Source organism: Streptomyces sp. NBC_00490 (assembly GCF_036013645.1).
GTDB classification, from domain to species: domain Bacteria; phylum Actinomycetota; class Actinomycetes; order Streptomycetales; family Streptomycetaceae; genus Streptomyces; species Streptomyces canus_F.
Window position 1 is genome coordinate 916,449 of record NZ_CP107869.1, and the last position, 54,668, is coordinate 971,116.

The window sequence follows — 54,668 nt, forward strand, 5'->3', positions numbered from 1 at the left end:
CCGCCCGATGTCCGCGATCGGCGGCTAGGGAACCTGCCCCCGCTGCACGTCGCCACATTCCTTGAATGCCGACAGGTCGCGGCAACAACGGCAACGGCAACGGCAACGGCAACGGCAACGGCAAGTTCGTAGTGGCCTTCCTCGCGCAACCGCTCAGATCGGTCAACGGCGCACGCGATAGCTGTGCCAGATGAGTGCTGCTGACACCGGCCGCCACTCTCAGGTCGCCGATCGTCACACAGCTCGGCCGCGGGCATCGTCCAATGCGCGGGTGGGCGTGGTGACCACGCAGCCGTCGGCGTACTCGGCGGTCTCGATGTCGGTGGCGGCGCGGATACGGAACGGCGCCCCGAGGTTGACGATGAGCAGGGCCGCCGGCATCGGCGGCAGCGTCAGCCGGGCGCACGGCGGTGCACCCTCCAGGTAGTACAGGTCGTCGATCAGCCCGTCCAGCGGCGGTCGCGGCACTCTGGACACGTACTCCACGCGCACAGTATCCCCGGCATCGAAGCCGGGATGGGTGAAGACCCGGAAACGGGAATCGCTTCCGGAGCGAGATCACTTGCCGCTCCGCCGCGAAGCAGGGAGAAATTCCTCCCCCTTACAGAATGCCCGTGCGGTGCGATTCTCTACTGCGTCCGCACTTCGCAGCGGTCGCACGTCGCCCTGAAAGAGAATGCCATCGAATGTCATCCACGACCGGCAACCGACCCCGCAAACTGCCCTTCGTCGTCTTGGTGCTGTCTGCCGGAACATTTCTCATGGGCACCACCGAATTCGTCATCGCGGGCTTGCTGCCCGAGATCGCCGACGATCTGAATGTCTCCCTTCCCCAGGCGGGTCTGCTGATTACGGCGTTCGCGGTGGGCATGATCGTCGGCGCACCGGTGATGGCTGTCGCGACGCTGCGCCTGCCCCGGCGCTCCACTCTGATCCTCGCGCTCGTGGTCTTCGCCCTCGGCCACCTGGTCGCCGCGCTCAGCTCGTCCTTCGCTCTTGTGCTGGCGGCCCGCGTGGTGACCGCGTTGGCCACAGGGACGTTCTGGTGCGTCGGTGCGGTCGTGGCCACGAACGCGGCGGGGCCGACGGCGACGTCACGGGCCCTGGGCATGCTGCTGGGAGGCCTGACGGTGGCCACCGTGGCCGGCGTACCGCTGGGCGCGTGGCTGGGGCAACTGTCGGGCTGGCGCGGGCCGTTCTGGGTGCTGGCCGCGCTGTCGGCCGGCGCGGCGGCGGTCATCGGCCGGTACATCCCTGCCGACGAGCGACGTGAAGCGCCGTCCGTGCGGGCCGAGTTCGCCGCGTTGCGGGATGTCCGGGTCTGGCTGACGCTGAGCTCCATGACGCTGCTGATGGGCGGTGTCCTGGCGACGTACACCTACATCTCGCCCCTGCTCACCGAGCGGGCCGGTATCCCCGCCGGAGCCGTGCCCATGGTCCTGACCGGCTACGGCCTGGGCGCCCTGCTGGGCACCACGGTCGGCGGGCGCCTGGGCGACCGTCGCCCACTTGCCACGCTCATCGTCTCCGCCGCCCTGACGACGTTGGTGCTGTTGCTGTTGACCCTGCTCTCCCCCAACCCCGTGGCGGCCGTCGTCCTGGTCATCCTCCTGGGGATGACCGGCTTCGCTCCCACCCCGGTGCTCGGCGCGCTGGCCCTGCGCTTCTCCGGGTCCGCCCCCAATCTCGTCTCCGGGCTCAGCGGCTCGGCACCCAACGTGGGCATCGCCATCGGCTCCTGGACGGCCGGCATCGCCCTGACCTCACCGCTGCGGCAGGCCGGGCCTCCGCTGGTCGGCACAGTGGCCGCCGTCCTCACCCTCGTACCGCTGACCGCCCTCGCGCTGATGCGCGCCACCCGGTCCGAGACGCCCCCGCCGCGAGCGGCCGCGGACCAGTCGGTCGGGGACGGGCTTCAGGACGACGCGCGTCCTCGCCCTGCTCGCGCCGCATCCGCCGCACGCAGCGCCGGAGGTTCCGACGGTGGGTGCCGATCCGGTCGAGAGTCCGGGCCCTGCAGGGACAGCGGCAGCTGACGCGCCTCTGCAAGGCGCCAACTGCCGTCCCGGGCCACCGGTCAGCGGAGGGGTGAGGAGGGCTCCATGTTCTGGTCGGCGGCCCAGGAGGCGAGGATGCCCAGCCGCTCGTGGGTGGCAGAACCCGGGGCGGCGGTCCAGACGGTCAGGTGCTGGTCGGGGTCGGTGTTGGCGGTGAGGGTGTCCCAGTCCAGGACGAGTTCGCCGACCACCGGGTGGTTGAGGGTCTTGGTGCCCACGGTGCGGGACGCGACCCGGTGGTCACCCCACCACCTGGCGAACTGCTGGTCGCGGGTGGACAGTTCACCGACCAGCTCGATGAGGCGGGGGTCCTCGGGATACTGCGCGGCTTCCATCCGCAGCTGTGCCACGGCGATCCGCGCCGAGCTCTCCCAGTCGGCGTACAGGCCGCGCAGCGCCGGATCGGTGAAGATGAGCCGCGGGTAGTTGCGGTGCTTCTCGGGGATACGGGAGAAGTCGGTGACCAGGGCTGCCGCCAGCGCGTTCCACGCCAGAATGTCGCCGCGCCGGCCCTGCACGATGGCGGGGGTGGCGGTGAGGTCGTCGAGTACCCGTTGCAGCTGCGGCTGGACCTTCTGTCTGCCGTGGCGGCGGGTGCGGGTGGTGGTCTTGCCCGCGAGCTGGAAGAGGTAGCCGCGCTCGTCGTCGTCCAGGTGGAGGACGCGGGCGATGGTGTCCAGCACAGGGGCCGACGCCTGCATACGGCCCTGCTCGAGCCGCGTGTAGTAGTCCGTGCTGATGGAGGCGAGCTGAGCGACCTCCTCACGGCGCAGTCCGGCCACCCGGCGGGGCCCGCCCGTCTCCGGCAGCCCGACCGTGCGCGGGCTCAGTTCGGAGCGGCGCTTCTTGAGGAATTCGCCGAGCTCATTGAGCGGAACGTTGCTGGTCATGCTTTCCATCCTGATGAGGCCGGCAGGTGGTGGTCGGCGGCCCAGGAGGCGAGGATGCGCAGACTGTCGTGCGCGGAGGTTCCCGGGGCGGCGGTCCAGACCGTCATGTACTGGTCGGGGTCGGTGGTGGTGAGGGTGTCGCAGTCGAGGGTGACCTCTCCGACGACCGGATGGATCAGGGTCTTGGTGCCCTCGGTGCGGGCCGCGATCCGGTGGTCGCCCCACCACTGGGCGAACTGCCGGTCATACATGGACAGTTCACCGACCAGCGCGATCATGCGGGGATCCTCGGGATACCGCGCCGCTTCCCTCCGCAGCTGCGCCACCGTCACCTGCGCAGCGGTCTCCCAGCGGGCGTACAGGCCGCGCATCAACGGTTCGGTGAAGAGGAGTCGCGGGTAGTTGCGGTGCTTCTCGGGGATACGGGAGAAGTCGGTGACCAGGGCTGCCGCCAGGGTGTTCCACGCCAGGATGTCGCCGCGGCGCCCCAGGACCATGGCCGGAACGGACGTGAGGTCCTCCAGCACCCGCTGCAGTTGCGGCGGGACCTTCTGCACGCCGCGGCGCCGGATACGGGCTGTGGTTCGGCCCGCGAGCTGGAAGAGATGGCCGCGCTCGTCGTCGTCCAGGTGGAGGACGCGGGCGATGGTGTCCAGCACAGGAGCCGACGCCTGCATACGGCCCTGCTCGAGCCGCGTGTAGTAGTCCGTGCTGATGGAGGCGAGCTGAGCAACCTCCTCACGGCGCAGTCCCTCGACGCGGCGCGGCCGGGTGGTCGACGGCAGTCCGACCGTGCGCGGGCTCAGCTTCGAACGGCGCTGTTTGAGGAACTCTCCCAGTTCGTTCAGGGCGGCATTGCTGGTCATGCTTCCCAGCATTACATCGATCGCACCCGGGGAAGGGGGGAGAATTTCCTCCCTGGATGTTTCTCTCCCCCGATAGATTCCTCCGCTTTTCCCGCCCGCCCCCGCGTGTGAGGCTCGATTCCGAGCAGTCATTCCTGCCTTTGGCTGCGGCTCACCACCCTCGTACAGAAGGAAGCCCCCATCATGCGCGGAGCAGTCATTCACGCCCCCGGCGACGTGCGCTTCGAGACCCTGGACGACCCGCGGATCAGCCGGCCGACCGACGCCGTGATCCGCACGGTCGCCACCTGCGTGTGCGGCTCGGACCTGTGGCCCTACCGCGGCGCTGAACCGGTGGACGAGCCCCATCCGATGGGGCACGAGTACGTCGGCATCGTCGAGGAGGTCGGCAGCGAGGTCACCCACGTCAAGCCGGGCCAGTTCGTGGTCGGGTCGTTCGCCACCTCGGACAACACCTGCGCCAACTGCCGTAACGGCTGGCAGTCCAACTGTCTGCACCGCGAGTTCATGAGCACCTGCCAGGCCGACTACATCCGCATCCCCAACGCCCACGGCACTCTGGTCGCCACCGACGAGCACCCCTCCGCCGAGCTGGTGCCCAGCCTGCTGGCCGTCTCCGACGTGATGGGCACCGGCTGGTACGCCGCCCTCGCCGCCGAGGTCAGGCCCGGCTCCACCGCCGTGGTCGTCGGCGACGGCGCGGTCGGCCTGTGCGGCGTCATCGCCGCCAAGGAGCTCGGCGCGGAACGGATCATCGCGATGAGCCGCCATACGTCCCGCCAGCGGCTCGCCCTCGAGTTCGGCGCCACCGACATCGTCACCGAACGCGGCGACGAAGGCATCGCCCGCGTCAAGGACCTCACCGGCGGCATCGGCGCCGACAGCGTCCTGGAATGCGTCGGCACCCCCGAGTCCATGCGCCAGGCCCTGCACACCGCCCGACCCGGCGGCAACGTCGGCTTCGTCGGCGTCCCGCACGACGTGCAGGTCGACGGCCAGGAGCTGTTCTTCTCCCAGGTCGGCCTGCGCGGGGGCCCCGCCCCGGTGCGCCGCTACCTGCCCGACCTGATCGAGCGGGTCCTGTCCGGCCGTATCAACCCCGGCAAGGTCTTCGACCTCACCCTGCCCCTGGACCAGGTCGCCGAAGGCTACAAGGCCATGGACGAACGCCGCGCCATCAAGGCGCTGCTGAAGCCCTGACCCGTAAACCGTCCCGCTCTCGGGGGCAGGCTCCCCAAGCCCGGCCCCTCCCCCACCAAGGACACACCGTGACCACCTTCGCCCTCATCGGTGCCGGGCCCGGCCTCGGGCTCGCCACCGCCCGCCGCTTCGGAGCCGCCGGCCACTCCGTCGCTCTCCTCGCCCGCGACACCCAGCGCCTGGACAGCCTGACGGCCGAACTGGCCGACGACGGTATCGAGGCCCGCGGTTTCGCCGCCGACGTCCTCGACCTCGAGTCCCTGACCGCGGCCCTGTACGCGGCCGCGACAGCCCTGGGGTCCATCGAGATCCTCCAGTACAGCCCCGTCCCGCGCGCCGACTTCATGAAGCCGGTCCTCGACACGAGCGCCGACGACCTCGACGCGCCCCTGGCCTTCTCCGTCAAGGGCGCCGTCACCGCGGTGAACGCCGTCCTGCCCGGCATGCGCGAACTCGGGCGCGGCACCCTGCTGTTCGTCAACGGCTCCAGCGCCGTACGCCCCAACCCGAACGTCGCCGGCACCTCGGTCGCCTTCGCCGCCGAGAGCGCCTACGCCCGCATGCTCCACGACACGCTCGCCCCGCAGAACATCCACGCCGCCCAGCTGATCATCCCCGGCGCCATCCGGCCCGACGCCGAACACAGCAGCCCCGACGCCCTGGCCCAGCGCCTCTACGACATGCACCGCGAGCGTGATGCCTTCCGCCACTACGCCGAGCCCCTGCCCGACTGAGTCCCCGGAGCACCCCCATGAACCGCGCCGCCCGCCGCGCCCTGGTCCGCGCCGCTCCGGCAGCCGCACTCCTGCTGGTCGTGACCGCCTGTACCAGCGACTCATCAGCAGGCGGGCCGGTCTCCGCGTCCGCCTCCCCGGCATCGTCGGAGCGGCCGGAGACATCGACATCCGTCGCACCCAGTGCCTCAGCCGACAGGAACACCGCCATGGCCATCCGCGTCACCATCGACGGCCGGCCCGTCGACGCCACCCTGAACGACAGCCCTGCCGCGCACGACTTCGCCGACCTGCTCCCGCTCACCCTCGATCTGGAGGACTTCCACCAGACGGAGCGGATCGCGTACCTGCCGCGCAGGCTGACCACCTCCGGCGCCCCGGACCCAGCCGTGCCCCGGGCCGGTGACCTGGCCTACTACGCCCCTTGGGGCAACCTGGCGCTCTTCTACCGCGACGGCGACTCGGCCTCCGCCGACCTGCTCGTCCTCGGCCACGTCGACGTCGACGCCGACCGGCTGGGCACGGCGGACCGCATCACCATCGAAGCCGCGTCCTGACCGCGTTCCGACTCCGCCATCCCGTCATTCCGCTCAAGGAGAGACCTTTCGTATGCCTTCCACATCCGGAATCACCCCCGGCAAGCTCCCCTTCGTCGTCTGGGTGCTGGCCGCAGGTACGTTCCTGATGGGCACCACCGAGTTCGTCATCGCCGGACTGCTGCCCGAACTGTCCACCGGCCTCGGTGTCAGCACCTCCCAGGCCGGGCTGCTGATCACCGCCTTCGCCATCGGCATGATCATCGGTGCGCCGACCATGGCCCTGGCCACCCTGCGCCTGCCCCAGCGCCGGACGCTGATCCTGGCCCTGGCCGTCTTCAGCCTCGGTCACGTGGTGGCGGCGCTCAGCACCTCCTTCACCGTCGTCCTCGCCGCCCGCGTCGTCACCGCGCTGGCCACCGGAGCGTTCTGGTCCGTCGGTTTCGTCGTCGCCACCGCCGCCGCGGGCCCTGAGAGGGCCACCCGCGCCACCGGCGTCATGATCGGTGGGCTGACCCTGGCCAACGTCGTCGGCGTTCCCATCGGCTCCTTCGCCGGACAGTTCGCCGGCTGGCGCGGCCCCTTCTGGGCCCTGGCCGCCCTGTCCGCGCTCGCGGCCGTCTTCATCGGGCGTTTCATCCCCGCCCAGGAGCAGCGCGCGACCGTCTCCCTGCGCGCCGAGTTCAGTGCCCTGCGCCAGGGCCGGCTCTGGCTGGCGCTGACCGCCGCCATGCTGATCATGGGCGGTGTCCTGGCGACCTACAGCTATGTCACCCCGCTGCTGACCGACCGCGCCGGGATCCCGGCGGGCGCCGTCCCGTTCGTCCTCATCGCCTTCGGCCTCGGCGCCCTGGGCGGCACCACCACCGGCGGCCGTCTCGGTGAGCGCCGTCCGATGGCGACCACCATCACCGCCGCCGCGGCCACCGCCCTGGTCCTGTTCCTGATGATTCCCCTGTCCACCAACGCGGTCACGGCCACCGTCCTCGTCTTCCTGATGGGCCTGACCGGCTTCACGGTGAACCCCGTGGTCACCTCACTCGCCATGCGCTTCGCCGGCGACGCCCCCACCCTCACCTCCGCACTGACCACCTCCGCCTTCAACGTCGGCGTGGCCGGCGGTTCCTTCGTCGCGGGTGCGGCCCTGGACTCCTCCCTCGGACTGACCGGCCCGCCCCTGGTCGGCACGGTCGTCGCCGCCCTCACCCTGCTCCCGCTCATCGCCCTCGCCGTCCACGGCACTTCCGGCAGCAGCCGCATCGTGGCTCAGCGCACTGCCCCGGCCCACGCGCTGACGGACGTACCCGAGCGGACACGGTCGCGTCGCTGAGTCCGGTCGTGAGAGCGGAGCAACCGACGAGCAGCACAGGGGGCCCGCGAACTGCCGCAGCCCCCTCCCGATCTCGCCCCTGACACGCTGAGGACGACCCATACGATGCCGAACCCCACCGATGCCGCGGCCGAAGAGTTCATCCATCTCCGGGCAGCGGGCGTGAGCCTTGTGCTCGACCTGCGGGGCGACGGCCTGCCCACCGTGCTCCACTGGGGTGCCGATCTCGGCGACCTCTCGCGTCAGGAGCTGGCACAGCTGGCCGACGCCGTCACCATGCCGAACATGCCGGGATTCGACGACGCCGTGCCGAGGGTCTCGTTGCTGCCCGAGCACGGCACGGGCTGGCCAGGACAGCCGGGATTGTCCGGGCACCGCCAAGGCGCCGACTGGTCACCCCTGTTCACCCTCGACTCGGTGGAAACCGACAACCTCTCGGTCCTGATCCGGGCCAGCGACACCACCGCCCGCCTCGGTCTCGTCCTGGAAGCCGCGCTCACCCCCTCCGGGCTTGTGCGCATGCGGGCCGCCGTACGCAACAACGACTCGCTACGGCCGTACACGCTCGACGGATTGATGCTCGCGCTGCCGGTACCCGACGCCGCTACCGAACTGCTCGACCTCACCGGCCGCTGGTGCCGTGAACGCGCCCCGCAACGCCATCCGTTCAACGCCGGCACCTGGCTGCGCGAGACCCGCAGCGGGCGTACCGGACCCGACGCCGCACTGGTCCTCACCGCCGGCACACCGGGCTTCGGCTTCGGCCACGGCGAGGTGTGGGGCCTGCACATCGCCTGGAGCGGCAACCACCGCATCCTGGCCGAGCGGCTGCCCACCGGCCGCCCGGTCGTCGCCGCGGGTGAACTGCTGCTTCCGGGCGAGAAGGTCCTCGGCCCCGGCGAGCAGTACACCGGCCCGTGGCTCTACGGCTCCCACAGCGACCAGGGCCTGGACGGACTGTCCGCCCGCTTCCACCACCACCTGCGCGCGCGTCCCGGTCACCCGCACCGCCCCCGCCCGGTGGTGCTCAACACCTGGGAAGCCGTCTACTTCGACCACGACCTCGACAAGCTCACCCACCTCGCCGACCTCGGCGCGGAGGCCGGCGTGGAACGTTTCGTCCTGGACGACGGCTGGTTCCGCCACCGCCGCGACGACCGGGCGGGACTCGGCGACTGGTACGTCGACGAAACCGTCTGGCCCCACGGCCTGCGCCCGCTGATCGACCATGTCCGCGCGCTCGGCATGGAGTTCGGCCTGTGGGTCGAACCGGAAATGGTCAACCCCGACTCCGACCTGGCCCGCGCCCACCCCGCATGGATCCTGGCCACCGGTGGCCGCACCCCCGCCGACCGCCGCTCCCAGCAGGTCCTGGACCTCACCCACCCCGAGGCCTACGCGTACATCCTGGAGCGGCTCGACGACCTGCTCACCGAGTACGACATCGCCTACCTCAAGTGGGACCACAACCGCGAACTGGTCGACGCCGGCCACTCACCGGGCGGCGAACCCGCAGTCCACGCCCAGACCCTCGCCGTCTACGCCCTGCTCGACGAACTGCGCGCACGCCACCCGGGCCTGGAGATCGAATCCTGTTCCAGCGGCGGCGGACGGGTCGACCTCGCCATCCTCGAACGCGCCGACCGCGTCTGGGCCAGCGACTGCAACGACGCCCTGGAACGCCAGTCCATCAACCGCTGGACCGGTCTGCTCCTGCCACCCGAACTCGTCGGCTCCCACATCGGCGCCGCCCGCTCCCACACCACCGGCCGCACCCACGACCTCGCCTTCCGGGCCGGCACCGCGCTCTTCGGACACCTCGGCATCGAATGGGACCTGACCCGCGCGAGCGAGAGTGAACGCACCGAACTCGCCCGCTGGATCACCCTCTACAAGCAGCTCCGCGGCCTGCTGCACACCGGGCGTGCGGTCCGCGTCGACCATCCCGATCCGGCCCTGTGGGCCCACGGCGTCGTCTCCCACGACCGTACCGAAGCCGTCTTCGCCCTCACCGCCATGGCCACCCCGGTCACCGCCCACCCCGGAACGCTACGACTGCCCGGCCTCGACCCCGACACCACCTACCGGCTGCGCCCGCTGCCCCCGGCCGATCAAGCCCCCGGCATGGAACGCGGAACCCCCGCCTGGTGCACCAAGGACGGCATCACCCTGCCCGGCAGGCTCCTGGAACGGGTCGGCGTCCAGATCCCCACCCTCCACCCCGAACAGCTCATCCTGCTTCACCTCACGAGCAGCTGAGCCACCGCCACCGGCCCCCGGGCGACCGTCAACCTCCTTCAGGCGCGGGCCAGTTCCGCCGCGCCGAAGGAGACGTCGAAGCGGTCGCACCAGATGCTGACGCTGCTGTAGCGGGACAGGTCCACGTCCTCGGGAACGGTGTAGTTCTGACTGCCCTTGTTCCCCTTGAGCTTGCCGAGACTGACGTACTCCCCGTCGTCGAACACCCGCCAGCCGTCCGGCCCCTCCTTCACCGGCGCATCGGTCAACCACACCCGCAGGTCCGGGCCGTTGCTCGTGTCGAGCTGCTCCAGCCGGACGACGTGGGTGCCGTCGGCGAGCCGTACCAGCTTCACCGTGCCCGAGGTGGAGTGCTCATGGCTGAGCAGTTCGCCACTCGCCAGTGTCCGCGGCCCCGCAGCCGCGGAGGCGCCGGCGGAGGGCGCGACCGCGGGAGGCGCGGAGCCGGCCACGGCACCGGGCAGCGCCTCGTCCACCGTCTCGTCCTGCCACAGCTTCCAGGGCTGGAACCAGTACAGCCCGAACCCCACCGCGGCGACGGCCACCACCAGGCCGCTGATGAACAGCCGCCCCCGCAGCGCCTTTTGCGTCCGCCCCATTACCGCCTCGCCTCCCGCAAGCTTTTGTCACCGCCCATTCAACGCAACGGACGACCCTCTTACGGTCCGCGAAAGGTGACGGAAGTCTTACGCCGGGGATTCCGCGGACCGGCCGCGTACGAAGATGAGCGCCACCAGTGCCAGACCGACGATCCCGCCCACGAGTTGGGCGCCGATGAAGCCCAGCAGCGAGCCCGGCGCGATGCCCGCGAAGGTGTCGCTGAAGGTCCGGCCGATTGTCACCGCCGGGTTGGCGAAGGACGTGGAGGACGTGAACCAGTAGGCGGCACCGATGTACGAGGCCACGGCCACGGGTGCGAACCGGAGCTGGTTCGTGCGGGCGAGGCCGAAGATCAGCAGGATGAGCCCGGCGGTGGCCACCACCTCGCCCAGCAGCAGATGACCGGCTGAGCGGTCGTGCGTGGACCACTCCACCAAGGGCTTGCCGAACATCGCGTCCGCCAGGACGGCGCCCGCGATCGCGCCGACGATCTGCGCGGGGACGTACACGGCGACCTCGCGGGCCGTGACACCGTCGCCGCCGCGTCGTGCGGTCCACCACTCGGCCAGCGTGACGACGGGGTTGAAGTGCGCACCCGACACCGGGCCGAGCAGCAGGATCAGAATGCCGAGGCCGAAGACGGTGGCGATCGAGTTCGCCAGCAACTGGATGCCGACGTCTTGCGTGAGTTCGGTCGCCTGGATACCGGAGCCGATCACGATGGCGACGAGGAGTGCGGTACCGAGCAGTTCGGCCGCGGCTCGGGAGGCCAGCGGGGTACGGGGTGGCGTGGCGCCCGGCGCGGGCTGCGGCTCCCCGGTTCTGTCGTGCTCGACGGCCTCGGTGGCGGTCAACAGGACTCCTTCATTGCAGTCGCCGTAGCGACGGTGATCAGGGGCAGGACCGCTTGACGTTGTTCTCGGCGGTGGCGCGCGCGGTCTCCGCCAGGTCGGCGAACTGCCCCGCGAGGGTGGCGATGACGTCGGACTTGAGCCGGTAGTAGGTGAACCGGCCGCAGGGCTCGGTCTCCACGACCCCGGCCTCGCGCAGCACCTTCAGATGATTGGAGAGGTTGGTCTGCTTGGCCCCCGTCTCCTCGATCAGGTGCGTGCTGCAGAGCGTCTCCCTCGCGAGCAGGGTGATGATCTGGAGGCGGAGCGGGTCCGCGAGAACCCGCATCAGATCAGTGTCGACCGACGTCATCATGGGCTGATATTTTCACATCAGTCCGAGCTGATACCAGCCCGGGCTGAACCCTGGGATCCGCATCCCCACATCCGGGGAGTCCAACCTGGACTGACCGGTCACCGACCCCGAGGGCGCCCCGATCGCCGACGTGCGCCGCATCCGCGACGAGATCCACCCCGCATCACCGAACTGCTCGACTCGCCGCTGAGCGCCTGGACCCCGTACACCTCGCACTCCTCGCCCTAAGGAAGCACCCATGTCCTCCAGCCCGCTCGCCTCCGTGCTCTTCGTCTGCGTCCACAACGCCGGGCGCTCCCAGATGGCCGCCGGTTTCCTGACCCACCTCGCGGGCGACCGGATCGAGGTCCGCTCCGCCGGCTCCGTCCCCGGCGAACAGGTCAACCCGTCCGCGGTCGAGGCCATGAAGGAGGTCGGCGTCGACATCTCCGCGGCCGAGCCGAAGATCCTGACCACGGAGGCCGTCCAGGCGTCCGACTACGTCATCACCATGGGCTGCGGCGACGCCTGCCCGGTCTTCCCCGGCAAGACGTACCTCGACTGGGCCCTGGAGGACCCGGCGGGCAAGGGCGTCGAGGCTGTCCGCCCGATCCGGGACGAGATCAAGACGCGCATCGAGGCTTTGATCGCCGAGATCGACGCGAAGCGGGAGGCGTGACCCCGGCGACCGACGGAACCGGGGAAAAGCCATGACGACGCTGCGCAGCGCAGTCAAAGCAATACCGGAACCCTTCTCCTTGGCGCCGCGTCACAAGGTCATGAAGCGGACCTTGCTCCTCGCCTCCACAGCCCTTGCGACCACAAACGCACCCTCACCGGCCACGACGGATGCAACAGCCTCAAGGGCGAGGCAGTCGTGCATGCCGACCGGTCCGCGGTCACCTTCGACAGCGAGTACGCGACGACGGCAATCGACTGCTACCCGCCCGACCACGTCGACGTCGTACCCCCCGCAGGGACCTACGAGGCCCGCGTAACCGCCCGCACGCTCACCCTCACGGGCCCGGACGGCCACGTCATCATCCTGAGGCGATGAGACAGCGCCCTTGTGCTGCCCCGCGAGGGTTCGGCCGATGAGTTTTCGGCGGCTGTGCGGTCTACCTGTCGACGAAGGGAGCGCACCATGCGCGAGATCATTGTTTGCACGTTCCTGACCCTGGACGGCGTCATGCAGGCGCCGGGCGGTCCGGACGAGGACGCTGAGAGCGGCTTCGAGCACGGCGGCTGGCAGAAGCCGGTGGACGACGAGGAGGTCGGCGCGGCCATCGCCGGTTGGTACGAGCCCGCCGACGCGATGCTGCTCGGCCGCAAGACGTACGAGATCTTCGCGTCGTACTGGCCGACCGCCGACCCCGCCAACCCGTTCACCGAGCGGATGAACAGCATGCACAAGTACGTGGCCTCCCGGACCCTGACGTCCCTCGAGTGGCAGAACTCCACGCTGCTGGAGGGCGACATCGCCGACGCCGTACGCGATCTCAAGGCGTCCGACGGCGGCGACATCAACGTCGTCGGCAGCGGCGACCTCGCCCAGACCCTCATGCGGCACGGCCTGGTCGACGAGTTCCGGCTGACCATCCATCCGGTGATCATCGGCACCGGCAAGCGGCTGTTCGCCGACGGAGCGATCCCCACGGCGCTGGAGCCGGTCAGCGTCTCGACGACGAAGGGCGGCACCGTCGTCGGCGTCTACCGGCCGAACGGCAAGCCCAGTTACGACAGTTACTAGTCAGGCACCCCATGGGGTCGCCCTCTTGTGGAGTCATGACCGGGCCGGGTTCGTGAGGCGCGGGTCCAGGCCGTACTGGTCGTGGGCGCCGAGGTTCTCGCGCAGGGTGGTGCCTTCGTAGTCGTCGTGGAACAGGCCGCGTTCCTGAAGGATGGGGACGACCTGGTCGACGAAGGTGTCGAAGCCGTCGTGGTAGCTGTCGATGGCGATCGAGAAGCCGTCGCAGGCCCCTGCCTCGAACCACTGCTGCATGTGATCGGCCGTGTCGGCGGCGGTACCGGCGACCACCGGGTGGTAATCGATGACTCCGTGGGCGAGCACGTCACGCAGCTTCCAGCCTTGCCGGACCACTTCGAGGGCACGGGCGGAGCGTGGGTCCTGCGGGCTGGGTACGGCGTCGGCGAGTTGGTCGGCGGTCAGGGGCTCGTCGAGCTGGGCGGGGCCGAGCGGGAGGCCGATCATGGCGCCGAGGTAGGCGACGCGTTGGTTCAGGTCGACGACCTCGTCCAGGAAGCGGCGCCGTTGAAGGGCGGCCTGGCGGGAGGGGGCGATGGTCGGCATGAACCCGGCGAGCATCTTCACCTCGTCCGGGTCGCGTCCGGCGCGCTCGGCCGCGTCCCGCAGGGCCTGGCGCTGGGCCCGGGCGTCCTCGACGGTGTACGGGTTGGCGTAGACGCCGCTGGCGTAACGGCCCGCGAGTTCCAGGCCGTAACTGCCGCCGCCTGCCTGGAAGATGACCGGCTGGCCCTGCTCGGACGGGGGAATGGGCAGTGGGCCGCGGGAGGCGACGTGCTTGCCCTGCAAGTTGACCGGCCGGAACTTGTCCATGTCGGCGAAGCGCTTGCCGTCGACGTCGAGCAGCCAGGCGTCCTGATCCCAGCTGCCCCACAGCCCCTGCACGATCTGGATGACCTCGTGGGCACGCTCGTACTTCTCCGCGCGCGGCGGGATCGTCGCGCCGAAGTTCGCCGCGGCGGCCGGGGCGGAGGTGGTCACGGCGTTCCAGCCGGCCCGGCCGTGGCTGATCACGTCCAGGGCCTTGAACTGGCGGGCGAGATTGTAGGGCTCGGTGAACGTGGTGGAGGCGGTGGTGACCAGGCCGATCCGCTCGGTCTCGCGTGCGAGGACGGTCAGGATCAGCAGCGGGTCGATCATGTGGTGCGGGGCATGGTGGTCGAGGTCGACGTCCAGGACCGGGGTGTCGGCGATGAACAGCAGCTGGATCTTGCCGCGCTCGGCGGCCTGCCCGTAACGCACGAACTGGTCCATGTCCGTATAGCTGTTCAGGTTCGCACCCGGTAGCCGCCAGGCCCCGGGTGCGGCGCCGTATCCGCCGCTGAACTGCATGCCCAGGACCATCTGTCGGCTCGTCACGGTTACTTCTCCTCCGAATTACCAAATACGGTGCGGGCGCAGGACCTACGGCCTGTCGAGGACTCCCGGGGTGTCATGCAGGACCACGCTCCGCTGCAGTGGAACCCGCTCTGTGCGAAGGGTGTTCACCGGCGCCGCCGGGTCAGCCATGCCGAAGGAGATGCCGAACAGCAGCTTGAGCTCCGCGGGGACATCCAGGAACTCGCGGACGGTGTCGGCGTAGACGCCGAGGATGGTCTGCGGGATGCCGGCCAGCCCCCGGGCCGCCAGCGAGAGCAGGAAGTTCTGCGCGTACATCCCGATGTCGCCGGCCGTCCGTACCCCGTCGCCCAGGGCCGGCATGAACAGGAAGGCGGCATGGGGAGCACCGTAGAACTCCAGGTTCTCGCGGACCGCCGCCCTCCTGCCGCCCTGGTCCGAGCGCTCGACGCCCCTGGCCCGGTAGACACTCGCGCCCAGGGCCCGCGACCGCTCGACGTAGACACCCTCCTCGCCGTAGCCGTCGGTGAAATCCGACGAGGTCCGTCCCTCCTCCTCGGCCCGGAGCAGGTCCTTGGCCAGGGCGTCGCGCGCCGCACCCGAGACAACGTGCACCGTCCATGGCTGGGTGTTGCTGTTCGAGGGCGCGGTCTGTGCGTCTTCCAGCACGCCGCGGATGTCCGAAGAGGACAGGGCGGTGGGCAGGAACCTTCGGGGGGAGCGTCGGGAGCGCGCGATGTCGGTGAAGGGTGATGTGGTGCCGGGCACGGCGGTTCCTCTCCATGGGCGCGCAGTCACCGCCACGGCGGCCACGGCGGGGTGCCGTACGGCGGGCCATGCGAGGGGCAGGCCGTGCGGGGCCGGCTGCGGCGCGTTCTGGGGGCGCCGGCGGGCATGCGGGTGCTCGCGGGCAGCGGCGTGCCGAGACTGCGGTCTGCGGGCTGCAGCGCGGGGACTGTGCGCTCTTGGTGTTCGCTTTGTGAGGCCGCTCTCGTTCGTTGCGTGCGCGAGGGCGGCGCTGGGGTTGGTTCAGCGGTGGGCGGCTCGGTTCATCTCGACGACGTCGTCGACGGTGGGGTTGGCGCCGAGGGCGGCGATGCGTTCGGGGAGGCTGTCGCGGATGGCCGCGTCTTTGGCGCGGTCGGCCGCGGCCAGGGCTGCCGGGAGTTCGTCGACGGTCAACTCGGTGCAGTAGGCGGGGCTGTTGGGCTGCTGGCGCCAGGAGTCGGCCAGGGGGCCGGCGTCGTAGGGGTCGAAGCCGGTGTCGTCCACCAGACTCATGGCCACCTTCCGCGCCTGCTCGCTGTCGCCGGAGACGGGGATGGCGAGGCGTCCGGGTGTTCCGGCCGGGACGCCCTTGGTCCGCTGGGTCTCGGCCAGCGCGGCGTTCCACGCCTTGGTGACGGGGCGGCCGAGCAGCTCGGCGGTGTACAGGCTCTCCACCTGGCCGTTGTCCACCACCTCGATCGGTTCGCTGAGCATGCCGGGGTAGTAGTTCGCGGTGTCGATGACCACCGTCTCGTCGGGCACCGACGCGAACACGTCTGCCAACTGGCCCGCCACCCCGAACGGGATCGACAGGATGATGACGTCCCGGCCCTGAACGGCCTCGGCAAGGTCCACGGCACGGGCCCCGGACTCCAGCACCTCCGCCCTGACGACCGCGGGGCCGCGGGCGTCGGCCACCTGCACGTCGTGACCGGCCGTGCTGAGCTTGGCGGCGAGGTTCCCGCCGATGGCACCGGCGCCTATAACAGTGATTTTCATGATTTGTCCTTGAGAGGTTATGCCGCCCCGAGGGCAGCGCGAGGTGATGGCCGTGTGGTGATGCCGCCTGGCGCGGCAGGGGTCAGGGCGGCGGAGTGCCCGGCGCTTTACGCCTGTGCGCCTTGCTCGCGGTAGCCGCTCGCAATGAGGGTGCGGAGCCGGTCGAGTGACTCCTCCTCGGTGCCGGTGCCCTTGATCCAGGCGACGGAACAGGCGGCGAGGAACAGGTCCTCTCCGCGCACCGACGCGCGCACGCGCCCCGCGAGCTGCGCGGTCCGCACGTACTGGTCGGTGGCGGAGATGAGGATGTGGCAGGGAATCGTGAGCGGGTTGTCCGGCTCCTGCGCCCGGGCCGCTGCCATGAGCGGGTCCGGCAGCCCGCTGAAGGCGCTGAAGTACTCCTCCATCGCCCGCAGCCACTGCTCCAGCGCCTCGGCCGGGTCGCCGAGCTGGTCGATGTCGGCCTGGCGGGCGACCAGTTCCTCGGAGCGCGTCTGCAGTACGGCCGCCAGCAGCGCTTCCCGGGTGGGGAAGTGCCGGTACAGGGTGCCGGGCCCGACGCCCGCCTCCTTGGCCACCGCTTCGAGGGAGGTGCCGACCCCGTGCTGGAGGAAGTGGCGCTGCGCGGTCTCCAGGAGGGCCGCACGGTTGCGCTGGACGTCCGCGCGGGGCTTGCGTCCTCGCTGTTCGTCGGCGCTCATACGCCCTCCTGCGTCTCGTGATCTGATGGCGACAGCAAAGCGGATGCTGCCTCCGTATGGACTCAAGAGTAAAACGGAGGCGGCATCCGGTCAAACCGGCGGCTGATCACTTGGACGAGGCGGCTGGGCCGCGTACGCGCGAACCCGTCCCCCGGCCCGGGACGTCAGGGGGTGAGCTGCTGGTGTCCGATGACGGAGAGCAGCTCGAGTTTGCTGTGGCTCTCCGTGCCGGGGCGAGTGGTCAGCACCACCAGGGCCTGAGCGCGGTTCTCGGTGAACAGGAGCTGGGCATCGACATCAATACGGCCGAGTTCCGGATGGAGGACGGTCTTGCAGTCGTCGTAGCGTTGCGCGACCTCTTGAAGTTCCCACATGCGGACGAACTCGGGGCTGTGTTCCTGGAGTTCGGCGAGGATCCGGGCGGCCCGGGGAGTGTCGCTGCCGGATGTCAGCGCGGCCCTCAGGCGGGCCGCCTGGGCGCGGCCGTGGCGTTCGCGGTTCTCCTCGGGAACCATCAGACGGTCGGCCGGGTCCATGAACCAGCGGTAGTAGGCGCTGCTGGCCAGACCGGTGTGGCGGGTCTGGTCGCCGAGCAGCGCGACGGCCAAGGGGTTCATCGCGAGGGTGTCGAGCAGGTCGGTCTGCACCATGGCCGGGGAGTCGTCCAGGCGGTCCAGGACCCGCAGCAGCGTCGGGCTGACGTGGTCGGAGCGGTGGAAGCGGGCCGGGGCGTTGTGGCCGATGAGGACGAAGAGATGGTCGCGCTCGTCCAGGGACAGCCGCAGTGCCCGGGCGAGGGCCGCGGTGATCTGGACGGAGGGCTGCGGAGCACGCTGCTGTTCCAGCCGGGCGTAGTAGTCGGTGGACATACCGGCGAGCTGCGCGACCTCCTCGCGCCGCAGCCCCTGCGTACGCCTGCGCGGCCCCTCGACCAGCCCGACATCGCGGGGCCGCAGCGTCTCACGCCGGTGACGCAGGAACGCCGCCAGTTCCTTCTTGTCCATGCCGCCATCCTCGCCTCATCCGTCCCGGCTATCCAGAGACCGCCGATCCATGGATGAGCACTCATCTCCCGCCCACGTGCAGCTGCTCACGGAGGGCGGGAGGCGCTCGCAGCCAGCCGACCCGAGGGTCACCGGCCTCTGGGAGAGGGCATGCGGCGGGAGGCCCGTCGAGGACGTCAAACGGGCCTCGTCGCCTGAACCGGCCCGCACGACGGTGTTCGCCGTGTCGGCCGGGCACTCGCGCCTCTCGCCACCCGGGACGGAGTCGGCCGCTACCTGTGCGACGACCGAGGCGCAGCCGATGACGCTTCCCTTCGGTGAGGATCACGCCGAGGCGGGGTCACCACAGGTCGGTCAGCTGCCGCTGATCATGGCGAGGACGTCGTCGTAGGAGCCGTTGGCCACCGCGTCGCGGATGAACCCGGCGCGCTCGACGACCAGCTCCTTCGCGTCGGGCTTCTCGCGCAGCAGGTCGAGGGTCTCGGTGAGGAAGTCGTCCAACGGCATGGACTGGTCGCTGTCCTGCTGTCCCAGCAGGGTTGTGCGCACGCCCGGCGGGACCACTTCGATCACCTGGACGCCGGCGTCGGCACCGGCGAGCTGGATGCGCAGGCTCTCGGAGAGGGAGTGCAGCGCGGCCTTGGTCGCGCTGTAGGTCGGGGTGCTCTGGTACGGGACGAACGCCAGCGCGGAGGTGACGTTCATGAGGACCGCGTCGTCCTTGCCCACCAGCAGCGGCAGGAAGGCGTACGTCATCCGGATCGTGCCGAGCAGGTTGACGGTCACGTGGTCCTCGGCGACCGTGAGCCCGACCGGGTCGAGGAGGTCCTCCCGCAGCATGATGCCGGCGTTGTTCACCAGGACGTTCAGCCCCGGGTGGCTGGCCGCCACGGTCTCACGGGCGCGGGCGATCGAGTCGGGGTCGGCGACATCGAGGACGAGGGCGTCGATGCCCGGGTGCTCGGCCGTGATCTCGTCGAGGAGTTCCTTGCGCCGGCCGGCGACGATCACCTTGTTGCCGGCCTCGTGCAGATGCAGGGCCAGCCCGAGGCCGATGCCCGAGGTTCCGCCAGTGATCAGGATCGTGTTGCCGGTCATCTTCATGGGGTCTTGCTCCTTCGGTACGGCGGGCCGTTGAGCGTCCGCGGCCTCGACCGTAGAAGCGTCCGTGCAGGGGCGGGAGAGGAAGGTTTATCCATGGATCGGCGGTCTCTGGCTGAGTCGACAGAGGCCATAGCCGCCGGCCCATCCTCGTGACGGCGCCCTGAGCACGCGGCGGACAGGCAGCGGTGGCACATACGTAACGGATTACGTACTCCTACCGATGTGTCCCTGACATCTGTGCCGTTTCCTTGCGTTTATGACGACACCGAGCGTGAAGGCGCCGATGCCGAGGATCGAGCGGAAAGCCTCCGTGGTGCCCGTCGTCGCGGGCCTCGCCGTGGCCGTCCTGTTCACCGGGGGTTGTTCCGGCAGCCAGGGCACTTCTCTTTCCGGGGACCCGTCCGAGAGCGCGACGGTGGTGTCGGAGTCGCCGAGCCCTTCGCCGACCCCGTCCCTCACTCCCCCGTATCCGACCGGGGCGTCCGGCTGCCACGACAACAAGGGGTGGACGGCCGAGGAATCCAGCGACTGGGTTGGGCTCGTCGTCAACACTCCCAAGGAGAACTACGACGACGACAACACGGTGCAGGTAGTCAGCCAGCCGGGATACAACGGCCCGCTCTGCCGTGAGATCACCGTGCAGGTCGAGTTCTGGAAGCTGGTGTACGGCGTCGCGGACGGCGACCGCGGCGAACGTCTCTCGGACGGGACGCGACCCGTCTACTACTTCGACATCCGCCGGGTGAAGCGCGTCGAACTCCGAACGGACGCGAGCAGCGAGCGGAAGATCGCCCTGCCCAAGTCCCTCTACGCGAGTGACCGCAGCCCCTGCGAAGGCGCCCTCCTCTCGATCACCGTGGGCAAGCCGCTGACGAGCAAGGAACTTCCGGAGGAGATCGAGGTCGGCGGCGACGAGAGCCGCTGGGACAGCGCCCCGGTGGACTTCCGGTCGAAGCGGGTCGCCGACTACGAGCTGTCCCAGCCCTCGGCACCGCGGGTGTGCAGCCCGGACGGCAAGCCCACCGCCGACCCGGCCGATGTACCCACACCGGGCTCCCAACCGACAGACCTCTACCCGACGGAGCTCTACCCGACGGATCTCTACCCCACGCCCGAGACCAGCTTCGACATCGACGACGTCCTGCGCTCTCCCAGGCCCTGAGTCTCCCGGGCGGGATCCGAGCGTGCACCGACCTCTTCACCACCACATCAACAGGACCACCACATCAACAGGCCTTGCCACAAAGACAGTTCGACAGGGCCATCCGACATCACCTTGGGGAATCACATGCGCATACGCGCTGCTGCCACCGTCCTTTCCGGCGCCGTCGTACTTTCGGCGCTCGTTCTTCCGAGTGCCGCCCAGGCAGCGGAGCATCCCGGTGCGGCGACGGACCTCCTCGCGTTCGCCTCGCCGAGCGTCGAGCCGCAGGACGCGCTGGGCGGCACCACCTTCTCGGACGGGGTCGTCAACGCGGGCAAGGACATCGTTCTCGGCGTCAGCGGCAAGAAGGCCGTTCCCGTCACGTTCACCGCCTTCGACGTGGAAGGTGTGGCCATCACCCAGGCGTTCCTGTGGCAGGGCACCGACAGTTCGAGCACGGACACCATCACCGGCGCCCTGGAGTCGGACGACTACCCCACCTGCACGGAGACACCGGTCGACGGCGGATACAGCTACAGCTGCAAGACGGTCTTCACCATCGACCCCGCGGTCGCCTTCAAGGACGGCAACGGCACCGCGGGAACCTGGAAGGTCTTCCTGGGCGCCTACGACCTCTACGCGAACGCCAGTTACGACGACGACGTCACCAGAACCAAGATCAAGCGCGCGGCCAAGCTGACCGCCAACGCCTCCCCGGAGCCGGTGAAGAAGGGCAAGACCATCACGGTCACCGGCAAGCTGAGCCGCGCGAACTGGACCACGGGCAAGTACGCGGGATACGCGGCCCAGCCGGTGCAGTTGCAGTTCCGCAAGAAGGGCAGCAGCACCTACACCACCCTCAAGACGGTCAAGACCAGCAGCACCGGCACCCTCAGCACCACGACCAAGGCGGGCACCGACGGCTACTACCGCTTCGCCTTCGCCGGCACCACAACGACCGGCACCGCGAAGGCGACCGGCGACTTCGTCGACGTCAAGTAGGCCGCGTCCCGGCCAAGACCACGGTGACCGGCCCGGACAGCCTCACGGATCACCGCCGAGGGGGCACCCGGGCCGGGCTCACTCCCCCTCCGCGCGGGCGTCCCCGAAACGGCTTCCCGTGCGGCGGCGGGCCATCAGCGTGGCCAGGGCGGTACGCGAGGAGACCCCGGTCTTGCGGAAGGCTCGGGAGACATGGGTCTCGACGGTGCGCCGGCTGACGTAGAGACGGTCCGCGATGGCCTGGCTGGTGAGCCCCTGCGCGACCAGTTCGGCTATCTCCAGCTCCCGGACGGTCAGGGTGGCCAGCCGTTCGGTGAGTTGGGCGCGACCCGATGAGCCGTACACAGTCTCGGAGCCGCCGCCAGGGGGACGGGTGACGTCGGCGAGGCCGAGCAGCATTCCGCTGCCGCCCGACTCGGCGAGCCGGCGCCCCCTGCGCCAGGCGTGCGTGCCGTCCCGGCCGCGGCCCGCAGCCGCTTCCAGCGGGGCGCCGAGCAGCAGGGAGTGGGCCTCCCAGAAGAGCGCGCCACAGCGGGCGCTTTCCGCCGCGGCCTCAGCGAACAGGTCCGCCGCCGCTGCCGTGTCCGCCTGCGCGAGCGGCAGATGAGCGGCGCTGCGCAGCGCGGAGGCCCGCTGCATCGGCAGCCCCAGTTGTTCCGCCTCCTTGCGGGCTCGCTCGGCCCAGCCACGGGCCTCCTCGAACTTCCCCGTCACCAGTGCGGACGTGACCAGGATCTCCAGGTAGAGCGGTCGCATCGAGGGCTGGATCCGTTGCAGTTCGGGGCCGCCCGCCCGGAATATCGCTTCCCGGGCGCGGATCGGATCGCCGGCCATCAGCGCGGCCCACCCGAAGATGCACCAGGCCGTGGAAGCCCACCAGTTGACCCCGGTACCGGCCGCGGCCACAGCCTCGTCGGCGACGGCGAGGGGGCGCGGATCCCCCGGCGGGCAGCCGGCGACGAGCGCCGCGGCCCTGCTCGCCAGAACGAAGGCGAGCAACTGGTCGCTGCCGATCCCCCGGGCGATGTCCTCGGCCTGGTCGGCGAGTTCCAGAGCCGAGGAGATCCGGCAGGTCTGCAGGCGGACATGCGACAGGCACAGCAGCAGATGGGGCACGACGTAGAGCTGTCCGCTGCGGCGGGCGATGTCGAGGCCGCGCTCGGCATGCCGCTCCGCGTCGGGGTAGTGCTCCAGGAAGGCCTCCGCCCAGCCGAGTCGGGCCAGGGGTTCGCACAGCGCCGTGAGGTCGTTGTCGGGCAGGGAGTCGACCAGGGCGGCGGCCTGCCGGGCGAACCGGTGTGCCGCGGCCATGTTGCCCTCGTACGCCTCTCCCAGAGCGGCGACGGCGAGGACACCCGCCTCCCCGACCTCGTCCCCCGTGGACCGGGCCGCCGTGAGGGCCGCCTCGACCTCGGTGCGCACCTCGGCGTACGAGGTATCGCTGTCCTGGGGCGCGGCCGAGCCGAGCTCCAGGCCGAGCCGGACGACGTGAGCCGGCGCGGGACCGCGGGCCAGCTCGCGGCGTAACAACGCGACGGCCTCGGTGGAGCGCCCCAGATGACGCTCCACCAGCGCGCACAGTACGACCGCGCGCACTCTTAGGTCCTGGTCCTGGTCCTGGTCCTGGTTCTTGTCCTGGTCCTGGTTCTTGTCCTGGTCGCGGCCGGCGGTCGGGCCGACGGGTGACCGGTGCGGGGTGACGATCAGCTCTTGGAGCAGGTCGCGGCTCTCGCGCAGGCCACCGCACGCGGCCAGTGCGCGGGCCCGTCGCAGGGCCAACTCGCCTCGGCGGGCCGCGTGTTCGGGAGTGTCCGGAAGGTGGCGCAACGCCACTTCGAGCCAGTGGGCGCAGCTCCTCGGGGCCGTCCGGGCGGTTCGTGCGGCGGCCTCGTCGAGCACGGCCACCGCCGCCGGGTCCCAGGAGGTCAGCGACCGTTCCACATGGTGGGCTCGCTCGGCCGCCGAGGCACCGACGCGGGCCAGCTCCTGTGCGGCGAGCCGGTGAATCTCGACGCGTCTCAAAAAGGGCGTGCCTTCGTGGACAAGGGTTCGCACGACCGGATGCCGCAGGGTCAGCAGGCCTTGCGGGGTGGCGCGCAGCAGGTCGCGGCGGGTGAGAGCGTGGACGTCGTCGGTGAACGCGGGGCCGGAGCGGCCGGTCACCCGGCTCACCATCGCTGGGGTGGCGTGCTCACCCAGTACGGCCACGGCCTCGACCATGCCGCGCCGGGAGGGGGCGAGCACGCCGAGTTCGTCCAGCAGCAGGGCGCCGAGCCCCGGCGGCGCCGAGGACTCTGTCGTCGCACCCCCACGGTGGGCCTGAAGGAGGGTCAGGAAGTAGAACGGGTTGCCCTCGCTCGCGGCGTGCAGCGCGGCGGTCTCGGTCAACGGCAGGCCGGGGCCCGCCAGTTCGGCGCAGTCGCGAACGCTCAGCGGTCTCAGCCCGAGTCTGACGACGGAGCCGGTGTCGACTCCTCGGGTGAGCTGGGCGGCGAGGGACTCGGGACTCTGACGGTCACGGCGTGTCACCGCCAGGACGACGGGGGCGTGCACGGGATGGCGTACGAGGTGGTCCAGCAGCTCCAGCGACGCGGAATCCGCCCAGTGCAGGTCGTCGAGGGCCAGCAACAGGCCGGAGGGGGCGGCGAGCCGGGCGAGCAGGACGGCCGTGGACCGGTGCAGTCCGAAACGGTCGAGTGCGCCGCCCCGCTGAAGGAGGGTCGCCACCGCATCGGCCTCCGGGAAGCCGTCCAGGACGTGCGGGTCGAGGTGGGCGAGCGCGTCGGTGAACACCTGGAACGGCACCTGACGCTCGTACTCCGTGGCTCTGCCGCGCAGCACCAGCATTCCGCGTCGACGCGCCCCCGCGCACACCTCGCCCAGCAGCCGGCTCTTGCCGATGCCGGCCTCACCGGTGATGTCGACGAGCTGGGAACGGCCACCGTCACGGAACTCCGCACCCCGCACCGCGCTCCTCGCCGTACCGCGCGCGTCGCCTGCCGCACGGTCCAACAGTGCGTCGCACAGGGCCAGTTCGACGGACCTGCCCAGCAACGGAGCCCTGTATCCGCTGCCCCCGACCACCCCGTCCGCCCCCACCCGTACCCCCTTGCCTTCACATTCCCCTCACACATCATTCTCTCCCGGTGATCGCCGTAACCGCGGCGCCGACGAACCGGAACGGACGGCCGTCGCCTGATGCACCAGTTCGTCTCGCGCGGAGCCCGAAGGTCCCATAAGGTCGCGGTGCCTCCGTCGGTACGAAGGCAGCGCGGTCCTCACGGCTCGACCGGTCAGGAGTGCCCCATGTCAGGACAGTTCCAAGCGGTGGTTGAGGTCGACCGGCCCGTCGAGGATGTGTTCGCCTATCTCGCCGACGGACGCAACGACCCCCAGTTCAGCCCCCGGGTACTCAAGATCGAACGGATCCCCGAAACCCCCACCACCGTAGGAACGGTCTTCAAGAGCACGGTCAAGGACGCCGGCATGAAGAGCGCCAGGGAGTTCCGCATCACCGAACTCGAAGTCCCGGTACGGATCCGCTGGAGCGAGGTGTCCAAGAACAGCGTGACGGTCCGCGAAGGCGGCTACGACCTGGAGGGCTTGCCGGACGACAGGACCCGGGTACGCATCTTCAACGTCCTGGACGGCCACGGGCTCGGCAAACTCCTCGTCGGCGTGGCCCTCATCGCCGCCAGGAAGGACGCGGACGCGTTCGGCACCCGGATCAAGTCGGCGGCGGAGGCGGCAATCGCGCCACGCTGACGCCGGGAGGACGAGTACACAGTCCTCGCAAGACGACCCCTCCCACGATTCCATGTCCAACCCCACTGTCCGCAGAGTGACGCACGTCACGCTCGACATGAGAAATAAATGGATCGAGGTTCCCACTTATTCGATCAATGAGCAGCAACACCCGGCGCGCCCCCGGATGACGCGCCCCTGACTGATTCAGGAGGCTGCCGTGGCTCAGGTAGCGCTTCGGGACGGCATATCCCCGCAGTCGAGTGCGCCGGGGAAGAAAACCGAACGCGTGGTGCCGCTGTGGGAGGCGGCCAGGACGCGGCGCCTGCGGAGCATCGCGCACGATGCCGGGGCCACCCGGTGAGTTGTGCCGCCGCCTGCGGTCTTCGCAGCCGCGGCTCCCGGCACGCTCCTGATAGCAGCCAGACCCCGTCGAAGCAGGCGCACGTACGGCGGAGCCTGCGACGCGCGATGGCGGGTTTGGCGGGGACGGTCCTCGTCTATTCCGGCCTCCTCGCTGTGTCCGTCCGCGAGGGGGAACCCTTCGTCAGGGCCGACTGGACGTCATCCGCCGCCGAGGGGCTACGCCCCTACGGGACCGCCGCGGTTGATGGAGGAGCGGAGTTCCTCGGCGATGTGACACACACGCTGACCTGGGCCCTCGCCTTCGCCCCACTGCCCTTGGCGGTGCTGAGTCTGCTCTGGCTGGCCCAGCGCAATCAGCAGGCCTATCTGCGCCTGGCCATCGCGTTGATGTTGTCCGGCACGGCCGGGCTCGGCGCACTCGCCGTGGGGCGGGGATGGCCGGTGCGCGAGTCGTCCCTGTTCGGTGACTACCTGGCGCTGCCCGGCGCGACCGCGGGCTGGTACGTGCTGATGGCGCTCGCGGTGGTCACCACCACCACGAAGACCTGGCCGCGGGTGACCGTACTCCTGACCGCGCTGACCGCGGCCGCGGCGGGAGCGTCGACCGGGGGCAGCCTCTGGCTCGCAGCGCTGCCGCCCGTGGTCGTACCCGTTCTGGCGTGGTTCGCCGCAGGGCACCTCCTCCACGAGAAGCAGCAGCAAGCACGCGGGCGCGACAACGCCTTGTCCGCCGGGGATGTGCCGGGACGGGTCCTGTCGTTCCGGGCCCGTACCCGGGCGCCGCAGCGGGCGGACACCCCGGAAGCCGGCCGGCTGCGGCAGGCGGGCTGAGTGGCATGGACGTCAGCGCTCTGATCGAGGCGGCCGGGTGGTGGTCGTACGCACCCTCACGGCGAACGCCGTACTGCCACCCGACCCGACCCGACCGGACGGTTCCTGCCACCCGAGGGGCCGGGATCCGCGACTCAGCGCCCCGGATGGACGCGGACTGGTAGGGACGCCCAGGAGCGCAGGGTGTTGTTGAGGTGTCGGCGCGGGTTCGCGGTGAGTTCGATGTGCTCGACTCGACGTGCGAGGGCGGTCAGCAGGGCCTCGGCCTCCAGACGGGCGACGTGCTGGCCGACGCACTGGTGGATGCCCATGCCGAAGCCGACATGCCCGGAGGGGTCGCGCGTGAGGTCGAAGCGGTCGGGATCGTCCCAGCGCTCGGGGTCGCGGTTGGCCGCGCCGAGGAACATCAAGATCTTCGTGCCCTGCAAGACGACGGTGCCTGCGATGGTGACGTCGGTGGTGGCGGTACGGAAGAACGTCTGCACCGGCGACTGCCAGCGCACCGCCTCGTCGAAGGCGACCCGTGCCAACTCCGGCCGCTCGCGCAGTCGTTGCCACTGTTCGGGGTGGGTGGCGAAGGCGTACAGGCAGGCCGCCAGCCCGTGCACCGTGGTGTCGACACCGGCGGTGAGCAGGGAGCGCACCACCAGGGGCGCCTGCGCGGGAGTCAGGTCCCCGCGATCGGCGGCGGCCCAGACCCTTGCCCCGAACCCGCCCTCGGCCAGGGCCTCGCGGGCGCACTGGGCCCTCACCCATGCCGACAGCTCGGCCACTCGGTGGGCGTCGGCCTTCACCAAATCGTTGACGGGCCCGAAGGAGTTGAAGGCCATGTTGCCGTACGGCAGGAGGTTCTCCCGGCCGTCCGGGCCAAGGCCCACGGCGTCGGGGAACACCGTGAGCGGGAACGCGCGCGCCAGTTCGGTGAACGCGTCGAACTCCGTCGCGTCGGCAAGAACGTGCTCGACCAGTTCCTCGGCCGCCTGCTGCCAGGCCTCGCGCAGCTGACGCAGCGCGGGTGGCGCCAGGATCTCCCGCAGCACGCGTCGAGGTGCGTCGTGCCGAGGCGGGTCGGACTCCAGCAGCAGGCTCGGCGGCCGCCATGGTTTCTCGTGCCGAAAGTTGGCCAGGCCGACCCCCGCTCCCGACTCGAAGTGCTGCCAGTCCACCAGGGCGGCATGCACTTCCTGATAGCGCGCCAGGGCGTGCACGTCGTAGCGGGAGAGGTAGACGACGGGTCCGGCGGACCGCAGGACGTGATGGAGCTCTTCGGGCGCCCGGAGGACGTCGGGTGAGAAGACGTCGGCGTCACAGACGGGCAGCACGGCGGTTTCGGGCATGGCGGGTCCTTGCTTCGAGGCTACGGGGAGCAGGTCACAGATCGAGGACCAGGCGGTCGTCGCAGGAACGGGACACACACGGGAACATGCAGGTGTTGGCCGCCCGTTCGTACTCGGCGAGGATCGAGTCACGGTGGTCGGGCCTGCCGTCCAGGACGGGCGTGAGACAGGTGCCGCAGGTGCCCTGTTCGCAAGAGGACAGCACGTTCGCTCCCGCCCCGCGCACCGCGTCCAGCACCGAGACGTCCGGAGTGACGGTGACAGTGCGCCCCGTTCGCCGCAGCTCCACGTCGAAGGGCAGATCCCGCACCGGCGCGCGCTGTTCGGCGGCGGTGAAGCGCTCGGTGCGCAGGGTGTACGGCGGCCAGTGGGCGCAGGCGGCCTCCACCGCGGCGAGCAGCGGAGCGGGACCGCAGCAGTAGACCTTGGTGTCCGGAGGCGGGGTGCCGAGCCAGGACGCGAGGTCGAGCAGTCCCACCTCGTCCTGAGGGGCGATGTGCACCCGCTCGCCGTGGGCGGCCGTCAGCTCTTCGTGGAAGGCCATGGAGGCCCGGGTTCGTCCGCCGTAGAGCAACTGCCATTCCGCGCCCAGCAGTTCGGCCTGCTGGACCATCGACAGCAGCGGAGTGATGCCGACGCCGCCCGCGATGAACAGGTACCTCTCCGAGGGTGCCAGCGGGAAGTGGTTGCGCGGTCCGCCGACACCGATCCGGTCGCCCGGGCGCAGGGTGTCGTGGACGAACGCCGATCCGCCGCGTCCTTTCGGCTCGCGCAGGACGGCGATCCGATAGGTGTAGGCGTCCCACCGGTTCCCGCACAGCGAGTAGTGCCGCATCGTCCCGCCGGGCAGCACGACTTCGATGTGGGAGCCGGGAGTCCAGTCCGGCAGCCGCGCGCCCGCCGGATGGGCAAGGGTCAGCGCGACCACACCTTCGGCCACGGTCTCCTTGGCGGAGATCTCCAGAGTCACGACCACGTTGTCGCCTCCCGTCATCGGATTGCCGGAAGCATGCGCGGGGGCGAGCGGGAGGCGCGACGGGACTCTCATTCAATGAGAGAGGAAGCTGCGGGATTCCTCAGCCGGGCAGGCCGCGAGCCGTCAGGGCCCGGGAGACGCCGCGCGCCGCGGTCCGCACCACGGGTACGACGGAGGCCGCCCCGGCCTCGTTGGGGACGATCACCGACAACGCGGCCACCACCTCCCCCTGCCGTCCACGGACCGGGGCGGCGACGCCGAGGGCGTCCTCGTGCACGTATCCCGGGCAGTACGCGTAACCCTGGCGCCGGACCTCCGCCAGGGTGGAGCGCAGCGCGGTGGGGGTGGTGATGGTGTGCGGCGTGTACGCCTGCAGGGTTCCGGTGAGGATGCGTTCCTGGAGTGCGACGGGACCGTGCGCCAGCAGTACCAGGCCGCTGGACGACACATGCAGCGGCAGCCTGCCCGCGATCCGGGTGTAGTTAATGACTGCTCCCGGTGCCGAGAGCCGTTCGAGGAACAGCACCTCCTCGCCCTCCAGCACGGCGAGTTGGACGTGGTGGCCCACCACGTCGTGCACGCCCTCCAGGAACGGCATAGCCGTGTCCCGCAACGACAGGGTGGGCGACGCCCGCGTCCCCAGCTCCCACAACCGCATGCCGGCCCGCACCCGGCGGTCGGCGTCCCGTGCCAGGAAGCCGTGCGTGACCAGTTCGGCCACCAACCGCGACGCGGTCGCCAGGTGCAGTCCCGTGCGACGGGAGATCTCGGAGACGGTGAGAGCCGGCTCCTCGGGTGTGAACACCTCAAGGATCCGCACCGCCCGAGACAGAACCGAATCACCCATCTGTGGTGTCCTCCCACAGCCATGATCGGCTCAGGGACCGCGCAGGTCCATGCCCGCAGGCACATGGACGGCGACGATCCCGCACCTCACGGCTCCAGCCCCCCAGGTCAGTCCTTGCCCGAGCTCGACTCCGGTGCCGCATCGCCCGCCGAACCGGCGCGGAGCATGGCCTTGTAGAGGGCGTCATGCTCGGGCGAGGCTGGCAGAGGGCCGCGGGCCGGAGCCTCGAATGACTGGACGAAGAGCGCGACGACGCGGCGCCATGCGTCGGGGGCGGCGCCGCTGGTGGCGTTGACCACGCCGGCGTTCGCCATGTGCAGCAGCACCAGGTCCGAGGAGTCGAAGTCCTCGCGCAGCCGGCCCGTCGCCTTGGCCCGGCTGATGAGCTCCACCATGCCCTGGTAGGCCTCGTCGCGGCGCCTTTCCAGGCCCTTGGCGGTGGGGAAGGTCGTGGTCAGCACGTCGGCGAAGCCGGAGTCGGCGGCCTGCATCGCGCAGGCGGTCTCGATGTAGCCGACGAAGCCGTGCCAGGGGTCGGGGTCGTCCAGGCCGGCGGCGACCGCGTCGGCGTAGGCGTCCATGCGGTCGCAGAAGACGGCGTCGACCAGGTCCGCCTTCGTGGGGAAGCGGCGGAACATCGTGGCGATCCCCACGCCCGCCTCACGGGCCACCGAGGCCATTGAGGCGCCCAGACCGTCTCGCGCGAACACCACACGCGCCGCGGCGATGATCCGCTCCCGGTTGCGCTCGGCATCGCTGCGCAGCGGCTGAGCAGCGGGGACGTCGGAGTGCTGGGCGCCTGGGTTCATACCGGTCATCGTAGCAACCGGATTGCCCTATCCATTTCTGGTGGTACGGTGGCAACACAGAACCGGAATGACCTATCCGGATCTCGATACGGATAGGTCTATCCAAATATCTGCTGGCTTCGACCAGCCTTACGAAAGGATCACCGTGACCAGCATCGCCATCATTGGAGCAGGCCCTCAGATGGGCATGGCCATCGCCCGCACCTTCGGCTCCCAGGGCTTCGACGTCGCCCTCATCTCCCGCAACCGCACCAAGCTCGACGGCCTCGTCGCCACCCTCGCCGCCGAGGGCATCACGGCCGCCGCGTTCCCCGCGGACGTCCTCGACCATGACGCACTCAGCCAGGCGCTCAAGGACGCCGCCGCCAGGTTCGGCGGCATCGACGTCCTCGAGTACTCCCCGCTCGCCATCGAATCCACCGTGCTGGCCACTCCGGCCGAGAGCGACCCCTCCCACATCCAGCACGAGATCGAGGTCCAGCTGTACGGGGCCATGGCCGCGACCAAGGCGGTCCTGCCCGCGATGCGCGAGGCCGGCGCGGGCACCCTGCTCTACACCACCGGCGCCGGCTCCCTCGACCCGCTGCCGATGGTCGGCAACGTCAACGCCGCCGCGGCGGCGCTGCGCAACTGGGTGGTCAACCTGCACAAGGAACTGGACGGCACCGGCATCCAGGCCGCGCACATCGCCATCGACGTGGCGCTCGACGGCGGCTCGATCGACCCCACGCTCAAGGCGGCCACGCCCGAGGAGGTTTCCTCCGTCTACTGGGAGCTGCACACCACCAAGCGCGACCAGGGCGAGATCGTCTACAGGGGCTGAACTTCAGCCCCTGGCACCGCAGCCCCTCCCCCCTTTTGTCGGAGCCGAATCTGTCGGTGCCGGATCGCGCCACCGCTTCCCGCCGCCCTGCCGCGGCGGCGCGATCCACGGCCCTCAGGGCTCCAGAAGAAAAGAAGGCTCGACACCCATCGAGGCAACGCCCGCTCGCACGGATCGGTCGAACTGTCCGATCGCCTCCGCCAAGGCATCCCAAGTGACGGGAGACGTCCAGAAGTCCGGCGTGAAAATAGAGCCGACCCGCCAGCCTTCACCGGTGTTCACGATGCGGATGACCCCCTCCTCGGCCTGCATCGACTCGAACGCGAAGTCCTCACGGCCGGCTGCGGGGCCCTGCAGCCAGAGCGCCAGCCGATATGCCAACTCAGCCACAGGAAACGTCCCCTCGGACCACACCACCCGCCCTTGCTCCCAGATGGAGAGCTCTGCCTCAATGTCCAGGAGAAGCACCTCCAAGGGAGCCTCCTGCGGGGTGAGCCCACGCCTCCGCAGATCCGACAGTCCAAAGTTCCGGCACACGAACCGCATCGCCCGGCCTCCATGAGATCTGAGGCCCCACACACCCCAGGCCACCCAAATGCGGCGGACTCTACCAAGTCACGTGGCTACTCCGGTTTGCGGACCATGAAGCTGGCGATCGGTCCCTTCACCCCTTCGTCGAGCGCTTGCACCAGTCGCGCGGTGACAACGAGCCCAGCCTGTTCCAGCAGTTCGGAGATGCGATCCGCCGGCAGCCGGTAGGACTCGAAGGGCGCCGCCCGGTCGCCGTAGGCAAGGGTCCGACGCAGGTGCTCGCCCTCCCCCACCCGGCACACGAGCATCAGATGGCCGCCCGGCGCCAGGGTGCGGTGGAACTCGGCGAACACGACCGGCAACAACTCCGGCGGCGTGTGGTGAGTGGAGTAGTAGGCCAGAATGCCGCCGAGTTCGTGGTCGCCGATCTCCAACGCGGTCATGGATCCCACGGCGAACCGCAGGTCCGGGTAGGCCTCCCGGGCCAGTTCGATCATCTTCGGGGACACATCGATACCGAATACCGACAGCCCCAGTTCCGTCAGGTGCGCTGTCACCTTGCCGGGACCGCACCCCACGTCCGCGACCGCCCCGCCCCCCGTTGCCTGTACGAGTTCGGCGAACGCGGCCAGCATCGCGCGCGACAGCGGATCCAGCTCGGCGGGTGCCTTGACGCTTGTTGCGTAGTCGGCGGCCACGGTGTCGTACGACTCCCGGACCGCGGCGAGGTAGACGGTGTCAGTCACCCCGCAAACCTAGTGGCAGGTCCACCGAGGCACACGGGAATCTGCCACCCCTTGACTGCGAGGCTTCGGGAAGAATCTCAGTTGATCCGCACCCTGGCGTATGAATACTGGCTGTTGTCCCAGTAGTTGTGGTCTGCTTCCGGCGTTTCGCGTTGGACCAGAGGAAAGGCCTGCGCGCATCACCATGCACGATGACCAAGTGGACGTGAACGCCGACATTGTTGCGACCCTGATCCATGAGCAGTTCCCTCAGTGGAGCGGCAAGGCCATCCGACACCTGCCGTCGACCGGGACGGTCAACGCCATCTTCCGCATCGGGAACGACCTCTCTGCGCGCTTCCCGCTGCGTCTGACCGATGCCGCCGAAGCACTGGCGGTTCTGGAACAGGAAGCCCAGGCGAGCGCGGAGTTGGCACAGGTGTCTCGGTTCCCCGTCCCGGAACCCGTCGCCCTGGGAAAGCCCGGCGCGGGTTACCCCATGCCGTGGTCGGTCCAGACATGGCTGCCGGGAACGGTCGCCTCTGATGCCGACCCGAGTGGGTCGACCGCTTTCGCCGAGGACCTCGCGGCCTTCATCACAGGCCTGCGGAACGTCGACACGCGGGGGCGGTCATTCAACGGCGACAATCGTGGCGGCGTTCTCACTCACCACGACGAGTGGATGGCGGAGTGCTTCGGGGAGAGCAAGGGGCTGCTGGACGACGTGCCCCGGCTGCGCCAACTGTGGAGCCACTTCCGGGAGTTGCCGCGGGCGGGCGCCGACGTGATGAGCCATGGTGACTTGATTCCCGGCAATGTACTGGTCGAGGGAGACCGGCTCAGCGGCGTACTCGACACCGGCGGCTTCGGCCCTGCCGACCCCGCACTGGATCTGGTCAGTGCCTGGCACCTGTTGCAGCCAGGCCCCCGGGACGTGCTCCGGCGGGCACTGGACTGTGACGATCTGGAGTGGGAGCGCGGCAAGGCCTGGGCGTTCGAACAGGCGATGGGTCTGGTCTGGTACTACGTCGAGACCAATCCGACGATGAGCAGGATGGGGCGCCGGACACTCGACCGCATTCTGGATTCGATGGAGTCCATGGATTCGGTGGAGTGATGTCGCCCCGACCGTGGGCCGAGACGTGACACCCTCCCCCTGCCTCACCGGTCGGGCGTGCAGACCACGCCGGGGCTGATGGCATCCGACCCGGATGCGTCGCTCACCCAACTCGCTGGCCCTGGGAGGCCATGGGCTGCCGAGCGGACCGCATAGCGGTGACGACTTGACTGCCACGGAGTCCGACGGACACTGCGGCGCGGCAGGTGGCCGCGCCCGCGGGGACGGCTCCGGCTCATGGCTTCGCCAGCTCGCCCCGGATCTGAGGGAGCGCCTTCGTGCCGAGGAGTTCGATGGCGCGCAGGAAGTCGCGCTGGGGCATGCCGCCGACATCCATCTGGAGGATCTGGCGTGTGTGTCCGAGCAGACCGTGCAGGTGGAGGACCCGGTCGGCGATCTCGTCGGGGCTGCCGGCGAAGACCATGCCGCCGGGTTCGACGGCCGTGGCCCGGTCGGCGCGGGACGGGGCAGAGCTTAAGTGGTCCGCCGACCCACTTCCATTGCAGCCCACCGTACGCGAGAAACGGGCCGCCCGTTCCACTTCAATAGAGTGGGGGTATGACCTCGCCACCTTCCGACCAGACGCCGTGCCTGCAGCCCGGTACGGGACTGCGCGCCGACGCCGAACGCAACCGCGACCGCATCCTGGCCGCCGCCCGCCGCCTCTACGCCTCCGAAGGGCTCGGCGTCTCCATGGCCTCTGTCGCCCGCGAGGCAGGCGTCGGCAAGGCCACGCTCGGCCGACGCTTCGCCACCCGGGAGGAACTCGTCAACGCGGTCTTCGCCGACCGCATGGACGCCTACGCCGAGGCCGTCACCGAGGCACTCGCCGACCCCGACCCCTGGCACGGCTTCATCGGCTACCTCCACGCCATCTGCGCCATGCAGGCCGCCGACCGTGGTTTCGCCGACGTCCTGACCATGGCCTTCCCCGCCGCCAAGGCACTGGAGGCCCGCCGCACCGAGGCGTACAACCTGCTGCTGGAACTCATCGCCCACGCCAAGGACAGCGGGCATCTGCGCGACGACTTCACCCACCAGGACGTCGTCATCCTGCTCATCGCCAACGCCGGAGTCGTCACCGCCACCGGCGACGACGCCCCCGACACCTGGCGCCGCCTCGTCGGCCACATGATCCGCTCCTACGCCACGCCCTGCGCACCGATCCCCCCGCTGCCCGAGGCCCCGAGGCCCTCCGCCCTCTACCGCGCCATGGTCCGCCTGTCACGAGCCGACCCGTGCTCCATCCAGGACGGCGGCACGCAGTAGGCGGATCCGCGCCAATGACGGACCTCCGACTCCTCGCCGAAGTACAGGGCGCAGGTCTGCTTCCAGCGCTCGACGGCGGCGCGGTCGGCCATGAAGCGAGAGGAAGAAGGGAGGGGATACGGACGCGGTGCGCGGGACGGGCGGCTACTCCCCCTGGGCGACGGCGCCGAGCGTCTGGGCAAAGGTGCCCGTCACCCTGCCTGTTGAGTCACTCTGCGGCTTCCTCGGCCAGGTGGGCGCGAACACCGCCGTAAGCCTGGGCAGCCGGCACGACGCTCCCGTCGACGTATTTGACTGTCGTCCTGGTACACGAGGCCCACGCGCACCCCGTGGATATGCGGCCCGCTGCGGGAACGGCTCACCGGTGCCCGTCCGCTGACGACGGCCCGACGCACCCCATGGCATCCGCACCCGGTTCCGGCGCGGATGCCACCGAGGAGCTCAGAACATGGTGTTGTCGTTGGCGCTCTTCTCCGGCACTTCCTGGATCACGTCCCAGTGCTCGACGATCTTCCCGTCGACGACACGCCAGAAGTCCGCGACGGCCATGCCACGGTCGCCGGGCTTGAGGTGCAGGTTGCTGTAGGTGACCACCAGGTCCCCTTCGGCGATCGCTCGCTTGACGTCCAGGCGCAGGTCGGGGAACTGTCCGCGCAGCCAGTGGACATAGCCGACGAACGCCTGCGGTCCGTCCTGGGCCTCGGGGTTGTGCTGGGTGTAGTTATCGCCGAGGTGGGCTTCGGCCGCCTGTTCGGGCTGGTAGTCGTTGAACGCCTGCTCGTAGAAGGCGATCACGAGCGCCTTGTTGTCCTGAGCGGGCATGCGGATCCCCTGCCTTGCCGTGGTACGGAACCCGTCAGTCCGTCATGGCGTCGCGGACGAGGGCGGTGTCGACGAACTGCTCGAACCGCACGATGAGTCCGCCGCGTACGACGAAGTGGTGGGCGACGCGGACGGCGATCGGCTTGCCGGTGGCCTTGTTGGTCGCGGTGTAGCGGGCCAGAACGACGACGTTCTCGCCGTCGACGACGTAGGTGTCGTCGTGGGCGGCCCAGCCGTCCCAGTCCTGGCCGAGCTTCTCCATGACGTTGGCGGTGACGCCGTCGGGGGTGCGGTAGGTGCCGGCGAGAGGGAAGCCGGCCATCTCGGTCCACTCCACGTCGGGGGCGAGGGTGGCGCGCAGTGCTTCCAGGTCGCCGGCGGCGGAGGCCAGGTACTGGCGGCGTACGACGTCGGCGGGGGCCGTGGAAGTGGCGAACTCGGTCATGGTCAGCCCCACTTCATCTCGCCCTTGGCGACCTTCGCCCCGAGCTGGGCTGCGATCAGCATGCCGTTGTCCGGGTAGCGCGCGATCAGCGCCTCGGTCAGCGCGGCACCGTCGGCCGCCTTGCCGAGCTCCTCCTCGAAGGCGACGAGGTAGTCGCGGGTCGCGGTGATCGCGGACGCGTCGGCGGCGGTGCCGGGCAGGCGGTGGCCCGGGACGACCAGCTGCGGGTCGAGGGCGGCCATCTCGTCGAGGAGCTTGATCCAGGCGGTGCGGGAGGCGGGGGTGGCGGTGTCGGCGACCCAGACGTGCTCCTGCTGGAAGAGCAGGACGCCGCCGAGCAGGGCGCGGTGCTCGGCCTGCCACAGGTAGTGCCGGTCGGAGAGCTCGGGGGTGCCGCCCTTGAGCTCGAAGCGGTGGCCCTCCAGGGTGAGGTCGCCGGTCAGCGGCTCCAGGTCGACCAGGCGGGTGGGCAGGTTCGGGCCGAGGGCCTCCCAGGCCTTGAGCTTGCCCTCGTAGGAGTGCTGGATGTGCTCGATGACGATGGGGGTGGCGACGAACTTCGCCTCGGGGAAGGCGTCGGCGATGACTTCGGCGCCGAAGTAGAAGTCGGGGTCGCCGTGGGAGACGAACACGGTGGTGAGCTGCTTGCCGGAGTCGAGGATCTCGGCGGCCAGGCGGTGGCCGTCGGCGCGGGTGAAGGCGGCGTCGACGAGCAGCGCCTCGGTCTCGCCGGTGACGAGGGTGGCGGTCTTGTTCTTGCTGCCGGCCGGGAAGTCCAGGTCGAGGACCTTGAAGTCGAGCGTGCTCATCGGTGGCTCCTTTGCGCGAGGGACGGGGTGGGGTGGGGACGGGGGAAGCTCAGTGCGCGGCGAGGCGTTCGTCGATCTCGTCGGCGGTGGCGTGGCCGTGGGCCAGCGGGGTGACGGTGTCGCCGTCGACGGCCAGGAGGGTGGGGAAGCCGGTGACGCCGAGGTGGGCCGCGCGGCGGAAGTCGGCCTCGGCGGCGGCCCGCGTTCCAGGGGCTTCGAAGGCGGCGACGACGGCGTCCGCGTCGAGTCCGGCTGCCTGGGCGACCGTGCGGTAGGTGGCCGGGTCGGACAGGCTCAGGCCGTCGACGTAGAAGGCGTTCTGGAGGGCGGCGGCCAGTTCTGCCGCGCGGTCGGGGGCGACCTGGCGCAGGGCGGCGACGCCACGGGCGGCGGCCTCGGAGTCCATGACGAACGAGCCGTCGGCGATCAGCCGCTCGTAGCCCTCGCCGAACTCGGCACCGGTCAGCTCGGCGATCTTGGCGTTCGCGCCCTGGACGTAGCCGAACTGGCGGATCGGGACCCGGCGCGGTCCGGTGAACAGGCCGCCGGAGACCACCTCCACCGGCAGTTCGGGGTGGCGGGAGACGGTCTCGCGGAGCGTCCCGGAGAAACCGTGGGACCAGCCGCAGTAGGCGTCGAAGACGTAGACGAGCTTCATCGAAGACCTCGGTAAGGAGGACCGCCCGCCGGTTGCGAGCAGTTCATCTGATCAAACAGTAGCTGACTCGTCAGACATTCCTCGAACCGTGTGAACTGGGACACACAAACGAGGCCACTGTCATTAGACCCGCACTCCCACCGCTTCGCAGGTCAGGGCAGTCGAGGCAGCACATCCCTGGCCGTGTGACTGAGGATCCGCAGATCCTCCGCGAACCGCGCGCGGTCCGCCTCCGGCAAGGGCTCCACGAAGTACCGCTTGATGTTCTCCAAGTGCACCTGCGCAGCGCGTACGGCCGTCTCCTCGCCCAGCGCTGTCAGCCGCACCAGCTTGCCGCGCCGGTCGCCCGGGGACTCCGCGCGCGTCACAAGTCCAGCCGTCTCCATGCGATCCACCAGCCGGGTGGCGCCGCCGGTGGTCAGGACCTGCTCTTGCGCGATCGCCCGCATGGAAAGTCCCGGCTCGCCCACCCGCCCCAGGATCAGCAGCACCTCGAAGACCAGATGACTGATGCCACACTCCACCTCGAGCGCCCGGCCAAGGATGTACTCCAGCCGGTTCGCCGCCCCCTGAAGCCGCCCGAACGCCAGGACGAGCTCGTGGTCGGCAGCCTCCTTCACCGTCCCGATCTCCGCTTGCTCATCCACGACGTCGCCACCCCCTCCTCTCACCCCAGCATCACCGTACCGATCACGCAGGGCACGGGCGGCAGAGCCGAATCGAATGGCCCGGCCGATCGGCGGCGGCCCCGGAGGCGCCATGAGCCACATGTACGGCTCTCCTGCGGGCGCGGCAGCCACGCCAACTGCCTTGCCGGCCATGCGACTCGGATCACATCGCATGCCTCCGACACAAGAACACCTGACTCGTCAGATACTCTTCAGGTGAACCGCTCGCCCCCAGCGAGCCCCATTCCCGACCGAAGAGCGAAGAGCCCTGATGAGCACGCTCGAATTTACCGTCCCCAACCTGGATTTCCCGGTCGGCGGCACGAAGTTGGTCAACATCCGGTCCCACCCGCGAACACGGCCGGCTCGCCGCCAAGGGGCCTGTTGAGCGTGCCCTGCCAGAACAGCGGCTTCGCTGTTTCCCCTCCCGCTGTCCCGGCCGGAGCGGTACGCCGCCCGTGTTCCGGGAACACCCCTGCCCCCACGCAGAAAGGGTTACCCCAGTGACCAGCCTTCCCAGTCGTCGGCGCCTCCTTGCCACCGGAGCGGGCGCCGCGCTCGGACTCGGCGCGCTCGGCGCCACCGCGACCCCCGCCGCGGCCGGCCCGGCCACAGCCGCACGCGGCGCCGGCTCCGAGGAGACCAGGAGCCTCGACGAGCTGTACCAGGACGCCCTCGCCGAAGGCGGCAAGCTCATCATCTACGCGGGCGGCGACCTCGCCAACTCCGGCAGCGGCGCCGGCGCCCGGACCGCCTTCCGCCAGCGGTTCCCGCAGATCGACCTCAACCTCATCGTGGACTACAGCAAGTACCACGACGTCCGCGTGGACAACCAGTTGGCGACCGACACCCTGGTCCCCGACGTGGTGCAGTTGCAGACGCTCCAGGACTTCACCCGCTGGAAGCGCCAGGGCCGGCTGCTGCACTACAAGCCCGCCGGCTTCAGCAAGCTGTACAAGAAGTTCCGGGACCCGGACGGTGCATGGGTGGCCGGCATGGTCATCGCCTTCAGCTACCTGTACGACGTGGCGGCGGCCGGGGCCGACGCGCCGCGGACGCCGCTGGACCTGGTCGACCCGCGTTGGAAGGGTGCCATCGCCTCCTCCTACCCGCACGACGACGACGCGGTGCTCTACCTCTTCGCCCTCTACGCGGAGACCTACGGCTGGGACTGGGTGGCCGACTTCGCCGCCCAGCAGCCGCAGTTCGCCCGCGGCACCTTCTCCCCCGGCACCGCGGTCACCAACAAGGAGAAGATCATCGGCGTCGGCGCGGGTGGCAACCCGCTCGCCACCAGCCCGAACCGCTGGATGATGACCGACGGGCACCCGTTCATGGCGTGGGGTCAGCGGATCGCGATCCTGAAGCAGGCCGCCAACCCCACGGCGGCCAAGCTCTACCTCAACTGGCAGCTGTCCACCGAGCGTCAGACCTCCAACAGCTGGTCCGTGCGCACGGACATCGCGCCGCCCACCGGCCTCAAGCCGATCTGGGAGTACCCGAACGCCAACGTGGACGGGTTCCCTCGCTTCATGGAGGACCGGGCCCAGGTCGAGCGGCTGAAGCAGACCTTCGCCCTCTACTTCGGCGAGGTCAAGGGCGACCCGACACCCGGTTGGCCGGGCCTGCACCCGGGCGCCTGACCTCCGGCAGGCCCTGTACGGGTCGGGCCCGAAAGTTCCGGACCGTATAACGACGTATCGCATCCCCACCAGCCCTTCGGCGGGTGGGGATGCCCATTGGTTCCGCCGTAGGGCCCGGACGGTCGGCGAGTTGGGTACCGGTCAGTTTCCCCAGGTTCTGCGGTGCAGCTCATGGCTCACGCCGTCGCCGAACGGGCCGTACCGGACGGCCCGTTGACCCTGCGGATAGACGTCACGACCTCCGACGTACTGCCTCCCTCCGTCACCGCCCGCGGCGCCGGCCCGGACGGGCGGGACCCGGCCGTCGGCCTCCGCCGTGGCGGTCCCGACGGCCTTCGTCTCGGGTACGAGACAGCAGCCGGCGACTTCGAGATCCTCGCCGAACTCGACGGCCGCTATCTGACCACCGAGGTCGCCGGCGGCTTCACCGGCCGTGTGTTCGGCATGTACGCCACCCGCGGCAGCGCGGCCTTCGACTGGTTCGAGCTGCGGGCTGTGTGCCGCGGCACCCGCCCGCTGCGGCCTCGCAGACCATGCTGCGCGGCCGCATCGCCCAGGACGAGCAGACCGCCACCCTCGCGGCGACGACTCCGGCGCCATGAGTGGGCATACGGCAGCCTGTTGCTGAGGCCGACACCGGGACGGCCACCGGCTGCCGACGCGGCGGTGACCGTCAGGCGTCCGTTCGGTCGTGCAGCACCAGGAGCGCGATGTCGTCGGTGCGCGGGCCGGCGGTGCCGGTCTTCCTGAGCAGGTCGTCGATGAGCAGGTCCAGGTCCCGGTCTTCGGCGTCGGCGAGGTGGTGCGCGAGGCCGGCGATGGAGTCGTCGAGGTCGACCCCCGGCGTCTCGATGAGGCCGTCGGTGTAGAAGGCGAGCATCAGACCCGGGCTGAGTGGGATCTCGGTCAGCGGGAAGTCGGCGTCGGGGTCGATTCCGAGGAGGGGTCCGGGCGGAACGACGGCGGGCCGGGTGACGCGATCGGGCAGCCGCAGGAGTGGTGGCGGATGGCCGGCGCTGGCCAGGCACACGCGTCGGCGGGTGAAGTCGAAGTGGGCGTAGAGACAGCTGGTGAAGAGCTCGGGGGCGAGGTCGGCGAGGAGCCGGTTGGTTCTGGCGAGGACCTGGTCGGGGGGCGTGCCGAGGGTCGCGTGGGCGTAGATGCCGGTGCGGACCTGGCCCATCAGAGCGGCGGCGGCGACGTTGTGTCCCTGGACGTCGCCGATGACGGCTGCGGCGGCGGTGTCGCCGAGCCGGATCAGGTCGTAGAAGTCTCCGCCGATGTCCATGCCCCGGGTCGCAGGAAGGTAGCGGGCGGCGACGCGCAGACTGTTGACCTGGGGAAGGGTGCGCGGCAGCAGTGCCTGCTGGAGGCCGTGGGCGAGCTCGTGTTTGGTGTCGTAGAGGCGGGCGCGGTCGAGGGCCTGGGCGATGAGTCCGGCGAGCGACGTCAGGACCGCGCGCTCCTCGGCGCGGAACGTGTGGGGGTGGTCGTAGGACAGGACGCAGCAGCCGACGGGCCGGCCGGAGATGATCAGCGGCAGGAAGGCCCATGCCTGCTTCCCGCTGGCCTGGGGGGCCTGGGGGTAGATACGGCGCATCTCCTCCTGGTCGGCGAAGAACGCGGGGATGCCGCTGCTGAGGGCCTGTCCGGCCGGGGTGAAGTCGGTGTCGAGGGGCAGGCCGTCGAGGCGCTCGATGGTGTGGGGGGCGTAACCGCGGTATCCGGTGATCCGCAGCCGCCCGGCGTCGGCGGTGGACAGGACCAGTCCCTGGGCGCCGAAGGCGGGCATGATCTGATCGGCGACCAGGTTGATGACGTCCTGCACCCCGACGACCTCGGTCAGTCCGGCGGCCAGGTGCGTGAGCTGGTAGAGCCGGCCCGCGCCGGCCGGTGCGACTTCGTGCGTGGACCGACTCGGCGCCGGTGCCGGATGGGGCCGCGCACCGCTGGGAACGATGCGGACGCTGATGCCGCTGGCATCCGGGTAGAGGTGGAACTCCAGCCACTGGTCCGGTGGGCGGCACGCGGTGAACGACACGGGCTCGCGGCTGATCACCGCGGCACGGTAGCGGTCCTCGTAGGTGGGGTCGTCCAGCCAGCGCAGGGACTGCCACGGCAGGGTGCCCAGCAGCCGGCCGGCTTCGCAGCCCAGCAGCTCACAGGCGCCGGAACTGAGGTAGGTGAACTGCCCCTCGAGGTTCAGCGCGCAGCTTCCGCCGGGCAGGCGCTCCGCGAAGTCGGCGGCCGCCATCGCCGGGCTGCCGGGTGGGCGAGCGGCGGGGACGACGCGAGGCCGGTCGTCGTCGGACGGGAACTTTCCCCGCTCGACGGCTTCCTCCAGCAGCCGCGCCAGACGTACGCAACTGGACGCGATGTGGCCCCGCTCGCGTCCGGTCATGTACGGCGGACGGGAGGCCGGCCACATGAGCAGCAGTGTTCCCCAGCGCCGGGCACCGGTGACCGGCGCGGCGACCAGTGCCAGCGGGTAGGGAAGCACGGCCGCGGTGCGGGGATAAGAACGGGCCATCTCCTCCTGGCTGCCCACCCATACCAGGCGGTTCTCACGCGCCGCGACGGCCACCGGTGCCGGAGCGGCCGTCGGTACCCTCGCCCACGGTTCGGCGAACTCCGCCGGCGCCCCGCACAGCACGTCCAGCCGCAACAGCCGCTCATCCGAGGTGAGCAGGTACAGAGCACCGATCGACGCGCCGGTTCGACGCACCGTCTCCGCGAACACGGCATCCAGATCGTCGCTGTCGACGGCGGCCGGACAGCCCGCGCTGGTCACGAGGCACCTCCAGCATCGTGGCGGGGATCCGGGACGGCCGGGTCGGTCCTGCGTACCCGAGACTGCCCCTATGAGGACGCTACGCCCATGGCGCCCCTGTCGGTTAGTCGGGCGGTCGCCCGGGCACCCGGGTCACATCCCCGGCGGCGGCGACCAGGGGATGAGGGGACGAGGAGAGACAGTGACGACCGGCCCACTCCACGATGACGAGCGACACAAACTCGACGAGATGGAACGCGCCCTGCGCCGCGACCGCCGTCTCGAACGGCGGATGCGCAGGCTGGGCCGGCGTCGGCGCCCCCTGTTGGCCCGTATCACCCACTACCGGCCGCACCCGTGGACCGTCGCGGTGCTGCTGGCGATCTCCGTCGGACTCGTGGCGGCAGGCATCGACACCTCGGAGCCGGCGGTGATCTGGGCCTTCGCCGCTCTGTGGCCCGTGACGCTGTATGCGGGGTTCAGGCTGTTGTGCGGGTGGAGGGAGCGCTGAGCCGACGTCGGCGGAGGCGGTGTTTGCTGTGGGGCCGAACGGACACTCGGAAATCCTTGACGTGACGGGGTGTAGGACGAACCGGACCGTGAACGGGCCGGACGCAGAAAGAAGATGAACCGCTGTGACCGGGGAAGTCAGGAAGACGATCACTGTCAGCCGACCTGAGACGGGCTGGGCGCAGGCCCGCCGACTGCGTGGGCAGGCCATACGCACCTGCGTGCGCGCGACGATCGACAGCGACACGGCGCAGCTGCGGGACGGGGCCGACGCGAACGTCGTACGGGGCGAGGACTGAGCCCCTGCCCTCTGACTTCGGCCCTCTCGAAGCCTGCGTATTCCGCCACGCGACGGCTCGCCCATGAGGTCGCCCCCTCGCGTGTGCCGGCTTCGGACCGTGTCCGCTTGAGTGTGCCAAGAGCGGGTGGAACGGTGGCGCGGAGCGGACGGGGAGGTGAGGGGTATGCCGGGTGACGGCCCGGGGGACGGAGACTCCGGGCAGGAGCCGGACGTCGAGCGTGCTCGTATCGCCCAGGGCTGGTCACCCGCAGTATGGCCCCCGCCGCCGTGGTCGAGGCCCAGCCCCGGAAGTGACCTCTCCGCTCAGGTGCGGGTTCCGTCACGGAGCAGGCGCACCACGGCTTGCTCGACGGGCCCGTGCGTGGCGGGGATGCCGTACGGGCACTCCTCACCCAGATATGGCAGCGCTTCGGCGATCGTCACCCCTTCTTCGTAGAGTTCGATCACGCGCGGGTTGATGTACGAGGCCCGGCAGACCGCGGGCGTGTTGCCGAGAAAGTCGGCCACCTCCCGCGCCGCGCGGGCGATGGCACGGCGGCGCGCGGTCTCACTGCGTGCGACGGGCTGGGAGACCGCGAGGGCCACGGCCGCCATGACGGTGGCGTGCCAGGTACGGAAGTCCTTGGCGGAGATGTCCAGACCGGACACGTCCTTGAGGTACGCGTTGACCTCGTCGCCGCTCACGTCGTGCCAGGCACGCCGCTCCCAGTAGGCCAGCAGCCGGTCACCGCCGCCCCGGCGCCGCATCAGCGCCGTCAGGCTCCGGCAGGTGGCGGGGTCGATGACACTCTGGACGAGCTCCTGGCCGGCCTTGCCGGTGTAGGTGAACACGACGGCGCCGGCCCGGCAGCGAGAGTGCTCGCGCAGCAGCGTCGTCAGGCCGTAGCTGTGGTTGAGTTCGGTGTAGCGGTCGCTGCCGATGCGGAAGCATCCGAGGTCGAGCAGGCGTACGGCGGTGGCGAGGACCCTGCGGCGCGTCAGTCCCCGCTCGTTCAAGTGCCCCTCGACCACGGCCCGTAGGGCGGGCAGGGCCTCTGCGACATCCAGCACGTGCCCGTGCTTGGCCTGCTCCTGTGCGGCGCGGAACCGCGGATGGTAGAGGTACTGGCGGCGCCCGGCGGCGTCCGTACCGACGGCCTGCAGATGTCCGTTGGCCCCGGTGGCAGATCCACACATCCCGCCAGGCCGGCGGAATGACCAGCGCCCGAATCCGCTCCAACTCCTGCCGGTCGCGCAGCGCTTGACCCGTGGAGTCGTAGTAGCGGAAGCCACGGCCGTGGCGTCGACGTCTGTACCCGGGCTCGGTAGGCCGGCTGTGGTGGAAACGCAACCCCAACCCCCCTCGTCAGCCTTCCCTGGCGAGGAAGGTCTCTCTTCCGGTACCCACACCCGTATATCAGGGGCGCCGCCAGGCGTCGTCGGTCAGATGGCTGCCGGCCTGCGGTCCCATCCGCAGCATGCCGCCGTCCACCGCCCAGGAGGCGCCCGTGACGTACGACGCGCCGGGGCCGGCGAGGAAGGCGATCACGGCCGCGACCTCCCGGGCATCGCCGGGGCGCCCCAGCGGCACGCCCGGCCGTCGCTCGGCGGTGACGTCCGTGTCCTCCTGTCCGGTCATGGGAGTGGCGATCTCGCCCGGAGCCACGGCGTTCACGGTGATTTCGTGTTCGGCCAGTTCCAGCGCCATGACCTGCGTGAGCAGTCCGAGACCGCCCTTGGCCGCGCAGTACGGCGCCGCGCCGACCCGGGGCTGGTGCTCGTGGACGCTGGTGACGTTGATGATCCGGCCGCCGCCGCCCTGAGCGATCATGCGGTGGGCGGCGCGCTGAGCGCACAGGAAGGGCCCCACCAGATCGACGTCGACGACCTGGCGCACGGTGCTGAGATCCAGGTCGAGGAACGGGGTCATGGTCCCCGTCCCGGAGTTGTTGACCAGCACGTCGATCCTGCCCAGCCGCTCGGCCAGCCGGTCTATGACCTCGGCGGCCTCGGGCAGCCGGGTGAGATCCAACTGCTCGATCTCGGCCCGGCGCCCTGCCGCGCGTACCTCGTCCGCCGTCCGCTGTGCCCCTTCGCGATCGCTGTGCCAGGTGACACCGATGTCCATGCCGGCTTCGGCCAGCCGGACAGCGGTGGCACGGCCGATCCCGGAGTCGGACCCGGTGATCAGTGCCACGGGGGCGGCAGGAGAGTCGGGAGCGGGGTGCTGCGGTTCCATGGCGACTCCAAATGATGGTCGTTGCTCCGAGAACGAGCCGACAGGCCCCACGGCGGATCCGGCGGTGGCCGGGAGCCATGCCTGCCACTCCAACTCCCCGGCACGGACCCCGTGTTCACCCCTCGGCACGGTTTCCCGACTTCGGCGCCACGGGTCAGAGGGTCGAACCGGGATTCCCAGGCCGGATGCGTCCTCGCCAGGCGCCCGTTTCACCCCCGTGCTGCTCGATGTAGTCCTTGAAGCGGCGCAGGTCTCCCTTGACCCGGCGGTCGATCATGCCGAGCGCGTCCGCGCCCTTCTCCGCGACTCCGGTGGGCTCGACGTCCATGGTGAGTTCCACGCGCGTGTGCGTGTCGTCCAGCTGCTCGAACCTGACCGATCCACGCTGCCGGGTCTCGCCGTCGACGGTCCGCCAGGTGATCCGGTCGTCCGGCAACTGGTCGACGATCTCGGTGTCGAACTCACGCCGCACCCCGCCGACACTCGTCACCCAGTGGTTGTGCCGGTCGTCGAGCTGCCGCACCTCCTCGACGCCCTCCATGAAGCGCGGGAACTCCTCGAACTGCGTCCACTGGTTGTAGGCCGTGTGGAGCGGCACCTCGACGTCGACTGCTTCCTTCACCGTGCTCATCGTTTCTCCTCACTGGCGTTCGTCGCGCGCGGAGCCCAGCGGCCCCACGCGTCCGCACGACGCCGGGTACCCGGGCCCGAGGCATGAAGACCTGCATACCGGGGCGAATCCCTCATCGGCTAGGGGCGTCAGTCCTGGACAAGTTGATCGGCGAGGCGATGCGCCTGGGCCAACAGCGTTCCGTACGTCACCAGCGCGTCCGGATCGTCGGACACGGCTTCCGGCAGCCGCACGCGGAATTCGCCGAGCCTGCGGTGGAGTTCCCCGACCGCCTCACGCAGTTGCTCCGCGGCGGAGTCCTCACGGCCGCTCGGGGCGAACCGGGCCTGGCTGTAGAGCCGGACGGCGCGGGCCGTGTGCCGTAGGAAATCCGCGTAGGTGCGAGTGAGCTCCGTGACCGGCAGAGCCGCCTTCCCACCGGCCGCGGTCTCCCCCACCGTCCGGGTCACGCCCGCGGTATGGACAGCGACGTAGTCGAGCACCGCGAGCACGTCCGAGTACACCGTGTCGTCGGGGGAAGAAGTCCGCCCTCCTCGGCGCGCACGCGGGTTGACGCGCACGCTTTCACGGCCCCAGCCGATGGCCGACCGGGCCTGGTCGACCAGGCGGCCCAGACGGAGCGCACGCTCGTGCCACTCTCCGGCCTGATGGCCGTCCCACTCACCGGAGGCCAACCCGTCGGCGACCGCCTCCAGGATCTCCTGAGCCTCACAGGCCGCGTCCTGAAGTGCCGCCCTGGCGTCCCGCAGGTACACCGGGGGCCGAATCAGCGCGTTGACCACGACGCCGACCAACGCCCCGAAGAGCGCCTCCGCGATACGGGCGCCCGACGACGTGATGCTGACCGGGCCACCGGTCAGCACGAAGAGCGCACCGGTGGCGGCATAGATCCCCTGACTGCCCAGACGCCGCCACTGCCCCAGCAACAGCACTACCGGAAGGACGACGGCCATCGTGACCATCGAGCTGTTCAGCAACAACGCCACCGCTGTCGCCAGCGCCGTACCCACCGCGATCGCCGCGACCTGCTGCAGCCCGTGCGCGACCGACCGGTAGACCGTCGACTCGACGAGCACGACCGCGACCCACGGTGCCACGAACGCCATCGGCGCCTCGAGCCACCAGCCCACGACCGCCCAGGCCACCCACGCGGCCAGCGCCGCCTTGCCCGCCTGCACCACCAGATCCCGCTCACGCCCCGGACCCGTCCATGCCCGCCGCACCGCTGCTACGGCGGCCCCCGCACCGCGGCGGCCCGCCTGGCCCGCCCTACGCATCCACTCCATGACACAGCAAGTGCCACACCAGGAACGAAACGCACCCGCCAACCGTCATTTCACTCAACCTCGCCGGTCGATCGCGCGGGTGGAGGTGCGGAGACGGCGGCCGTCCGGCGGCCTACCCCTCTCCCCCGTGACGGCGTGGAGACCGGTCTCACGCGGGTACTCGGGGCCGGTGGCGGTGAAGGCGCCGCCCGAACCACGAAGGGATGGAGTGCTCCCATGACTCAGCATGTCAGCGACGTGATGACGAGCGCACCGGTGTCCGTGGAACCGCAGACCTCGGTGACGGCCGTGGCCCGGATGATGCGGGACGAGAACATCGGTGCCGTACTGGTCACCGACGGCGAACGACTGCGCGGTCTGGTCAGTGACCGCGACCTGGTGGTGCGCGCGCTGGCCGACGGCGGCGATCCGAACAACACGACGGTGGCGGACGCCTGCAGCGACGATCTGGTCACTGTGGGGCCCGACGACGACCTGAGCCGCGCCGTGGACATGATGCGTGAGCACGCCGTGCGCCGGATACCGGTCGTGGACCAGGAGCAGCACGCGGTGGGCATCGTCTCCCTCGCCGACCTGGCCATCGAACGCGACCCGGAATCGGCGCTCGGCGACATCAGCGCCGCCAGGCCCAATACGTAACGCCCGCCTCGAACCGATCCGGCGAGAGGGACCGTTTCGCCACGGATCGGCCGGGAAACCCGGATCTTCCTCGTTCGTTGCGAAGGTGAGGACAGTGACCGGACAGCACGACGAACTGCCGATCCCGACAGCGACGCCATGAGAGCGAACACGCCAACCGTGCCATGGTGATGCGGCTTCCGGAGGCCAGGCTCGACCGGCCGCCCGCCGACACCACCGCGTCCTCGGACGGAGGACACGGCGGCCCCATGACACCGGACCCGCCCCGAGGCGGGTCGAAGGTCACCCCGCAGACGGCCGCTCCGCCCCTGCACGCGCCGCCGCACGGCACACCTGATCAGCCGGCCAAGCCCAAGGCCAACCGGACGTAGCCGGCCTGGAGCCGAGAGGACATGCGCCATGGCGACTCCTGACCCCGAACCGAGGCGAACCCCAGGGCTCGAACCAGGCGGCGGAGTGTCGCCCGGGGAGACTCCACCCGCCGAGGGCGGCACCCACGGCATCTCCCATCCGGAGCCGCCCGAGCTGCGCAAGGGATGGGGAGCGATGCCGCTCACCTTGATCATGGTGGTGGTGGCGCTGGTGGCAGTCGGGCTGATCGCCATGATGGTGGCCCTGATCGCGTGACGCTTCCCGACGCTCCCGGCCGGCACAGCCGGGAGCGTCGGGACTGCTGCTTGTCGACCCTTCTCGTCCCTCACAGTGGACGAATGTCCGCCACCGACCATCCAAGATTTCCTGAATTCAGGATTCGCTGTACTGTCGTGATGTGCTGACCGTTGCCTCCGACATCGACGTGCTGGCCCGCTTCGGCCGCGCGCTCGCCGATCCCATCCGCTGCCGCATCCTGCTCTCGCTGCGCCAGGCACCGGCCTATCCGGCCGACCTCGCCGACCAGCTCGGCATCTCGCGCACCCGGCTCTCCAACCACCTGGCCTGTCTGCGCGACTGCGGCCTGGTGGTCACCGTGCCCGACGGCCGGCGCTCCCGCTACGAACTCGCCGACGAACGGTTCGGCCACGCCCTGGACCACCTGCGCGCCGCGGTCGTCGCGGTGGAGGCGGACAAGACCTGCCCCGACGCGGACAGGGACGGCTGCTGCTGATGACCGCGACATCCCTCGGACCCTCCCCGGCCCGCCGCGAGACACTCGCCCGGCGGATACGGCTGCTGGTCGGCGCGACGATCATCTACAACGTCGTCGAGGCCGTCGCGGCCCTGACGGCGGGCACGATCGCCTCGTCCACCGCACTGATCGGCTTCGGCCTGGACTCCGTCATCGAGGTCTCCTCCGCCGCCGCGGTCGCCTGGCAGTTCTCCGCCCGCGACCACGCGGTCCGTGAAGCCCGGGAGCACACCACGCTGCGGATCATCGCGGTCTCCTTCTTCGTGCTCGCCGCCTACGTGACCACCGACGCCGTCCGCGCGCTGACCGGTACGGGCGAGGCCGAGCCCTCCCTGCCGGGCATCCTCCTCGCCGCCCTCTCTCTGGCGGTGATGCCGTTCCTGTCCGCCGCCCAGCGGCGCGCCGGACGGGAACTCGGCTCCGCCTCCGCCGTCGCCGACTCCAAACAGACGCTGCTGTGCACCTACCTCTCGGCGGTGCTCCTGGCCGGCCTGGTCCTCAACGCCGCTCTCGGCTGGTCCTGGGCCGACCCCTTCGCCGCCCTCGCCATCGCCGCCCTCGCCGTCAAGGAGGGCCGCGACGCCTGGCAGGGCAAAGGCTGCTGCGCCCCGGCAACCGCACCCGCGACCACCTCGCCGAGCGACGACGTGGACGCGTGCGGCTGTGGAGCCGACTGCGCATGCTGTTCGTGAACAGCTCGTTGCGGACCGCCCTCAGTACCTTCCGGGGCACTGATACTGGCCAGGCAATCGATCAACAGGAGCAGCGGTGGACTGGACATGGGCGGGAGGGCTGGTCGCGGGCCTGCTGATCGCGACCGTGACCGCCCCGGTGGGGGTGTCCGGAGCGGTGTTCCTCCTCCCCATCCAGCTGAGTGTCTTCGGCGTGCCCAATCCCGCGGTCACCCCGACCAATCTGCTGTACAACGTCGTCGCCGGACCAGGAGCCCTGTGGCGCTACCGGCGCGACGGGGCGCTGCGCGGCGACCTCGCCCGGCGTCTGGTGCTGGGCACCCTGCCGGGTGTCGTCCTCGGCGCCGCCATCCGCGTCTTCGCCCTCCCCGGCCCGGGCGTCTTCCGGCTCCTGATCGCCGCCCTGCTGCTGCCGCTCGGCCTGTGGCTGTGCCTGCGCGCCCTCACCCCGGCTCGTCACCGGCCGCCGCCCGCAGGCGAGTTGAGCCCACGCGCACTCACCGGCCTCGCCCTGGCGGTCGGAGTGGTCGGCGGTATCTACGGCATCGGCGGCGGCTCCCTCCTCGGACCGATCCTCGTCGGACGCGGCCTGCCCGTCGCCCGCGTCGCCCCGGCCGCACTCGCCGCCACGTTCGCCACCTCCGTCGTCGGCGCCACCGCCTACGCGCTGCTCTCCTTCGTCAGCTCCGCGGACGTCGCCCCCGACTGGTGGCTCGGACTCGCCTGCGGCACCGGCGGACTGATCGGCGGCTACCTCGGCGCCCGTCTCCAACCTCGTCTGCCTGAACAGGTTCTACGGCTCCTGCTCGGCGCCCTCGCCGCGGGCCTCGGCGCTCTGTACGCGGTCCAGACCCTGAACTGATGCCGGTCCAGGGGACGATCCGCCCGCCATCTCCGAACCTGCGCCGCGAGCGGGGTTCTTTCTCGCGGGTCACGGTTTCCTCGGTCACGCACACAAGAGTGCCTGGCCAGGTCCTGTTCCGATCTTCCTGAGCGCTCTCCGCCCCCGGCACCGGGCGGGCTCCAACCCGGCCCGGGGACGAGCTCATGCCGAGGCGCCGGCTGGAGCCGCATCGCCGACAACGCGGCTCCAGCCTCTGCCTTCCGGTGCGGCGCGACTCCCGCAGCGCCGACGCCGGAGAGCATCCCGCACGAGGACCTTTGCGAGGGGAGCTCGGTCCTCGCACTTCGGCCGCCGCCGCAGGCGCGGCGGCGGCCGGATACTGAAAGCCTCCCACCACCACCGCGCCCTGTCTGCCATGTCGGCAAACCGGCCCCCAGCCCGCCCCTGGCCCGCTCCGGTATCGGGCCAGGACGAAGGCCGCACAGCAGCGGCGACCGCGTCCGTGCTGGTCAGCCTGGCGGCCGGGGCTCCACCTCGTTCACCACCTGGGCGGCCATGCGCAGGCAGATCACGGGGAGTTCGGGGGCGTCGCGGATCCAGTCCTCGGTGTCGACGCCGGCCACCACTCCTGCCGTCCACAGGGTCGCCAGCAGGCGGGTGGCCAGGTCGCGCTCGGCTCCCGTGGCCGTGGGAGCCTGACGACGGACGGCGACGGTCGCCTGCTCGATCAGGGACGGCTCCAGCAGCCACCGGATCCCGGCCCCGGCCCCGGCCTCCACAAGGAAACCCGCATAGATCGCCATGAAGATGCGCGCGGTGTCGGACTCCTTCTCCAGACCGACCCGGGCCTGCTCGGTGAACTGCGAGATCAGGCCCAGGTGGTCACTCAGATGACTCGACGGCGTCCCACGGCTTCGCCGTCGCTCGCCATTAGTCATGTCCGCACCATCCCGGCGTCAAGAGCTCTTCCCGAGCTCGGGCCGGCCCCGCCCTTCAGTGGAAGGCCCGCCGACGGTCAGAGCCTGCTCAACGCTGTCATGGACCGCCAGCACCCCGGTCAGACCCACGATGCGCAACACCGCGTGAGGCCATCTGCGCGACACCACCACCCGCACCGCGATCCCCTGCTCACCCGCCTGCTGCCGCAGGTCCTCCAGCACCGCCACCCCGGCCATGGTCAGGAACGGGGCAGCGGCCCAGTCCACGACCACCGCGGCCACGCCGTCCGGCGAGGAGGGGCTGAAGTGGGTGCGGCACAACGACCGCAGGTCCCGCCGGAGCAGTTCAGCGTTGCCGATGTCCACCTCCGGGGGCATCTCCACGATCAGACAGTCCTGCCGGATGGACGTTCGAAGCGTCATGAGGACCGCCTCCGCACTGCCGTTGCCTCTGCACAAGTGCCGTCTCAAGGCACAACAGCAGTATGCCCATCCGAAATCGCGATTTCAGCCGACTTGAGCCAGAGAAAGGGACCGAGACGTTCCCGCACACCAACACGGCGGCCGCTCAGCGCAAACCGGACAGCACTGCCACGGCCGTAGCCCGCCCGTGGACGGGCACTCCACGCGGGCCGCCCGATCGGTCAGCCGGTCACGTGCCCACAGCAGTGCGGGACGGGACGCAGGCGGTCAGCTCCGCACGGCCGAACAACAGGGCGTAGCCGGAAGGGAGTTGGGCGAGGATGCGGTTGAGGAGTTCCTCGCCGGCGAGCTGGGCCACGATGCGCAGGACGGTGCCGGTGTCCCAGCGTGTGGTGGCCAGACTGCCGCCGGTGCGTGACGCCAGCTCCTTGACGAAGCCCCAGCCGGTGAGGGGTTCGGTGGCGGGGATCTGGGAGGTGAACGTGACAGCGGCCTCGTACGGCAGTCGGGCCGCGAGTTCCACGCGTTCATCGCCCGTGAGCTGACGTCCGAAGGCGTCCAGCACGGCGCGCACGGCCTGTTCGGCCTGGGCGCGGGTGGCATAGGCGCCTTCGTAGCGCACTTGTTCCAGCATCTGCTCGAACGTGACACCCGTGATGCCCGGTAGTTGCTGGTCGATCATCGCTGACGCGGTTGCCTTTCTCGTCGAGGATGGTTCGCCGGTGAGCGGCGCAAAATCCCCCGCCCCCGGTCTCGGCGTCGCCTGGGCGGAGGAGTGCGGCTGCCGGTGCTAGACGCGCTGAGGGTGGCCGAACAACAGGTCATAACCCGCCGGGAGTTGGAGCAGTATGCGGCGGGTGAGCTCATCGCCCGCCGCATCGGCGGCCACGCTGAGCACGGCGCTCACGTCCCAGGCGGCGGTCTGTTCGGTCGCTCCCTCGATCCATGCCGCGGTGGCCCTCACGAACCGCTCGGGGGACAGCGGCTCGCGCGCCTGGAGCGGGTTGACCAGGATGAGCGCCAGCTCCTCCGGCAGCCGTGCGGCCAGTTCCGCTCTCACCTCGCCCACCACGTGCGCACCCAGCATCGCCAACACCGTGCGGGCGGCCCGCGCGGCTTCCTCGGTGCTCTCGTATCCGCCGCGTTCCTTGACGTGGTCGAGGAACGCCTCCCATCGCATCACCATTGCTGCTCCCGTGCCTGTGTGTGGGCGGCGAACGGAGGACGGGGCCGCTCACGGGGAGGCCGTCCCCGTCCTCCGGTGCGGCCGGAAGGGGTTCAGCCGCTGATCTCCTTGCGCGTGGACCCGCCACCGATGGTGATCTTGCGGGGCTTGGCGCGCTCGGCGATCGGGATACGCAGGGTCAGCACCCCCGCGTCGTAGTCCGCCTTGATGTGCTCGGTGTCCAGGCTGTCGGCGAGTACGACCTGGCGGGAGAAGACGCCCAGCGGCCGCTCGGAGAGCTCCATCTGGACGTCGTCCGCCTTGTTGACGGGACGGCGCTCGGCCTTGACAGTCAGCATGTTCCGCTCGACGTCGATGTCGATCGCGTCCGAGGCCACACCGGGCAGGTCGAAGGCGATCACGTACTCCTCGCCCTCACGGTAGGCGTCCATCGGCATCGCCGACGGCCGCGACCAGGTGCCGTTCGTGTTCAGGAGCTGCTGGGTGAGCCGGTCGAGCTCACGGAAAGGGTCGGTACGCATCAACATCGTCAAACACCTCCAGCGTTCGGATCAGGCACTGTGCCAATGCGTTCACCTGCCATCGTTGTAACATGTCATCCAAACGATGACAAGTTCTGAGTCATCGAAAGGATGACATGACTGTGGAGGCCCGATGACCAGGGATGATGAGCCCACCCCCCGCGCCCACGGCCTCTCGCCGGCATCGTTCCTCGCCGCCGCGACAGCGCTGGACACGATCCACGAGGCCCTGCACACCGCACAGACCGGACAGGACGGCGCGCCCCCTGAGTCCGATCAGAGCGGTTCCGAGCGGGCACTCGCCGTGCTCCTGCTGCTGCGCGAGGCACGCGAGCAACTCGCCGAGTGGGAACCGGGCCTGATCGAAGCCGCACGGGAGGCCGGCGCCAGCTGGGCCGACCTCGCCCACCCGCTCGGCGTCTCCAGCCGCCAGGCTGCCGAACGCCGCTACCTGCGCGTTCGCCCGGGAACGCCGGGGTCCACGGGCGAGCAGCGGGTGACAGCCACCCGCGACCGCCGCGCCGCCGACCGCACCGTCACCGCCTGGGCCCGCGCCAACGCCGCCACCCTGCGCCGGCTCGCCGGTCAGATCACGGCGCTCACCGATCTCCCCGCCGCCGCCCGGACCCCGCTGGCCGCACTCAACGCGGCTCTCGCCGACAACGACCCGGCTGCCCTCGT

The 54,668-nt window shown here is 70.3% G+C and carries 62 protein-coding genes and 2 pseudogenes (2 of these 64 cut by a window edge); 29 read left to right on the plus strand and 35 right to left on the minus strand.

What is annotated here, in order from left to right; translation table 11 throughout:
- Positions 1-28: the final stretch of a GTP 3',8-cyclase MoaA gene (moaA, locus tag OG381_RS03885; RefSeq protein ID WP_327714664.1), read on the plus strand. Its footprint begins 962 nt before the window's first position; 28 of the gene's 990 nt are visible here — the last part of the coding sequence; the start codon falls outside the window, past its left edge; the stop codon is at positions 26-28.
- Positions 29-65: 37 nt separating this feature from the next.
- Positions 66-194: a hypothetical protein gene (locus OG381_RS03890; RefSeq protein WP_327714665.1), complete on the plus strand. Its 129-nt coding sequence runs from the start codon at positions 66-68 to the stop codon at positions 192-194.
- 40 nt (positions 195-234) lie between these two features.
- Here the strand turns inward: OG381_RS03890 and OG381_RS03895 are convergent, their stop codons facing one another.
- Positions 235-486, minus strand: a complete 252-nt coding sequence (locus OG381_RS03895) for a hypothetical protein (protein WP_327714666.1) — start codon at positions 484-486, stop codon at positions 235-237.
- Positions 487-686: 200 nt separating this feature from the next.
- Here OG381_RS03895 and OG381_RS03900 point away from each other — a divergent pair, with 200 nt between their 5' ends.
- A complete protein-coding gene (locus OG381_RS03900) occupies positions 687-2,036 on the plus strand; it encodes an MFS transporter (protein WP_327714667.1) in 1,350 nt (449 codons plus the stop codon).
- Positions 2,037-2,077: 41 nt separating this feature from the next.
- Here OG381_RS03900 and OG381_RS03905 read toward each other — a convergent pair whose 3' ends face one another.
- The gene (locus OG381_RS03905; protein ID WP_327714668.1) at positions 2,078-2,947 is read right to left on the minus strand and encodes a helix-turn-helix domain-containing protein; all 870 of its coding nucleotides are present in this window, start codon (positions 2,945-2,947) and stop codon (positions 2,078-2,080) included.
- Positions 2,944-3,813 carry a helix-turn-helix domain-containing protein gene (locus OG381_RS03910; RefSeq protein WP_327714669.1) on the minus strand — a complete coding sequence of 290 codons (870 nt, stop codon included), beginning with the start codon at positions 3,811-3,813 and terminating at the stop codon, positions 2,944-2,946. The genes OG381_RS03905 and OG381_RS03910 overlap by 4 nt, the downstream gene beginning before the upstream one ends.
- Before the next feature lie 183 nt (positions 3,814-3,996).
- Between OG381_RS03910 and OG381_RS03915 the strand changes: the two genes are divergently transcribed.
- The 5 genes from OG381_RS03915 (at position 3,997) to OG381_RS03935 (ending at position 9,872) form a co-directional block, all read left to right on the plus strand.
- A complete protein-coding gene (locus tag OG381_RS03915; RefSeq protein ID WP_327714670.1) occupies positions 3,997-5,013 on the plus strand; it encodes a zinc-dependent alcohol dehydrogenase family protein in 1,017 nt (338 codons plus the stop codon).
- Positions 5,014-5,081: 68 nt separating this feature from the next.
- Entirely contained in the window at positions 5,082-5,747 is a 666-nt protein-coding gene (locus OG381_RS03920; protein WP_327714671.1) for an SDR family NAD(P)-dependent oxidoreductase, read from the plus strand.
- Between the two features lie 209 nt (positions 5,748-5,956).
- Positions 5,957-6,304, plus strand: coding sequence for a cyclophilin-like fold protein (locus OG381_RS03925; protein WP_327714672.1), 348 nt, complete (start codon positions 5,957-5,959; stop codon positions 6,302-6,304).
- A gap of 52 nt (positions 6,305-6,356) precedes the next feature.
- The gene (locus OG381_RS03930; RefSeq protein WP_327714673.1) at positions 6,357-7,613 is read left to right on the plus strand and encodes an MFS transporter; all 1,257 of its coding nucleotides are present in this window, start codon (positions 6,357-6,359) and stop codon (positions 7,611-7,613) included.
- A gap of 105 nt (positions 7,614-7,718) precedes the next feature.
- The gene (locus OG381_RS03935) at positions 7,719-9,872 is read left to right on the plus strand and encodes an alpha-galactosidase (RefSeq protein WP_327714674.1); all 2,154 of its coding nucleotides are present in this window, start codon (positions 7,719-7,721) and stop codon (positions 9,870-9,872) included.
- A 38-nt stretch (positions 9,873-9,910) separates the two neighbouring features.
- Here OG381_RS03935 and OG381_RS03940 read toward each other — a convergent pair whose 3' ends face one another.
- From OG381_RS03940 to OG381_RS03950, 3 genes are all read right to left on the minus strand, one after another.
- Complete coding sequence (locus OG381_RS03940; protein ID WP_327714675.1) at positions 9,911-10,471, minus strand: DM13 domain-containing protein; 561 nt, start codon at positions 10,469-10,471, stop codon at positions 9,911-9,913.
- A gap of 87 nt (positions 10,472-10,558) precedes the next feature.
- The gene (locus tag OG381_RS03945) at positions 10,559-11,326 is read right to left on the minus strand and encodes an MIP/aquaporin family protein (RefSeq protein WP_327714676.1); all 768 of its coding nucleotides are present in this window, start codon (positions 11,324-11,326) and stop codon (positions 10,559-10,561) included.
- Between the two features lie 37 nt (positions 11,327-11,363).
- On the minus strand, positions 11,364-11,678 hold the full coding sequence (locus OG381_RS03950) for an ArsR/SmtB family transcription factor (protein WP_327714677.1): 315 nt from the start codon (positions 11,676-11,678) through the stop codon (positions 11,364-11,366).
- 238 nt (positions 11,679-11,916) lie between these two features.
- Between OG381_RS03950 and OG381_RS03955 the strand changes: the two genes are divergently transcribed.
- The 3 genes from OG381_RS03955 to OG381_RS03965 all read left to right on the plus strand — a co-directional run bounded on the left by OG381_RS03955 (position 11,917) and on the right by OG381_RS03965 (position 13,407).
- Complete coding sequence (locus tag OG381_RS03955; protein WP_327714678.1) at positions 11,917-12,336, plus strand: arsenate reductase ArsC; 420 nt, start codon at positions 11,917-11,919, stop codon at positions 12,334-12,336.
- Positions 12,337-12,534: 198 nt separating this feature from the next.
- Positions 12,535-12,714, plus strand: a complete 180-nt coding sequence (locus OG381_RS03960; RefSeq protein ID WP_327714679.1) for a hypothetical protein — start codon at positions 12,535-12,537, stop codon at positions 12,712-12,714.
- An 87-nt stretch (positions 12,715-12,801) separates the two neighbouring features.
- Positions 12,802-13,407, plus strand: coding sequence for a dihydrofolate reductase family protein (locus tag OG381_RS03965; protein ID WP_327714680.1), 606 nt, complete (start codon positions 12,802-12,804; stop codon positions 13,405-13,407).
- Between the two features lie 33 nt (positions 13,408-13,440).
- Here the strand turns inward: OG381_RS03965 and OG381_RS03970 are convergent, their stop codons facing one another.
- The 6 genes from OG381_RS03970 to OG381_RS03995 form a co-directional block, all read right to left on the minus strand.
- Complete coding sequence (locus OG381_RS03970; RefSeq protein WP_327714681.1) at positions 13,441-14,781, minus strand: NtaA/DmoA family FMN-dependent monooxygenase; 1,341 nt, start codon at positions 14,779-14,781, stop codon at positions 13,441-13,443.
- Positions 14,782-14,826: 45 nt separating this feature from the next.
- On the minus strand, positions 14,827-15,528 hold the full coding sequence (locus tag OG381_RS03975) for a nitroreductase (protein ID WP_327714682.1): 702 nt from the start codon (positions 15,526-15,528) through the stop codon (positions 14,827-14,829).
- A gap of 261 nt (positions 15,529-15,789) precedes the next feature.
- Complete coding sequence (locus OG381_RS03980) at positions 15,790-16,527, minus strand: NADPH-dependent F420 reductase (protein WP_327714683.1); 738 nt, start codon at positions 16,525-16,527, stop codon at positions 15,790-15,792.
- 107 nt (positions 16,528-16,634) lie between these two features.
- Positions 16,635-17,228, minus strand: a complete 594-nt coding sequence (locus tag OG381_RS03985) for a TetR/AcrR family transcriptional regulator (RefSeq protein WP_327714684.1) — start codon at positions 17,226-17,228, stop codon at positions 16,635-16,637.
- A 164-nt stretch (positions 17,229-17,392) separates the two neighbouring features.
- Positions 17,393-18,232 carry a helix-turn-helix transcriptional regulator gene (locus OG381_RS03990; protein ID WP_327714685.1) on the minus strand — a complete coding sequence of 280 codons (840 nt, stop codon included), beginning with the start codon at positions 18,230-18,232 and terminating at the stop codon, positions 17,393-17,395.
- A gap of 354 nt (positions 18,233-18,586) precedes the next feature.
- Entirely contained in the window at positions 18,587-19,336 is a 750-nt protein-coding gene (locus OG381_RS03995; protein ID WP_327714686.1) for an SDR family oxidoreductase, read from the minus strand.
- 256 nt (positions 19,337-19,592) lie between these two features.
- Between OG381_RS03995 and OG381_RS04000 the strand changes: the two genes are divergently transcribed.
- The gene (locus OG381_RS04000) at positions 19,593-20,498 is read left to right on the plus strand and encodes a hypothetical protein (protein ID WP_327714687.1); all 906 of its coding nucleotides are present in this window, start codon (positions 19,593-19,595) and stop codon (positions 20,496-20,498) included.
- Between the two features lie 126 nt (positions 20,499-20,624).
- Positions 20,625-21,482: a hypothetical protein gene (locus OG381_RS04005; RefSeq protein ID WP_327714688.1), complete on the plus strand. Its 858-nt coding sequence runs from the start codon at positions 20,625-20,627 to the stop codon at positions 21,480-21,482.
- 78 nt (positions 21,483-21,560) lie between these two features.
- On the opposite strand, the gene OG381_RS04010 is transcribed toward OG381_RS04005, so the two are convergent.
- Positions 21,561-24,536 (minus strand): helix-turn-helix transcriptional regulator, encoded by a 2,976-nt coding sequence (locus OG381_RS04010; protein ID WP_327714689.1) that lies wholly within the window; start codon positions 24,534-24,536, stop codon positions 21,561-21,563.
- Positions 24,537-24,788: 252 nt separating this feature from the next.
- Here OG381_RS04010 and OG381_RS04015 point away from each other — a divergent pair, with 252 nt between their 5' ends.
- Together OG381_RS04015 and OG381_RS04020 are read left to right on the plus strand one after the other, a co-directional pair.
- Complete coding sequence (locus OG381_RS04015; RefSeq protein WP_327714690.1) at positions 24,789-25,247, plus strand: SRPBCC family protein; 459 nt, start codon at positions 24,789-24,791, stop codon at positions 25,245-25,247.
- Between the two features lie 450 nt (positions 25,248-25,697).
- Positions 25,698-26,423: a hypothetical protein gene (locus OG381_RS04020; RefSeq protein ID WP_327714691.1), complete on the plus strand. Its 726-nt coding sequence runs from the start codon at positions 25,698-25,700 to the stop codon at positions 26,421-26,423.
- A gap of 134 nt (positions 26,424-26,557) precedes the next feature.
- On the opposite strand, the gene OG381_RS04025 is transcribed toward OG381_RS04020, so the two are convergent.
- The 4 genes from OG381_RS04025 to OG381_RS04040 all read right to left on the minus strand — a co-directional run bounded on the left by OG381_RS04025 (position 26,558) and on the right by OG381_RS04040 (position 30,392).
- Positions 26,558-27,760, minus strand: a complete 1,203-nt coding sequence (locus OG381_RS04025; protein WP_327714693.1) for a cytochrome P450 — start codon at positions 27,758-27,760, stop codon at positions 26,558-26,560.
- A gap of 34 nt (positions 27,761-27,794) precedes the next feature.
- Positions 27,795-28,754, minus strand: a complete 960-nt coding sequence (locus tag OG381_RS04030) for a PDR/VanB family oxidoreductase (RefSeq protein ID WP_327722376.1) — start codon at positions 28,752-28,754, stop codon at positions 27,795-27,797.
- 82 nt (positions 28,755-28,836) lie between these two features.
- Positions 28,837-29,583, minus strand: a complete 747-nt coding sequence (locus tag OG381_RS04035; protein WP_327714694.1) for an IclR family transcriptional regulator — start codon at positions 29,581-29,583, stop codon at positions 28,837-28,839.
- A 107-nt stretch (positions 29,584-29,690) separates the two neighbouring features.
- Positions 29,691-30,392 (minus strand): TetR/AcrR family transcriptional regulator, encoded by a 702-nt coding sequence (locus tag OG381_RS04040; protein WP_327714695.1) that lies wholly within the window; start codon positions 30,390-30,392, stop codon positions 29,691-29,693.
- 145 nt (positions 30,393-30,537) lie between these two features.
- On the opposite strand from OG381_RS04040, the gene OG381_RS04045 reads away from it, so the two are divergent.
- Positions 30,538-31,215: an SDR family NAD(P)-dependent oxidoreductase gene (locus OG381_RS04045; RefSeq protein WP_327714696.1), complete on the plus strand. Its 678-nt coding sequence runs from the start codon at positions 30,538-30,540 to the stop codon at positions 31,213-31,215.
- Between the two features lie 114 nt (positions 31,216-31,329).
- Here the strand turns inward: OG381_RS04045 and OG381_RS04050 are convergent, their stop codons facing one another.
- Both OG381_RS04050 and OG381_RS04055 read right to left on the minus strand, forming a co-directional pair.
- The gene (locus OG381_RS04050; protein ID WP_327722377.1) at positions 31,330-31,683 is read right to left on the minus strand and encodes a DUF7878 domain-containing protein; all 354 of its coding nucleotides are present in this window, start codon (positions 31,681-31,683) and stop codon (positions 31,330-31,332) included.
- A 155-nt stretch (positions 31,684-31,838) separates the two neighbouring features.
- Positions 31,839-32,492, minus strand: coding sequence for a class I SAM-dependent methyltransferase (locus OG381_RS04055; protein ID WP_327714697.1), 654 nt, complete (start codon positions 32,490-32,492; stop codon positions 31,839-31,841).
- Between the two features lie 184 nt (positions 32,493-32,676).
- Here OG381_RS04055 and OG381_RS04060 point away from each other — a divergent pair, with 184 nt between their 5' ends.
- The gene (locus OG381_RS04060; protein WP_327714698.1) at positions 32,677-33,588 is read left to right on the plus strand and encodes an aminoglycoside phosphotransferase family protein; all 912 of its coding nucleotides are present in this window, start codon (positions 32,677-32,679) and stop codon (positions 33,586-33,588) included.
- Positions 33,589-33,823: 235 nt separating this feature from the next.
- Here OG381_RS04060 and OG381_RS04065 read toward each other — a convergent pair whose 3' ends face one another.
- Entirely contained in the window at positions 33,824-34,012 is a 189-nt protein-coding gene (locus OG381_RS04065; RefSeq protein ID WP_327714699.1) for a hypothetical protein, read from the minus strand.
- Between the two features lie 134 nt (positions 34,013-34,146).
- Here OG381_RS04065 and OG381_RS04070 point away from each other — a divergent pair, with 134 nt between their 5' ends.
- Positions 34,147-34,857 (plus strand): TetR/AcrR family transcriptional regulator, encoded by a 711-nt coding sequence (locus OG381_RS04070; protein WP_327714700.1) that lies wholly within the window; start codon positions 34,147-34,149, stop codon positions 34,855-34,857.
- A gap of 441 nt (positions 34,858-35,298) precedes the next feature.
- On the opposite strand, the gene OG381_RS04075 is transcribed toward OG381_RS04070, so the two are convergent.
- The 5 genes from OG381_RS04075 to OG381_RS04095 all read right to left on the minus strand — a co-directional run bounded on the left by OG381_RS04075 (position 35,299) and on the right by OG381_RS04095 (position 38,238).
- Entirely contained in the window at positions 35,299-35,679 is a 381-nt protein-coding gene (locus OG381_RS04075; RefSeq protein WP_327714701.1) for a nuclear transport factor 2 family protein, read from the minus strand.
- Between the two features lie 34 nt (positions 35,680-35,713).
- On the minus strand, positions 35,714-36,124 hold the full coding sequence (locus tag OG381_RS04080) for a nuclear transport factor 2 family protein (RefSeq protein ID WP_327714702.1): 411 nt from the start codon (positions 36,122-36,124) through the stop codon (positions 35,714-35,716).
- Between the two features lie 2 nt (positions 36,125-36,126).
- Positions 36,127-36,933 (minus strand): MBL fold metallo-hydrolase, encoded by an 807-nt coding sequence (locus tag OG381_RS04085; RefSeq protein ID WP_327714703.1) that lies wholly within the window; start codon positions 36,931-36,933, stop codon positions 36,127-36,129.
- 49 nt (positions 36,934-36,982) lie between these two features.
- Positions 36,983-37,591, minus strand: a complete 609-nt coding sequence (locus OG381_RS04090) for a DsbA family protein (protein ID WP_327714704.1) — start codon at positions 37,589-37,591, stop codon at positions 36,983-36,985.
- A 152-nt stretch (positions 37,592-37,743) separates the two neighbouring features.
- Positions 37,744-38,238, minus strand: coding sequence for a MarR family winged helix-turn-helix transcriptional regulator (locus OG381_RS04095; protein WP_327714705.1), 495 nt, complete (start codon positions 38,236-38,238; stop codon positions 37,744-37,746).
- 524 nt (positions 38,239-38,762) lie between these two features.
- Between OG381_RS04095 and OG381_RS04100 the strand changes: the two genes are divergently transcribed.
- Positions 38,763-39,902, plus strand: a complete 1,140-nt coding sequence (locus OG381_RS04100) for an ABC transporter substrate-binding protein (RefSeq protein ID WP_327714706.1) — start codon at positions 38,763-38,765, stop codon at positions 39,900-39,902.
- A gap of 171 nt (positions 39,903-40,073) precedes the next feature.
- Positions 40,074-40,379: pseudogene (locus tag OG381_RS04105) on the plus strand (glycoside hydrolase family 43 protein); the annotation flags it as partial.
- 196 nt (positions 40,380-40,575) lie between these two features.
- On the opposite strand, the gene OG381_RS04110 reads toward OG381_RS04105, so the two are convergent.
- A complete protein-coding gene (locus OG381_RS04110; protein WP_327714707.1) occupies positions 40,576-42,693 on the minus strand; it encodes a SpoIIE family protein phosphatase in 2,118 nt (705 codons plus the stop codon).
- Positions 42,694-42,874: 181 nt separating this feature from the next.
- Between OG381_RS04110 and OG381_RS04115 the strand changes: the two genes are divergently transcribed.
- Both OG381_RS04115 and OG381_RS04120 read left to right on the plus strand, forming a co-directional pair.
- A complete protein-coding gene (locus tag OG381_RS04115; protein ID WP_327714708.1) occupies positions 42,875-43,183 on the plus strand; it encodes a DUF3040 domain-containing protein in 309 nt (102 codons plus the stop codon).
- A gap of 124 nt (positions 43,184-43,307) precedes the next feature.
- Positions 43,308-43,481: a hypothetical protein gene (locus OG381_RS04120; protein ID WP_327714709.1), complete on the plus strand. Its 174-nt coding sequence runs from the start codon at positions 43,308-43,310 to the stop codon at positions 43,479-43,481.
- 305 nt (positions 43,482-43,786) lie between these two features.
- Here the strand turns inward: OG381_RS04120 and OG381_RS04125 are convergent.
- From OG381_RS04125 to OG381_RS04140, 4 genes and pseudogenes are all read right to left on the minus strand, one after another.
- Positions 43,787-44,813: pseudogene (locus OG381_RS04125) on the minus strand (DNA topoisomerase IB).
- 66 nt (positions 44,814-44,879) lie between these two features.
- Entirely contained in the window at positions 44,880-45,701 is an 822-nt protein-coding gene (locus OG381_RS04130) for an SDR family oxidoreductase (RefSeq protein ID WP_327714710.1), read from the minus strand.
- A 154-nt stretch (positions 45,702-45,855) separates the two neighbouring features.
- A complete protein-coding gene (locus OG381_RS04135) occupies positions 45,856-46,332 on the minus strand; it encodes an SRPBCC family protein (RefSeq protein WP_327714711.1) in 477 nt (158 codons plus the stop codon).
- A 128-nt stretch (positions 46,333-46,460) separates the two neighbouring features.
- Complete coding sequence (locus OG381_RS04140) at positions 46,461-47,618, minus strand: FUSC family protein (protein WP_443061867.1); 1,158 nt, start codon at positions 47,616-47,618, stop codon at positions 46,461-46,463.
- A 216-nt stretch (positions 47,619-47,834) separates the two neighbouring features.
- On the opposite strand from OG381_RS04140, the gene OG381_RS04145 reads away from it, so the two are divergent.
- The 6 genes from OG381_RS04145 (at position 47,835) to OG381_RS04170 (ending at position 50,937) form a co-directional block, all read left to right on the plus strand.
- A complete protein-coding gene (locus tag OG381_RS04145) occupies positions 47,835-48,257 on the plus strand; it encodes a CBS domain-containing protein (RefSeq protein WP_327714713.1) in 423 nt (140 codons plus the stop codon).
- 170 nt (positions 48,258-48,427) lie between these two features.
- The gene (locus OG381_RS04150) at positions 48,428-48,628 is read left to right on the plus strand and encodes a hypothetical protein (RefSeq protein WP_327714714.1); all 201 of its coding nucleotides are present in this window, start codon (positions 48,428-48,430) and stop codon (positions 48,626-48,628) included.
- Between the two features lie 28 nt (positions 48,629-48,656).
- Positions 48,657-48,884: a DUF6480 family protein gene (locus OG381_RS04155; RefSeq protein ID WP_307035515.1), complete on the plus strand. Its 228-nt coding sequence runs from the start codon at positions 48,657-48,659 to the stop codon at positions 48,882-48,884.
- Between the two features lie 142 nt (positions 48,885-49,026).
- Positions 49,027-49,362 carry an ArsR/SmtB family transcription factor gene (locus OG381_RS04160; RefSeq protein WP_327714715.1) on the plus strand — a complete coding sequence of 112 codons (336 nt, stop codon included), beginning with the start codon at positions 49,027-49,029 and terminating at the stop codon, positions 49,360-49,362.
- Positions 49,362-50,075, plus strand: coding sequence for a cation transporter (locus OG381_RS04165; protein ID WP_327714716.1), 714 nt, complete (start codon positions 49,362-49,364; stop codon positions 50,073-50,075). Before OG381_RS04160 ends, OG381_RS04165 begins: the two co-directional genes overlap by 1 nt.
- 76 nt (positions 50,076-50,151) lie before the next feature.
- Complete coding sequence (locus OG381_RS04170; protein ID WP_327714717.1) at positions 50,152-50,937, plus strand: sulfite exporter TauE/SafE family protein; 786 nt, start codon at positions 50,152-50,154, stop codon at positions 50,935-50,937.
- 491 nt (positions 50,938-51,428) lie between these two features.
- Here the strand turns inward: OG381_RS04170 and OG381_RS04175 are convergent, their stop codons facing one another.
- From OG381_RS04175 to OG381_RS04195, 5 genes are all read right to left on the minus strand, one after another.
- Positions 51,429-51,857 (minus strand): hypothetical protein, encoded by a 429-nt coding sequence (locus OG381_RS04175; RefSeq protein ID WP_327714718.1) that lies wholly within the window; start codon positions 51,855-51,857, stop codon positions 51,429-51,431.
- An 18-nt stretch (positions 51,858-51,875) separates the two neighbouring features.
- The gene (locus OG381_RS04180) at positions 51,876-52,280 is read right to left on the minus strand and encodes an STAS domain-containing protein (protein ID WP_327714719.1); all 405 of its coding nucleotides are present in this window, start codon (positions 52,278-52,280) and stop codon (positions 51,876-51,878) included.
- Positions 52,281-52,509: 229 nt separating this feature from the next.
- Positions 52,510-52,962 carry a DUF2267 domain-containing protein gene (locus OG381_RS04185; RefSeq protein ID WP_327714721.1) on the minus strand — a complete coding sequence of 151 codons (453 nt, stop codon included), beginning with the start codon at positions 52,960-52,962 and terminating at the stop codon, positions 52,510-52,512.
- A 108-nt stretch (positions 52,963-53,070) separates the two neighbouring features.
- Positions 53,071-53,466, minus strand: a complete 396-nt coding sequence (locus OG381_RS04190) for a DUF2267 domain-containing protein (protein ID WP_327714722.1) — start codon at positions 53,464-53,466, stop codon at positions 53,071-53,073.
- A 92-nt stretch (positions 53,467-53,558) separates the two neighbouring features.
- Complete coding sequence (locus OG381_RS04195) at positions 53,559-53,993, minus strand: Hsp20/alpha crystallin family protein (protein WP_327714723.1); 435 nt, start codon at positions 53,991-53,993, stop codon at positions 53,559-53,561.
- A gap of 127 nt (positions 53,994-54,120) precedes the next feature.
- Between OG381_RS04195 and OG381_RS04200 the strand changes: the two genes are divergently transcribed.
- Positions 54,121-54,668: the 5' portion of a type III effector protein gene (locus tag OG381_RS04200; RefSeq protein ID WP_327714724.1), read on the plus strand. It continues 130 nt past the right edge of the window; the window shows 548 of its 678 coding nt (coding positions 1-548); its start codon is at positions 54,121-54,123; its stop codon lies beyond the right edge, outside the window.

Bases quoted from the DNA above. Each gene is read 5' to 3' on its own strand.
- OG381_RS04030 (WP_327722376.1), bottom strand. From the start codon at position 28,754: ATGACGGGAGGCGACAACGTGGTCGTGACTCTGGAGATCTCCGCCAAG.
- OG381_RS04005 (WP_327714688.1), top strand. From the start codon at position 20,625: ATGCGCATACGCGCTGCTGCCACCGTCCTTTCCGGCGCCGTCGTACTT.
- OG381_RS04185 (WP_327714721.1), bottom strand. From the start codon at position 52,962: ATGATCGACCAGCAACTACCGGGCATCACGGGTGTCACGTTCGAGCAG.
- OG381_RS04065 (WP_327714699.1), bottom strand. From the start codon at position 34,012: ATGGTCTTCGCCGGCAGCCCCGACGAGATCGCCGACCGGGTCCTCCAC.
- OG381_RS04070 (WP_327714700.1), top strand. From the start codon at position 34,147: ATGACCTCGCCACCTTCCGACCAGACGCCGTGCCTGCAGCCCGGTACG.
- OG381_RS03935 (WP_327714674.1), top strand. From the start codon at position 7,719: ATGCCGAACCCCACCGATGCCGCGGCCGAAGAGTTCATCCATCTCCGG.
- OG381_RS03930 (WP_327714673.1), top strand. From the start codon at position 6,357: ATGCCTTCCACATCCGGAATCACCCCCGGCAAGCTCCCCTTCGTCGTC.
- OG381_RS04025 (WP_327714693.1), bottom strand. From the start codon at position 27,760: ATGCCCGAAACCGCCGTGCTGCCCGTCTGTGACGCCGACGTCTTCTCA.
- OG381_RS04130 (WP_327714710.1), bottom strand. From the start codon at position 45,701: ATGGAACCGCAGCACCCCGCTCCCGACTCTCCTGCCGCCCCCGTGGCA.
- OG381_RS04060 (WP_327714698.1), top strand. From the start codon at position 32,677: ATGCACGATGACCAAGTGGACGTGAACGCCGACATTGTTGCGACCCTG.
- OG381_RS04155 (WP_307035515.1), top strand. From the start codon at position 48,657: ATGGCGACTCCTGACCCCGAACCGAGGCGAACCCCAGGGCTCGAACCA.
- OG381_RS04020 (WP_327714691.1), top strand. From the start codon at position 25,698: ATGGCGGGTTTGGCGGGGACGGTCCTCGTCTATTCCGGCCTCCTCGCT.
- OG381_RS03925 (WP_327714672.1), top strand. From the start codon at position 5,957: ATGGCCATCCGCGTCACCATCGACGGCCGGCCCGTCGACGCCACCCTG.
- OG381_RS04180 (WP_327714719.1), bottom strand. From the start codon at position 52,280: ATGACGCTTCGAACGTCCATCCGGCAGGACTGTCTGATCGTGGAGATG.
- OG381_RS04150 (WP_327714714.1), top strand. From the start codon at position 48,428: ATGCGGCTTCCGGAGGCCAGGCTCGACCGGCCGCCCGCCGACACCACC.
- OG381_RS04165 (WP_327714716.1), top strand. From the start codon at position 49,362: ATGACCGCGACATCCCTCGGACCCTCCCCGGCCCGCCGCGAGACACTC.
- OG381_RS04140 (WP_443061867.1), bottom strand. From the start codon at position 47,618: ATGGAGTGGATGCGTAGGGCGGGCCAGGCGGGCCGCCGCGGTGCGGGG.
- OG381_RS04145 (WP_327714713.1), top strand. From the start codon at position 47,835: ATGACTCAGCATGTCAGCGACGTGATGACGAGCGCACCGGTGTCCGTG.
- OG381_RS04175 (WP_327714718.1), bottom strand. From the start codon at position 51,857: ATGACTAATGGCGAGCGACGGCGAAGCCGTGGGACGCCGTCGAGTCAT.
- OG381_RS03900 (WP_327714667.1), top strand. From the start codon at position 687: ATGTCATCCACGACCGGCAACCGACCCCGCAAACTGCCCTTCGTCGTC.
- OG381_RS03995 (WP_327714686.1), bottom strand. From the start codon at position 19,336: ATGAAGATGACCGGCAACACGATCCTGATCACTGGCGGAACCTCGGGC.
- OG381_RS04080 (WP_327714702.1), bottom strand. From the start codon at position 36,124: ATGACCGAGTTCGCCACTTCCACGGCCCCCGCCGACGTCGTACGCCGC.
- OG381_RS04195 (WP_327714723.1), bottom strand. From the start codon at position 53,993: ATGTTGATGCGTACCGACCCTTTCCGTGAGCTCGACCGGCTCACCCAG.
- OG381_RS03985 (WP_327714684.1), bottom strand. From the start codon at position 17,228: ATGAGCGCCGACGAACAGCGAGGACGCAAGCCCCGCGCGGACGTCCAG.
- OG381_RS03890 (WP_327714665.1), top strand. From the start codon at position 66: ATGCCGACAGGTCGCGGCAACAACGGCAACGGCAACGGCAACGGCAAC.
- OG381_RS04085 (WP_327714703.1), bottom strand. From the start codon at position 36,933: ATGAGCACGCTCGACTTCAAGGTCCTCGACCTGGACTTCCCGGCCGGC.
- OG381_RS04000 (WP_327714687.1), top strand. From the start codon at position 19,593: ATGACGACACCGAGCGTGAAGGCGCCGATGCCGAGGATCGAGCGGAAA.
- OG381_RS03905 (WP_327714668.1), bottom strand. From the start codon at position 2,947: ATGACCAGCAACGTTCCGCTCAATGAGCTCGGCGAATTCCTCAAGAAG.
- OG381_RS04090 (WP_327714704.1), bottom strand. From the start codon at position 37,591: ATGAAGCTCGTCTACGTCTTCGACGCCTACTGCGGCTGGTCCCACGGT.
- OG381_RS03990 (WP_327714685.1), bottom strand. From the start codon at position 18,232: ATGGACAAGAAGGAACTGGCGGCGTTCCTGCGTCACCGGCGTGAGACG.
- OG381_RS04015 (WP_327714690.1), top strand. From the start codon at position 24,789: ATGTCAGGACAGTTCCAAGCGGTGGTTGAGGTCGACCGGCCCGTCGAG.
- OG381_RS04075 (WP_327714701.1), bottom strand. From the start codon at position 35,679: ATGCCCGCTCAGGACAACAAGGCGCTCGTGATCGCCTTCTACGAGCAG.
- OG381_RS03915 (WP_327714670.1), top strand. From the start codon at position 3,997: ATGCGCGGAGCAGTCATTCACGCCCCCGGCGACGTGCGCTTCGAGACC.
- OG381_RS03910 (WP_327714669.1), bottom strand. From the start codon at position 3,813: ATGACCAGCAATGCCGCCCTGAACGAACTGGGAGAGTTCCTCAAACAG.
- OG381_RS03965 (WP_327714680.1), top strand. From the start codon at position 12,802: ATGCGCGAGATCATTGTTTGCACGTTCCTGACCCTGGACGGCGTCATG.
- OG381_RS04035 (WP_327714694.1), bottom strand. From the start codon at position 29,583: ATGGGTGATTCGGTTCTGTCTCGGGCGGTGCGGATCCTTGAGGTGTTC.
- OG381_RS04190 (WP_327714722.1), bottom strand. From the start codon at position 53,466: ATGGTGATGCGATGGGAGGCGTTCCTCGACCACGTCAAGGAACGCGGC.
- OG381_RS04135 (WP_327714711.1), bottom strand. From the start codon at position 46,332: ATGAGCACGGTGAAGGAAGCAGTCGACGTCGAGGTGCCGCTCCACACG.
- OG381_RS03955 (WP_327714678.1), top strand. From the start codon at position 11,917: ATGTCCTCCAGCCCGCTCGCCTCCGTGCTCTTCGTCTGCGTCCACAAC.
- OG381_RS04040 (WP_327714695.1), bottom strand. From the start codon at position 30,392: ATGAACCCAGGCGCCCAGCACTCCGACGTCCCCGCTGCTCAGCCGCTG.
- OG381_RS03980 (WP_327714683.1), bottom strand. From the start codon at position 16,527: ATGAAAATCACTGTTATAGGCGCCGGTGCCATCGGCGGGAACCTCGCC.
- OG381_RS03940 (WP_327714675.1), bottom strand. From the start codon at position 10,471: ATGGGGCGGACGCAAAAGGCGCTGCGGGGGCGGCTGTTCATCAGCGGC.
- OG381_RS03950 (WP_327714677.1), bottom strand. From the start codon at position 11,678: ATGATGACGTCGGTCGACACTGATCTGATGCGGGTTCTCGCGGACCCG.